The following is a 55,264-nucleotide window of genomic DNA, read 5'->3' as shown; positions in this document are numbered from 1 at the left end:
CTTGGAACCAACGCGGGGACTGAGACATCGCTCGCTGTTTCCCTCTCCCCCGCCGGACCATCCAGTGCCGCCGACCTGTTGAGGGGCGCTGCGATGGTGTTGGCGGCCCGGAGGATGTTCCTGCCGTTCCGCCAGGCGGTGGTCAGATACGAAGTGGGGGCGACGGAATAGGATTCAGGGCCGCCGGAGGGGTCCCCATGCCGGACGGGAAACTCCTGCACAAAGTGGAAGAGCTGGCCGGCGGAAGCGCCTCGGAAGCCGTATATCGATTGGTTGGGGTCGCCCACCGCAGTAACTGCGTGGCCCTGACCGAAAAGACGGGAGAACAGAACAAGCTGGGCGTGGGAGGTGTCCTGGAACTCATCCAGGAGCACTACTTTGTAGCGGGCACGTTCAGTGGAGGCGGCGAGCGGAATATCGCTTGCAATTCGGGCTGCGAGCGCCACGAGGTCGCCGAAATCAAGGACACCGCGATGGCGCTTCGCTTCCTGGTAACGGACCACCATGTCGGCAACGCTGGCGCGTGTCCTGAGCATGGCCGCAAGTTCTCCTGCGGCCTGCGGTGGATTCTTCTTGGCACCGGCCACGTAGGGAAGCTGCTCAAAGGCGTGAGCGCGCTCCAGGACCCATTCCCGCACTTCCCCCGGATTCTGAAGGTGCTCTGCGCACTCCCCGGCCAGCTGGATGACTGCATTGACGAGCGTGGATTTGGCGGCAGTGAAGTGCTCGTAGTCGCCGTCATATGCTTCCACGACTTCGCTGGCCAGCTGCCAGGACTGTGCGCCTCCCAGCAAGACGACGTCCCGCTCGATGCCCAACCGCAGGCCGTAGTCAGACACGATGCCGCTTGCATAGGAGTGGTACGTGGACACTTTGGGTTCGAGGTCGTCTGCCCCGAGAAGTCCCTCCGGGAAGCCTATGCTGCCATCGTCCGCCACCGCTATCCGCTGGAGCGTGGCCAGCTTGGACCGTATCCGGCTCGCCAGCTCTCCGGCAGCCTTGCGGGTAAATGTCACGCCGAGGACTTCTTCAGGGCGCACCCAGCCGTTGGCCACCAGCCACACCACACGGTCCGCCATGGTGGCCGTCTTCCCCGAACCTGCCCCGGCAATCACCAGGCGCGGAGAAAGCGGGGAGGCAATGATGGCCGCCTGCTCAGGCGTAGGGTGGTTCTTTTCGCCAAGGATGTTGGCCAGCTCAGAAGGAGAGAACCTTGGCTCCGGGACTGCCTCGACGCCCGGGTTGCTGGTGGCAAAGCCGTCCAGGAGTTCGGTTGTCATTCGGTGACCTGCTTTCCTCTGGCGCACAACGGGCAAACGTCCGGTAGGCGGCATCCATGGCCGCCATACCCGCCCTTGCCGGGGTCGTGCCGTGCTTCGAACGTTGCACCGGCCATCAGCGCAGCCGCCTCATTCACCAGCCCCTCGGCCCAGTTGTCCGAGGGATCCAACGGATCCTGCTGCTGTACCGCCGGGCTCTTGGTCTTGGTCCCAAGTTGGGCCAACACGGCGCCGCCGGGGACTAAGCCGTCCGCGGACGCCGTAAGAGAGCCGGCGTCGGGTATTTCGTCCCCTTCCCCGGCGTCCCGGAAGGCACCTTTGAGGACGGCGGCCTGGTAGGCACCCAGTTGTGGGTGCCTGGCAACCTCCGCTTTGCCTGGTTGCCGTTTGCCGGTCTTGAGGTCAACGATCACGAGCCTGCCCTCCGGATCGATCTCAAGCCGGTCCACCTGGCCGCGGAGTACTGCGTGGCGAGTGGCCTCCCCTTCAGGAGCAGGGAAACCACTGACAGCGCCGTCGTCCACGGTGACATCAGGTAGCTGAACTTCAAAGTCGTGCTCCACGGCCAGCAAGCTTCTTCCGTCGCCGCGCATGATGAGCACGTACTGTGCCAACTTCCGAACCATCAGTTCCGCCCGCTGGAAATCGAGCTTCCCTTCCCAGTTGTCCTTCATGCCCAAAGCAGGCCACCGGCGTACGAGCTCAGCCACGTACTCGGCTCCTGAAGCATCGGGAAGCTCTTGGGCAATGCTGTGGACCAAAGTGCCCAGGCTGCGTGCGAAGTCGGTGGCAGCTTCCCCTCCGGCGGCTTGGACGAACCAGTCCAGCGGCGACTTATGGACAGCTTCCACTTTGGAAGGCGAGACGGAAACGGTACCGCCGGGTGGCACCACGGGTTCCTGGGAACTCAGCGCCGCCAAACCCCACCACGTGTCCGGATGTGCACCCGGAACGGGTGGTTCCGTGCTGGCGAGCCTGGCCAATATCCGGGCGGCCTCGTGCGAGGTATGGGCTTCGCCGCTACCGGCGTCTTCCAACTGGGCGTGCTGCCGCAGTTCTGCGACCAGGGCCCGCAAGGTCATGGGACGGTCAACGGGGGTGTAATCACGCTTGTACTCACCGGCCTCCAGGGGCGCCACGTAGTCCAGGAAAGCCGAGGGTTGCTCGTCCTCGGAAGACACCGCGGTGCAGATCAATACTTCTCGAGCTCGGGAAACGGCGGTCGAAAAACTCCTGAGTTCGTCGTAACGAATATCCCGGAGCCTGCTCAGGGGCCCGCGCCGAAGGGCGTAGTCCACTCCATGCTCCACTGCGTCGGCGTAGACAGTGCTGCCCAGCAGCTCTCCACGCAAACGGGTGTTGGGCCATACGCCTTCCTGAAGGCCCGCAACGATCACCACCGGCCATTCCCGCCCGGCTGCGCTTGCGGGGGTCATGATCTCCACGCAGGCCTCCAGCTGTGCCCGCGCGGCAAGGGTGTCCATGGGAAGTTCCTGGTTCAGCAAATAGTCCAGGAACTGTTCAGGACCCGAACCGGGCAGTTGGTCCACGAACCGTTCGGCTGTATGGAACAACGCCATCATGGCGTCAAGGTCCCTATCGGCACGTGCACCGGCATTGCCTCCCTCAAGTGCCATTTCTGCCCAGCGGGAAGACAAGCCGGTGGCGTGCCACAACGCCCAAAGCACAGATTCCGCGTTGGCACCGGGTTCCGCGGCGGCGGCGGAACCGGCTGCGATCATGCGGGCGAGCCGACGGGCAGAACTGCCTTCAATACCCAGCGACGCCAGGGCACCGGGCTGAAGCAGTGCCTCAACCAGCAAAGCGTCGCTGGACCGGCCGCCACCGCCCAGAAGCTCCTCGCGGCGCAGGGACTGTCGGAGCCTGCGCAGTTCGATGGCCGTAGCTCCGCCTATGCGGGATGTAAGGAGGGAAACCGCAGTTTCCGGCGTCAGCTTTGCCGGGTCCAGGACAATGGCAAAGGCCTCCAACAACGGACGCACCGCGACTTCGTCACGGACGGCCGAGTCTGCCACTGGAACACGAACCGGGATCCCCTGCCCGCTCAGGTAACGCTGCAACTGGGAAATCTGCCCGCCGTTCCGGACGATCACCGCGATGTCGCTGAACTCCCGCGATTCCCGCAACTGAGCCTCGAGGATGCGCTGTGCAACGTATCTCAACTCGTGGACAGCTGACGGCAGCACATGACCCTCCACGCGACCATTCCGCGCAGATGCAGGATGCATGCCTTCCCAATGCTGCGGTTGTTCCATTTGCCTGGCCAACTGGCCACCCGAGCGCTGCGAGATGTGGCTCGCGACCCGGGTCCACGCCTCAGCTACCTCAGGCGCATGCCTGTGGGTAACCGACAGCGGGCGCTCGAGAACGTTCTGCTGTGTACCGCCCAGCAGTGTTGGCAGCTCTGACACCAGGTCCGGGCGTGCGCCGCGGAATCCTTGCACGACGGTATCCGGTGAGTAGGTCACCACGACGTCTTTGCCTTCGCCGATGTCGGCGAGGAGCTCGAACACGGCAGGATTCGATTCCTGGGCGTCGTCCACGAGGATGAGTTGGAGTCGTTCCCTCTCGGCAGCCAGGAAGGCCGGCGAGTCTTGGAAAATCTGCCGCGCCGTGGTGATGATTCCAGCAGGGTCAAAGGCCTCAGGCATACGGAGGTCCAAGACATCCCGGTACTCGCTGTACAGTTCGGCAGCCGCCATCCAATCAGGCCGTCCGCACTCGTAGGCCAGCCCAACCAGGTCCTCTGCGGTGCGCCCCGATTCAATGATGCGGTCGAACAACTGCCGAATCTCGTGACGGAAGCCGCGGGTGGGAAGTGCCGCTGCGAGATCCTCCGGCCAAGGCAGCTGGAATCCCGGACGGGAGTGGCCTTCCAGCAACTCCTTGATGATGAGGTCCTGTTCGGGGCCCGACAGAAGCTTCGGTGGCCGCGTCAGCGGCAATATGCCTTCCGCCTTGGCCCGCCGGATAACGTCGAAAGCGTAGGACGCCCAGGTGCGTGCCGGCGTCGTACTGAGGCTGCGGTCCAACCGCCCTGTGAAGGTATCGCGCAAAGCCGCTGCGGCGTGGCGCCCGGGAGCAAGAACGAGAATCTGTTCCGGGTCCAGGCCATCCTCGCGGACGCGGCGGACTGCGGCTTCCACCAGCACAGTTGATTTACCCGTTCCCGGGCCCCCGGGCACGAGGACAGGGCCGCTCCCCTGTGGGAGGGCAACTACCGCACTTTGGTCCGGAGACAAAACAGGAGCCGCATAGTGGGTCTCACGCGGCGGGAGCAGCCGGAGGGCTGCCGGTGCTTGGCGGGTTTTGGCAGGAGTTGCGGTCACACAGTCATTTCATCATCGGGCACCGACAATTTATGGAGTTGACGCTCCAACTGGTCCGAGATCACATCCAGTTGGTCGAAATCGGAGTCGGCAGGCGTCCATCGGGCCGCTGTCAGGTCGACGCGCCAACGGCCTTCGCCCGTCCTCAGGAAGGCCTCGTATGCGCCATGCAGCGGGGTGGCTTCCTCCAAGTAATGCTGCAGGGCAGCGACTTCGTGACCTGGTGGCGCTTCCCCGCTGGCCCTAAGGACGCGCCACCAGGCGACCGAGCTGCCATAACGGCTCATCACTGCGCCGACCTGCCGTGGCCCGCCGGCTCCCAAAAGCTCTGCGACGTCACCGTAGGAAACCGCCGAACCCGACGGAACAAGGTCCACAACGGCCAGAACCGCTGTCACATACTCCATCCGCATGTGTTCAGCGTAACGGCAGGAGTGTCGTGCCCGAATAGTGTCGGACCCAGCCGGTAGCTTGAAGACATGAGCTCCTGGAACACCCTCTCCCGCGCCGCATTCGACCTCGAGACCACCGGGAAAAACTCACGGTCAGCGCGGATCGTCACAGCTTCCATCACGGTCGTGGATGCCCACGGGGAGCTCATCGCAGAGCACGAGTGGTTGGCAGATCCCGGTGTCGAAATCCCGCTCGAAGCCAGCGAGGTGCACGGTGTCACTACAGAGAAAGCCCGTGCAGAGGGTCGCCCGGCGGCCGAGGTCACGCGCGAGGTGGCCGGTGTACTCCAAAGGCTGTTCGACGACGGCACTCCCGTCATTGCTTTCAACGCCAGCTACGATTTCACCGTGTTGGCGGCCGAGTCCGCACGCTACGGCGTCCCCCAACTCAGCCGCTTCCCCGTGCTGGATCCCTATGTGATGAACAAGCAGGTGGACCGTTACCGCAAGGGAAAGCGCACGCTTACCGCTCTGTGCGAGGAATACGGTGTGGACCTGACAAACGCGCACACTTCCGCTGCGGACGCTCTCGCTACGCTCCGGGTATTGGATGCCATGGCCGGCAAATTCCCCAAGTTGCAGATGCCGGCGCCGGCTTTGCATCAGCTGCAAGTAGACTGGGCGGCATCCCAGGCCGCTGATTTCCAGCAGTACTTGCGGCGCAGTAAGCCCACTGCAGTCATCGAGGGCGAGTGGCCGGTCCTCCCGCCCGAAGACGCAAGCCGGGGCGGCTTCTAGCCCCGGAGAGCAGGCGACCGCCTCCTTTTGCGACGCAAGTCACAGCAATTTCGGGAACCCGTTTTTCAGGGTTGTCCGCCCGCGGATTCCACGCGAGCCTCCGCCGCCGGAATAGTCCGGAGCCAGAAGGTCTGTTGACGGGAACTTTGTTCGGCCAAATCGACTGTTAGCAATCATTTCTTCGATTCACCGCGCGCCAGCGGGCTGGTGACATAATTAAGTTTGGCGGGTTGAAGTCTGCTAGAGCAGCCAACCTTCGTATTGCTGCCGCATTCCCCGCCCACCGCGAAACGTCCCCGTGACTCGATGAAAGTGATTTCTTCATGAAATTCAAAGCCCCTAAGTGGCTGTCTGTTGCCCCCGTGGCCGCAGCCCTGGTGATTTCCCTGGCAGCATGCGGCGGAGGAACCTCCGAGCCCAGCGGCTCGCCGACCGACGCTTTGGCCGGCAGCGACCAGAAGTCGCTGGACACGTTTACTACCGCTGAAGTGACTCCGCTGGACAAGATCGACAAGTCCAATCTGGGCCTTATCACCGACGGCACCCTGCGCGTGGGCACCCTTTCCGACGCCCCGCCGAACATCTTTATTGATCCTTCCGGCAAGTTCACCGGCTACGACAACGAACTCCTGCGCGCCATTGGTGACAAGCTGGGCCTCAAGGTGGAGTTCGCCTCCACCGACTTCTCGGCGCTCCTGTCCCAGGTGGGCAACAAGCAGTTCGACGTCGGTTCCTCCTCGATCTCCACCACGGACGCCCGCCGCAAGACTGTTGGTTTCACCAATGGCTACGACTTCGGCTACATGGCAATCGTGACCAAGAGCGACTCCAAGGTCACCGGCTTCGCGGACGTCAAGGAAGGCCTGCGCATCGGCGTTGTCCAGGGCACCGTCCAGGATGACTACATGACCAACACGCTGAAGATCGAGCCGGTCCGTTTCCCTGATTACAACACCGTTTACGGCAACGTAAAGAACGGCCAGATCGATGCTTGGGTTGCACCGTCCCAGCAGGCCGAAGGCCAGGTCAAGGAAGGCGACAACACCAAGATCGCAGAGAAGGTTGTCAACACCCAGAACTTCACCGCGTATGCCGTGAACAAGGACAACCAGCCGCTGATTGATGCCCTGAACTCCGGTCTGGACGCTGTCATCGCTGATGGAACCTGGGCCAAGCTCACGGCCGAGTGGTACAAGGACCGTCCGACTGCCGCCGAGCAGACCCCCCAGGGCTGGAAGCCGGGCAGCAAGGCCGTCCAGCTCCCCGCCAAGTAACCAAGGCGTTCCATGGATATCCTCAATCAATTAGCCGACACCTTCTTTGACTGGGAGGCGATGGGCGAAGTCATCCCCAAGATGTTCGCCGTCGGTCTGCCCAACACCATCGTCCTGGCTGTCGTCTCGGGCATCATCGGGACCGCGCTCGGGATGTTGCTCGCCCTGATGGGGATCTCCCGGAATGCAGCAGCACGGTGGGTGGCCCGCATTTACACGGACATTCTCCGCGGGCTCCCTCCGGTGCTGACCATCCTGGTGATCGGATTCGGCTTTGGCCCGATCATTCGTGAACTAACCGGCTCCACCAGCCCTTACCCCATGGCGATCGCTGCCTTGTCTTTGATGTCCGGCGCGTATATCGGCGAGATTTTCCGCTCAGGCATCCAAAGCGTGGATAAAGGACAGCTCGAAGCGACCCGGGCCCTCGGGTTCAGCTACGGCTCGTCCATGCGCCTGGTGGTAGTGCCGCAAGGCATCCGCCGCGTTCTTCCTGCGTTGGTCAACCAGTTCATCGCGTTGATCAAGGAATCGTCACTGGTCTTCATGCTTGGCCTCCTGGCAACAGAGCGTGAAATCTTCCAGATTGGTAAGGATGCAGCTGCCAACAGCGGCAACCTGTCCCCCTACGTGGCAGCAGCCATCTTCTATCTGGCGTTGACCATCCCGCTCACGCACTTCGTGAACTTTATCGACGCCCGGATGCGCGCTGGACGCCCGGAGAAGAAGGAACCGGACGAGGCAGCCGCCGTCGTAGGAAAAGGAGCGCAGGCATGAGTGAATTCGCATCAGGCACGTTGACGGCGAAGAACATCCACCTGTCGTTCGGCAGCAACCATGTGTTGCGGGGCATCGACCTGCACGTCGAGAAGGGCACCACGGCCTCCGTTATCGGCCCGTCCGGCTCAGGCAAGTCAACGCTGCTTCGAGTAATGAACCGGCTTATCGAGCCGGATCAGGGCGACATCCTGCTGGATGGACGTTCGGTCCTTAAGGACAACCCGGACGAACTGCGTCGCCGCATCGGCATGGTCTTCCAGCAGTTCAACCTTTTTCCGCACAAGACGGTGGCGGAGAACATCTCGCTGGCACTGCGCAAACTCCGTGGCATGTCCAAGGAACAGGCGCGCGACGAGGCATTGGCCCAGCTGGACCTGGTGGGTTTGAAGCATAAGGCAGATTCCCGTCCGGCAAACCTCTCGGGCGGACAGCAGCAGCGTGTGGCGATTGCCCGCGCGCTGGCCATGAAACCTGAGGTGATGTTCTTTGACGAAGCTACCTCCGCGCTGGACCCGGAACTCGTCAAGGGTGTCCTTGCGCTCATGACGGACCTGGCCCAGGGAGGCATGACCATGGTGGTGGTAACCCACGAAATGGGCTTCTCACGCAACGTCTCGGACATCGTGACCTTCATGGACGCCGGCGTGGTGGTTGAATCCGGGCCTCCGGAGCAGCTGTTCACGAATCCGCAAACGGAACGCCTCCAAGGTTTCCTTTCGGACGTCCTCTAAGGACCCCCTAGCAGGGTTACACCCGCTACGAAGAACCCCGCCTTCCAAGCGAAGGCGGGGTTCTTTGCCGTTCACACTGCCTTGGGGCCGCTACTGATTGGCCTTGACGCGCAGCACCGTGAGCGCGGCGGCGTCCACCTTGGCTCGGAAGGCAGGATCGGACGTGGCCTTCTGCACCACCGCCTGGTGCATCGCCGGAATGCTCGCGGGATCGGCGCATACCAGCATGGTTCCCCCAGCACCGAAGAAGTTCAGGGCACGCTCGGCATCGGACCATGCTTCCAGCTGGGCCGCACTGCAGAGGTCATCGGAAAGAACTATCCCCTTGAAGCCGGCGTCATTACGCAGCATCGTGTCCATTACGGTCGAGGAGAATGGTGCGATGTTGGCGGCGTCGATCTTGTCGTAGTAGGCATTCGAAACCATGACCCACCGGGCGCCTGATTTGATGGCCGCGTGGAACGGCCCCAGTGCGGGATCGTTCCGGGTGGTGGCCGTGTCACGGACATCGCTGGTGACGTCCGTGTTGGGAACTACCCTGCCAAGCCCTGGGAAGTGCTTCACTACCGGGGCCACGCCGGCATCCTTCATGCCATCGGCAAAGGCATTGCCCAGCAGCGAGACGTTGGCTGGGTCGTAGCCGTACTCCCGCTGGAAATGGCCAATGGGGGCATTGGAGGGTGCAAACTGTGGGCTGGTCACTGTATCCAGGACCGGCGCGAGGTTCACGTTGACGCCTACGCTGCTAAGTTCCTTCCCCCACGTTGCAGCATCCGCGCGAAGTTTTGCCGCCCCGGAGGACGCCTGGACCAGGGCCGTGGGAATGGTGGAGAAACCCGGACCGGAGAGAACCTGGACATATCCACCCTCTTGGTCGGTGGCCACAAAAAGGGGTACCCCGCCGGTTGTGGCGGCAGAGACCGTGCCTGTCAGCGAAGACACAAGGGACGCCGTCGGGGCAGTTCCGGCCTTGCTGCGTCCGCTGAGGTAAACGTTCCCGGCGTGATACTTCGTCAGCGCTTCCATGGTTCCCGGTTCGGGGCCGCTGGCCTTGGCTGCCACCATGAACAGTTGTCCCACCCGCTGCTCAAGGCTTAGAGCGGCGAGCTGCTGCTCCGCAGCTGACGGCGTGCTCGGCGCCGGCACAGGCGCTACGGAGGGAGCCGGGGAAGGAACCGCTGGCTTGGTAACTGACGCCGGCGGGGACGAGGGAGCCTGCGTGCCTGACGGCGAAGAAGGAGCCACCGATGGTGTCCCCTCCGCCGAATTTTGGCCGGAGTTCGTTGGGCCAGTGGAACATCCGGCCGCCGAGACCAGAAGCACTCCGGCGGTGGCGATGCTGACGCTCAGTGATGCAATGGAAGGGGGCTTGCGCATGGTAAACCGTGAATTCGTTGGGGGTGGGTTTCCACCTACGAGCCTACCCCGATCGGACGCAACAATGCCCCGGACAATTGCGTCAAGCAGTCGCCCGGGGCATCACCAAAGATCAGGCCGAGGCGCCCGCTGCGGCCTTCGCTGCTGCCGGAAGGGCATCGATGATCCGGTTCATCGCTGCGTCGTCATGGGCAGCGGAGAGGAACCAGGCTTCGAAGACGGACGGCGGAAGGTAAACGCCGGAGTCCAGCATGGAGTGGAAGAACGGGGCGTATCGGAAGCTATCCTGCCGCTGGGCGTCGTCGTAGTTGTGCACGCCGTGGGCAGAGGTTCCAAACGCAACCGAGAAGAGGTTGCCCGCCCGCTGGATGGAGTGGTCCACGCCGGCGTCATCAAGGGCGGAGGAGAGCGCAGCTGAGAGTTCCAGCGAACGGGCATCAACATAGGCATAGACCTCAGGAGTTGCATTGGTCAACGTCGCCACACCTGCGGCCATGGCCACGGGGTTTCCGGACAGCGTACCGGCCTGGTAAACCGGGCCCACGGGAGCGAGGTAGTCCATGACGTCGGCACGGCCGCCGAGTGCCGCCGTCGGCAGTCCGCCGCCGATGACCTTGCCGAAGGTGAGCAGGTCCGGAGCCCAGCCTTCCTGGCGACCGGTCAATCCCCAGTAGCCGGCGTAGCCGGTACGGAAGCCGGTAAGGACTTCGTCGAGGATGAGGAGTGCACCGTGTTCCTTGGTGATGCGGGACAGGCCCGCGTTGAAGCCTTCGCCCGGAGTGACGACGCCCATGTTCGCCGGAGCCGCTTCCGTGATGACGGCAGCGATGTTTTGGCCGTGGGCAGCGAAGGCAGCCTCAACGGCAGCAAGATCGTTGTAAGGCAGAACCAGAGTCTCAGCTGCGGTGGCCTCTGTGACACCGGCAGAGCCGGGCAGTGCCAACGTGGCCAGGCCGGATCCTGCGGCTGCCAGCAGTCCGTCAAGGTGCCCGTGGTAGCAACCGGCGAACTTGATGATCAGGTTGCGGCCGGTGAAACCGCGGGCCAGGCGAACGGCCGTCATGGTGGCTTCGGTTCCGGTGGATACCATCCTCAAACGTTCCACGGCGGACACCCGGTCCTTGACGATCGCGGCAAGGTTGGCTTCATCCGGCGTGGAGGCTCCGAAGGAAAGGCCGCGGTCCACAGCTGCGTGAACGGCGTCGAGCACGGCGGGGTGGGCGTGGCCCAGCAGCGCCGGCCCCCAGGAGCACACGAGGTCTACGTATTCCTTACCGTCTGCGTCCGTCAGGTAGGCGCCCTTGGCGGACACCATGAACTTCGGAGTGCCGCCCACTGACCCGAAGGCGCGTACCGGCGAGTTCACGCCGCCGGGCATCAGGGACCGGGCACGGTCGAACAGTTGATCGGACACGGGGGTGTTTGACGTCATGGTACCTATTCTTTCAGTGATTCAGGGAGTGGCATGGCTGCCACCTAGGATGCTGCGGCCAGCAACTCAGCAACCCGCGGGGCTACCTCGGTGCCGTAGAGCTCGATGCAGCGCATCATGGATTGATGCGGCAATGTTCCATTGCTGTATTTGAGGTCGAAGCGGTCCACGCCAAGGTTCCGCTTGAGCAGGGCGATTTTCTGCGCCACGGTTTCCGGTGAGCCAACGTAGAGAGCACCTTCGGGGCCGCACATGGCATCAAACTCGCCACGGTTCCCTGGACCCCAGCCGCGTTCGGAACCGATCCTGTTACGTTGCTCCAGCCAATGCGGGAAGAGTTCCTCGCGGGCGGCATCGTCCGTGTCAGCGATGAAACCGGGTGAGTGCGTTGCGATCTGACGCATCGGATGGCCGTACTTGGCCATCGCCTCACGGTACAGGTTGACCAGCGGTGCGAAGCGTCGGGGCTCGCCCCCGATGATGGCGAAAATGATGGGGTACCCATATTCGGCACAGCGCAGCACGGACTCAGGTGTACCTCCGACGCCAATCCAAGCCGGCAGCAAGTGGTGCTGCAATTTGGGGTATACCTGCAGCCCGTTGACGTTGGGCCGCGTGCGGCCCTCCCAATGAACCGGTTTCTGTGCCCGAACCTTGTCGAACAGCTCCAGTTTTTCCTCGAACAGGACTTCGTAGTCCGCCAGGTCCAAGCCAAACAGCGGGAACGACTCCACGAACGAACCCCTGCCGAGCATTACCTCAGCCCTGCCGTTGGACAACGCGTCCACTGTGGCGAAGCGCTGAAAAACCCGGATCGGATCATCTGAGCTGAGCACGGTAACGGCCGACCCCAAGCGAATCCGTGAGGTAACCGCGGCTGCCGCTGCAAGGAAGACCTCGGGCGCGGACACAGCGAAATCGCGGCGGTGGTGTTCGCCCACACCAAAGGCATGGATTCCGACGGCGTCAGCCAGCTTCGCTTCCTGCAGCAACTCACGCAGGACGCGCGCATGCTCCTTCGGGTTCCCATCGGCATCCACACCGGCGTCGCCAAAAGTGTTCAGGCCGAGCAGGATCTCGTTGGCCCCTACCGGAGCGGTGGGGTCGGAGGAAACGGATGTCATCAGGACTCCTTCAGCCAGCCTGCCAGTTCGGAGGCCCAGTAGGTCAGGACGGTGTCTGCTCCGGCACGCTTGATGCCGAGGACGGATTCGGTGATGGCACCGCGCCTGTCGATCCAGCCGTTGGCCGCGGCCGCTTCGATCATGGCGTACTCACCAGAGATTTGGTAGGCCGACACCGGTACAGGGCTCATGGCTGCAACGTCGGCCAGGATGTCCAGGTAACTCATTGCGGGCTTGACCATGACCATGTCTGCGCCCTCTTCGAGGTCCAGCTCAACTTCCAGGATGGCTTCCCGACGGTTGGCAGCGTCCATCTGGTAGGTCCGGCGATCGCCCTTGAGCTGGGAATCCACGGCCTCACGGAAGGGGCCGTAGAACGCTGACGCGTACTTGGCAGCATAGGCAAGTACGGCCGTGTTCTTGTGTCCGGATTCCTCCAGTGCTTGTCGGATCACCGCGATCTGGCCGTCCATCATTCCCGAGGGGCCCAAGACGTGGGCTCCGGCGTCGGCCTGGGCGACTGCCATCCGGCCATAGATCTCCAGCGTGGCGTCGTTGTCCACATAGCCATCGGAGTCAAGGACGCCGCAGTGGCCGTGGTCCGTGAATTCGTCGAGGCAAACGTCGCCCATGATGACCAGGTCATCGCCGACCTCGGCCTTGACGTCACGAATGGCTTTGTTCAGGACGCCGTCCGGGTCCAGCGAGGCGGTGCCTTGCGCGTCACGTACCGCGGGCACGCCGAACAGCATGATGCCGCCGACGCCCAACTCCACGGCTTCCGCGGCCGCCCGCTTCAGGGACTCGGTGGTGTGCTGGACGACCCCCGGCATGGAACTGATGGGGCTCGGCTCGGTAAGTCCCTCCCGGATGAACGCTGGAAGGATCAGGTCCGCGGGCGCCAGACGGGTCTCGGCGGTGAGCCTGCGCATGGCGGGAGTTGTGCGCAAGCGGCGGGGACGATGGTTCGGAAAGCTCATTGCGGGTTCCCTTCGTTGGCGAAAATAGACTCCAGGGCGGCCACAATGCCGTCCGGTGTTGGTTCTTTGGCTGTGACTGCAACGGCGAGGCCGATCCGCGAGGCCTCTGCCGCCGTCGGACGCCCGATCGCGACTAAGCGGCAGGTGCCCAATGCAGGAAATAATTGGGCGATACGACGTGCAGCGCTGGGAGAAGCAGCCACTATTGCGTCCAGAGTTCCGGCATCGAGTGCGGTGCGTGCCTCTTCAGGGCTGAGCGTTGCCGGAACGTCTGGTGCGGAAAGCACGACGCCGGACGGCAGTTCCGCTGTTAGGCGGAGTTCCGCACGGGCAGGGTAATCGACCGTGCGGTAGGCGACAACGGACGTCACGTCCGCGCCGGTGGCAGCCAGGCCGTCCCGCAGGCCGGGCGAAGCGATGTCAGCCTGAGGCAGGAAAACCCTTCCATTGGACGCCTCCCATACAGCAAGCAAACCCTCGGCCGACTGGACTTCCACCGGCGCCAAGGCGACAGCGAGGCCGACGGATTCAAGGACCTGACGGGATGAGGGACCGATGGTGGCCACCTTCGTATCGGCTGGGACAAGGTCCGCGAGGGCGATGCCGCGCTGAGCAGCTTTCTCCAACAGAACCTGCACGGTAGTGATGCTGCTGATCACCATCCAGTCGAAGTCGCCGGCCATCAAACGGTCCACGGCGGCGTCAAGGGGAACCTGGTTCCCCGCCTTCTCAAAATCAATGAGCGGCAGCACCAGTGGCTCCGCTCCCAAACCGGTCAAAAGCGACGCCAGCGGACGCGCCCGGTCGGCGGTCCTGGTAATCAGGACGCGCCGACCGGTCAGCCCGTTCAATTCATGCGTCTCAGGACGCCGCAAGGTCCGCGATCTCCGCGGCGCCGGCAGCGAGCAGGAGCTCCGCCACTTCGATGCCGAGCAACGTGGCTCCGACTTCCGTGAGGCCGTCGGTGGCTTTCTTCTCGCGCACTGTCTTGGTGCCATCCACGGCACAGACCACTGCTTCAAGGTGCAGCATGCTGCCCTTGCGGAAGGCGTAGGCACCCACGGGAGCTGCACAACCGGCTTCAAGCCTGGCCAGGACTGCACGCTCGGCCGTGACGGCGAGGCGGGTGTCGTCGTCGTTCAGCGCCGCAAGGGCCTGTGCGAGCACGCCGTTTGACCCTTCGGTGGAACCCGCTGTACGCGGGGCGTCGTTGGTCCGGCATTCGATGGCCAACGCTCCCTGTCCGGGCGCGGGAAGCATGACGTCGGATTCGAAGAACTCGCTGACAGTGTCCAGGCGGTCCATGCGCTCCAAGCCCGCAGCAGCCAACACCACGGCGTCGAGGTCGCACGACTTGCCCGGCGCAACAACATCGGTGAGGTTTCCGGGCAATCCCGGGACACGACCGAGGCGCGTGTCCACGTTCCCTCGGATATCGAGTACCTCGATATCCGGACGTGCAGCCCGAAGCTGAGCGGCACGCCGTGGCGAGCCTGTGCCTACTTTGGCACCGTCCGGCAGCTCGGCAAGAGTCATACCGTCGCGTGCACAGAGAACGTCACGGACATCCACACGCTTGGGAGTTGCTGCGATGCTCAGGCCAGGTGCGGCTCCCGTGGGCAGGTCCTTCAGGGAGTGCACGGCGACATCACAGGTATCAGCGAGAAGGGCATCACGCAGGGCAGCAACGAATACGCCGGTGCCGCCCATCTGGGAAAGGGAGCCGGTTTTGACGTCGCCCTCGGTCTTGATGTGCACGAGCTCTACGGGGAAGCCGCCGACGGCAGCCAACTGGTCCGCAGTTTGCTGCGTCTGCGTCAGGGCAAGTTTGCTCGCCCTGGTGCCGATGCGAACAGTCACTTGGCAACCTCCGGAGCCGGGTAGGCGTCGTGGCCGATACCGATTCCAGCGCCAACTTCGGAGATGACGGGTTTTGCCCCGCGGAAGTTCTCGCAGCAGTTGGGACGGCAGACGTCGTACCAAGGGCCCAGGTCGGTGACGTGGGGACGTTCGGCGATGTTGTTGTCCACTGTGCGTTCGCAGATCAGGTCCACGAGGCCGGACACGAAAGCCGCGTGCGTACCCGGTGTGGGCACACGGGTGGCCTCGATGTCCAGGTTCTTGCAGGTTTCCAGTGCCTCGGTGTCCAGATCCCAGGCAACTTCCATATGGTCGCTGACAAAGCCAAGGGGAACGATGACCACACCGCGGACGCCCTCGGGGGCGATCTCCTCAAGGTGGTCATTGATGTCCGGTTCCAGCCAGGGAATGTGCGGCGCGCCCGAGCGGGACTGGTACACGAGGTCCCACGCCACGTTCGGCGCCACAGCGTCCATGATGGCTTTGGCATTGGCAAGGTGCTGTGCAGCGTAGGCGGAACCTTCCGCAAATTCGCGTGGCTCGTCTTCGGACCTGCCTGCGGCCTCTGCATCCCGGGTAGGAATGGAGTGGGTGGCGAACAGCACTCGAATTTTCGAATCCGGGTCCGCTTCGCCTGCGGCGGCGAGCTTCCCACGGATCTCCTCCAGGCCGGCAGCAGTTCCCTCAAGGAAGGGCTGGACTACGCCGGGGTGATCGAAGTACTGACGGATCTTGTCCACTTCAAGCTTGCCGTCCAAACCGGTTTCGGTCAGCGCAATACCAATGTCTTCGCGGTACTGGCGGCAGCTGGAGTAACAGGAGTAGATGCTGGTGGTGAGCATCAGGATCCGGCGGTGTCCTGCGTCGTAAGCGTCCTGCAGGACCGGGGCGATGTACGGGTCCCAGTTCCGGTTGCCCCAAAGGACCGGCAATTCGATCCCCCGCTGTGCCAGTTCGGCCTCGATCGCGGCCTTCAGCTCACGGTTCTGCTGGTTGATGGGGCTGATTCCACCAAAAGCCCGGTAGTGGTGCGAGACCTCTTCGAGGCGCTCGTCCGGGATCCCGCGGCCGCGGGTGACGTTGCGCAGGAAGGGAATGACGTCATCCTGGCCTTCAGGACCACCAAAGGATGCGAGCAGCACGGCGTCGTACCGCTTGGGTTCCTGCCGCCCACGCTCAGTGACGGCGTTCGGTGCTGTGGAGATAACGGGCCGGGTCATGCCAGGACCTCGGCAATCTCGGCAGCCGTGACTCGGCGGCCGGTATAGAAGGGGATTTCTTCGCGGACGTGGTGTCGCGCTTCCGTGGACCGCAGGTGGCGCATCAGGTCCACGAGGTCCACCAGTTCAGGTGCTTCAAGGCCGAGGATCCATTCCCAGTCGCCCAGGGCAAACGAGGAGACAGTGTTGGAAATGACCTGCGGGAATTCGCGTCCAAGAAGGCCATGGTCGCGGAGCATCTTGCCGCGCTCGTCCGTGGGCAGCAGGTACCACTCGTAGGAACGCACAAACGGGTAGACGCAGAGCCAGGTGCTGGGCTCGACGCCGCGTGCGTAGGCGGGCACGTGGCTCTTGGAGAACTCAGCTTCGCGGTGCACGCCCATGGCGGACCAGACGATGTCGGTTCCTGCGAAGAGCTTGCTGCGGCGGATGGACCGAACAGCTGCCTGCAGGTCCTCCGGCTTGGGCCCATGGAGCCACACCATGATGTCAGCGTCCGAGCGCATGGCCGAGACGTCGTAGCTGCCCCGGAGGATCACGCCGCCCTCCGCGAGCTTCTCCGCAAGGGCTTCGAATTCCTGAGCAGCATCGCCGCTGCGCAGGACGTCGGCCGAGCGCTTGAAGACCGTCCACAGCGTGTAGAACTGTTCTTCGGTTTCAGCAGTTTTAGTGACAGATTCGGCAGAAGTGTGGCTCATGGTTCAAGTTTGCCCCGTGCCAGCCCCTAAGTCGAAACGGATCAGTTCTACAAGCCGTAGAAGTGATGCAAATCACAAATCTGACCGTCAGCCGGCCCGTACGGCGGCGAGTTGCGCCCGCGCGTCAGCCACAACTGCGGCAAGGCCGTTTCCGGCCAACCAGCCGCCCACCACGCTAAGACCGTCCGCTGCGGCGCACACCTGGCGGACTTGCGCCACGCGCTGTTTATGACCGACGGCGGCGAACGGCAAGGCGCCCGCCCACCGCACCACATCCCAGTCAACGATGTCCGCCTGCGAAATGGGAACGGTCAGCAGTGTGGAAGCATCCTCCAACGCCGCCGCCAGCAGAGATTCGTCATCGAGGACAACATCCCCGCCCCCGCCAGCTTCTTCACGCCGGCCGTAGGAAAGGCGCAAAACGTGCGTGCCGGGACCAGCTTCGTCGGCCAGCCAATCCCACTTGGCCGTTGCATGAGTCAGCGCCTTGGCCCTGATCCCCGGGGTTTCAGGCGCCACCAGGATCCCCGTCCCCCGCGGCCTGCCATCGAGCTGGGGCAAGTCCACCACCATCGTCACAAGACTCACCAGCGGACCGGGAGCCGGGCGGAGGCTGGACAGCTCAGGCAAGGACTTCTCCAGCAACCCGACAGCGGCCGGGCCGTCGAGCGCGACCACCAGGCGGCCGGCGTCGTACGTGGCATTCCCGGCGGTGACCCGCCAGCCCTCCGGTGCCTTCACGACGTCGTCGGCGTGTTGACCCGTGAGCAACTCGACTCCACGTTCCCGGAGGTCCGCCACGAGCGCGTCCACCAGGGTGTTCATTCCACCCCTCAAGCCCGCGACGGCGGAACCCGCCTTGGCCGGACCAGACGCGCCGCCGGAACCCTTGGCGGCTTTGCGTTGAGCCGCCACAGCGGCGGCGAGTGAGCCCTGGGCGCGAATCCCAGCGCGCAGCCCCGGGGCCACCATGTCAACATCCAAGAGGGCAGGGTCGGCCGAGTGAACGCCGCCCACTACGGGTGAAACAAGCCGTTCAAGAACTTTTTTGCCCATGCGGGCGCGGACCAAAGAGGAAACGCTGGTGACGTCCGATGACGTGCCAACAGAGGCCGGGAGCCAGCGGTCCAAGGAGGCCCTGATGGCTCCGGCGAGGCCCAGGGAACGCCGTACCTCCGGGTCCCACGGGTTCGCCGGAATCCCAAGCACTCCCGTTTTTGGGAGCTCCTGCGGGCCGTCCGGCAGCTGCACCCAAGCACCGCCCGGGTGCGGAGCTACGATCCTGTCCGCCAGTCCAAGTTCACGTGCAAGGTCTGCTACAGCTGTGGACCGGGTGGCGAACGATTCCGCCCCGCTGTCCAGGTGCAGCCCCGCAACAACATGGCTACCCACGCAGCCGCCCCAGGCCTGGCTTGCCTCAAGGACAGTAACCGCAGAACCGGCCAGGGCCAATTCCCGTGCGGCGATCAGGCCCGAGACGCCACCGCCCACCACGACGGCGGCTGGTCCTGCGACTGTTGCCTTGGGCGTTGGGCGTCCCCCGCGCATTGTTCCTACTCCGCGGGGATGGAGTGAATGAGCTCCACGACGCGCGTCAGGACTGTGGGGTCCGTTTCGGGAGGAACTCCGTGGCCGAGGTTCAGTACGTGGCCCGGGGCGTGGGAACCGGCGGCGATGACTTCGCGGACGTGGGCTTCAAGGACCTCCCACGGGGCAGACAGAAGCGCGGGGTCGATGTTGCCCTGCAGCGGCACGGTGCCACCGAGACGACGGTTGGCCTCGTCCAGGGGCAGCCGGTAGTCCACGCCCACGACGTCCACTCCGACGTCGCGCATGGCAACCAGCAGTTCGGAGGTACCGGTGCCGAAGTGGATCAGCGGTGCCCCGAGTCCACGGACGTGGTCAAGCGCGCGGGTAGATGCCGGCGCCACGTACTTGGTGTAGTCAGCCAGGCCCAGGGATCCGGCCCACGAGTCAAAGAGCTGCGCTGCCGAAGCGCCTGCCTCAAGTTGGGCCTGGAGGAACATGCCTGAGGTGTCGGCAGCCCAGTTGGCCAGCGCGGCCCAGGTCTCGGGATCCGCGTGCATCATGGTCCGCGGGCCGAGGTGGTCACGCGAGGGCTTCCCCTCAACCATGTAGGCGGCAAGGGTGAACGGTGCACCGGCGAAGCCGATGAGCGGCGTCTTTCCCAGCTCGGCAACCGTCAGGCGGACGGCTTCACGGATGGGCTCCAGCGCTTCCCACGTCAGCGTGGGCAGGGCAGCAACGTCGGCTGCTGTCCGGACCGGCTTATCCAGGACGGGTCCCACGCCGGGGACGATGTCCACACCGACACCGGCGAGCTTCAGCGGAATGACGATGTCCGAGAAGAAGATGGCGGCGTCCACATCGTGGCGGCGAACAGGTTGGAGGGTAATCTCGGCGGCGAGTTCCGGGCGGAGGCAGGAGTCCAGCATGGCCACGCCCTCGCGCACCTTCAGGTACTCCGGAAGGGAACGGCCAGCCTGGCGCATGAACCACACCGGCTTGCGGGAAGGGGTGCCACCGCGGTATGCCGTGATCAGCGGCGAGTCCGAGGTCCGACCGTCCTTCAGCGGGTGGTTGGCGTCGAGGGTTCCCGCCGGGGCGTTGGAGGCCGTACTGTTGGATGCTGCCGCGCTAGAAGTCATGCCTTCGATTGTGCCGAAAATCCGGGGCAAAAGATAACGACAAGCTGTCACGTCGCGCCCCGCCCGGGCCGTTGTGGCCGGGATCACCCGCCTTCGTGTGGATCACCACGGCGCCACATTGTTCTACCGGGCTACGAAAAAGCTATGATTGGGGTGCTGTGGTTCTTTTCTCATTGGTGGCTACACACGCCGACATCGACCTCGAAACCGTCGCTCAGTTGAGCAACGGTTCCTCTGAGCTTGCCTCGGCAGCCCTGACAGATTCCTCTGTGGTCTCCGGAGCCGTGGTTCTGGCCACGTGCAACCGCTACGAGGTTTACGGCGAAACTGCCAACGGCGCTGACCTTGAGGCAGCCCGTTCCGCCCTCGTTTCGCAGATCAGCGAACTCAGCGGCCTCAACGAGCAACTCGTCTCCCGCTCTTTTGCCACACACACCGGCCCGGACGTTACCCGGCACCTCTTCGCTGTGAGCGCCGGACTGGATTCAGCCGTAGTGGGTGAGCGTGAAATCGCCGGCCAGGTCCGCCGTGCATTGATCACCGCCCAGCAGGAAGGCACGGCCAGCTCCGGCCTCGTGCGTCTTTTCCAGGCAGCATCCAAGACCGCCAAGGATGTAGGCGCGCAGACTGCCCTCGGCTCGCGTGGTCTTTCGATCGTGTCTGTCGCGTTGGACCTGGCCACCGACCTCGCCGAGAACGACGATTGGTCCACCAAGAAAGTGGTGGTTTTCGGAACCGGTGCCTACGCCGGCGCTACCATGTCGCTGCTCCGTGAGCGTGGCTGCACGGATGTTTCCGTCTATTCTTCTTCCGGCCGCGCCGAAGGTTTCGTCGCGACACGCGGTGGAACAGCACTCGACGCCGACACCCTTCCCGCTGCTGTTGCCGCAGCTGACGTCATGATCGGCTGCAGCGGTTCCGACAACCGGGTGGAGGCCACGGACCTTGCCCGTGTCCGGGCAAGTTCGGGCAAACCCTTGATCGCAATCGACCTCGCCCTCACCCATGATTTCGACCCCGCAGTAGGCGAACTCGACGGCGTTGAACTCCTGACGCTCGAATCCGTTCGGCTCGCGGCCCCCCAGGAACAGGCAGAGTCACTCTCGCAGGCCAGCGCAATCGTCAACGGTGCCGCTACCTCATTCGAGTCAGAACGCGAAGCCCGCTCCGTGGACACCGCCATCGTGGCGCTCCGCCGCCACACCATGAACGTCCTGGATGCGGAAATGGAAAAAGTCCGCGCTCGTCACGGCTGTACTGCCGCTGCCGAAGAGGTGGAGTTCGCTTTGCGCCGGATGGTCAAGCAGCTCCTGCACATCCCCACCGTCCGGGCGCGTGAACTCGCGGCAAACGGCCAGCAGGACGACTACGTTGCCGCGCTCGAGGCGCTCTACGGCATCCAGGTGGAACAGCCCCGGGCCGTTGCCCCGTCCGCTGAGTGCCCGGTTGACCACGAGCAACTCCGCTCCGAAAGCGCCTAGCCGCCAGATTGCCGCCCGCCGGTTGGCTGTGCCCAGTTAGCTGGGCGCCCAGCTCTGTCCAGTAAGCCCACCTCTCCGTCTAGTAGACGGGCTTCTGCGGCTCCACATCCCGCACCCAGGCGAGAATACCGCCGTCGAGATGGCTAATGCGGGTGTAACCCGCCTTTTGTGCCGCTTCCAGGACTGCAGCCGAGCGCGTCCCCGCCTTGCAGTGGAACACTATGTCTTTGTCCTGCGGCAGCTCTACCCACGCCTCGCCGGAGAGAATGCGGCCCTGCGGAATGAGCCGCGAGCCATCGATGCTGACGATGCTGTGCTCGCCGGACTCACGGACATCCACGAGTTCGAAGTCCCGCTCCCCCAGCTCCCGTTCGGCAAGCATCCCGGCGAGGTCCTTGGCGGTAACAGTGTGAGCCTGGTCTGTGGCGGCCGGTGGCGTCACGCCGCAGAAGGCTTCGTAGTCGGTCAGCTCAGTGATGGGTTCGGCTTCCGGATCCTTGGAGACCTTGATCTCGCGCCAGCTGCCGCCAAGGGCATCGAAGAGCGCCACACGGCCGAGCAAGGAACGTCCGACGCCGGTGATCAGCTTCACGGCCTCAGTCACCATGAGCGATCCAACCGCTGCGCACAGCATGCCGAACACCCCGCCCTCGCCACAGGACGGCACAGACCCGGCGGGAGGCGCTTCAGGGTAGAGATCCCTGTATGTGGGCCCGTGTTCGGCCCAGAAGACGCTCACTTGGCCGTCAAAACGGAAGATGGAGCCCCAGACATAAGGCTTACCGAGGATGGCAGCGGCGTCGTTCACGAGGTACCGCGTGGCGAAGTTATCGGCGCCGTCCAGGATGAGGTCATATTGCGCAAACAGCTCCAGCGCGTTGGAAGAGTCGAGCCGGATGTCATGCAGGACCACGTTGACCAAGGGGTTGAGCTCGGCAATGGCATTGCGCGCGGATTCGATCTTGGGCGTACCCACGTCCTTCACACCATGGATGACCTGTCGCTGCAGGTTGCTGAGGTCCACCACGTCGTCGTCCACAATGCCAAGAGTGCCCACGCCCGCGGCGGCCAGGTAAAGCAGAGCCGGGGACCCGAGGCCTCCGGCGCCGATGACGAGGACTTTGGCATTCTTAAGCCTGCGTTGGCCCAGGGCGCCAATTTCGGGAATGATGAGATGCCGGGAGTACCGCTCCACCTCGGCCGGAGTGAGTTCGGCGGCAGGTTCGACGAGGGGCGGCAGGACAGCGGGCGCAGCGGTGTGGGCAGCAACAATTGAGGCCATACCCCAATGTATGCCTGCAGATGCCGCGCGGTCATATTACCCCCCGGTAGAGTAGTCATAACTGCAAAGGAAAGGCGGCAGACTGTGGCTGACGGCACACGGGCAAACGATGGAGCACCGGCCAAGCTGGAACGGGCAGGTACAACGCGTTCACCAAGGTTGCCGCGGGACGAGCGCCGCGCACAGTTGCTGAACGCGGCATTGGAAGTTTTCGTCTCCAACGGTTTCCACGGCGCGGCCATGGACGAAATCGCGGAAGCCGCACATGTGAGCAAACCAGTGCTTTACCAGCACTTCCCGTCCAAGCGCGAGCTTTATATGGCTCTCTTGGACAGCCATCTGGCAACATTGACGCAGCTGATGCTCGACGCCTTGAACTCCACCACGGACAACAAGGAACGCGTCAAGGCCGTCATGCGCGCCTACTACAGGTTCATCGCCGACGACGACCAAGCCCACCGCCTGGTGTTCGAGTCCGACCTCATCAACGACCCCGACGTCAGTTCGCGTTTGGAGACTTTCAACAAAACGTTCGCCGACGCCGTGGCCCACGTGATTGCGGAGGACACCAAACTGCCCCCGCTTGAAGCGCAGCTGCTTGGGCGTGGTTTGGCCGGAATGGCGCAGGTCAGCGCCCGGTACTGGCTTGAAACGGATGGAAACCTGGACCTCGATGTGGCCAGCGATCTGATCTATCGTTTAGCTTGGCGCGGAATCAGTCGTTTCCCCAAAGAGTCCTAGGCTACAAATAGAGGACTGACTTAACCCTTGATTGGCTTGGAGGCCTTGCTGTGGAAGTAAAGATCGGCATTCAGAATGTTGGCCGTGAGATCGTGCTCGAATCCTCTTTGGATGCCGATGCTGTTGCCAAGATCGTGGCCGAGGCCGTGACCAAGGGCTCCGAACTTCGCCTTACGGACGAGAAGGGCCGCCAGATCATCGTTCCGGGCAACGTCCTGGGCTACGTGGAGATCGGCGCCGAGGAAGTCCGCCGCGTAGGCTTCGGCGCCCTCTAGCCCAATCCCCACGTCTCGTCGTCCGCTAAGGAGTTTTCATGCTTTCTCTCGTCGTGGTGGTTTTGGCCACCATTGCCACCGGATTCATCGTGTGGGCCAACGACAAGCGGCACGGGAAATACGGGATCGCGCTGCCTGCCGGCGTCTCAGCAGCTGTCGGCACCCTGAGCTGGATCGCATTCATCAGCGCCGGATTGGGCTACCAGCCGGGCGCCACATGGATTCCTTGGGTCCTGCCCATTGTGCTCGGGACTGCCGCGGCGGTTGCCGTGGTGCTCTTCCTGGGCCGGACCCGAACGAAACACGACACTGCGGCGCTCACCAAGGCCCTGCGGCTTTAATGCCTTAAGCCCGCGAGATGGCAGTTAACACCAATGGCCAAGCTTGGGATTGGTGTTAACTGCCATCTCGGCTCTTTACGACGCCGGATACCGCTCAGGCTGCGCAGCTGCGCCTACCTTTGCGGCCGCTTCGCTCACAGCGGTGGCAGCGGCAACGTCACGTTTGGTCACTTGGTCGCCCGCATCGTGGGACACGTAGCGGAGAAAAACCCTGTTGTAGCGCCACTCCAGATCCGGATGATGATTTTGGTCCTCGGCGATCTCTCCAACCGCGGCGATGAGCGCTAGCGCGTCCGCCGCCGTCGAGGTTTTATATACACTCACCAGGCCACCCTGGTACTTCCAGTCCGGAAGGTCCCCGAGGGCATCATTGATGGCTGCTTCAGTCAGTTGGTCTTCCGTGCCTGCCATGACTGCTCCTTCATCAGAGGAACTCTGCCCGGCCCTCCATCGCCGAGGATGCGAGCGCGTGCTCCCGCCGCGGGATCCGGCCCGCCTGCTTGGCCAGCCTACCGGCGATCACAGCGTGTTTGAAGGCCTCGCCCATCTGCACCGGGTTTTGCGCCCGCGTTACGGCGGTGGCAAGCAGGACGGCGTCGCAGCCCAGTTCCATGGCAAGGGCGGCATCGGAGGCTGTCCCGATCCCCGCATCGAGGACCACGGGTACGGAGGCCCGGGAAACGATGAGCTCAATGTTGTGCGGATTCAGGATGCCAAGGCCGGTCCCGATGGGCGATCCCAAGGGCATCACGGCTGTTGCACCCAGGTTCTCGAGCCTGAGCGCGAGTACGGGATCGTCATTGGTATAGGCGAATACCTTGAAGCCTCGGTTCACCAGCTGCTCCGTTGCATCCACCAGTTCCACGGCGTCTGGAAGGAGCGTGTGTTCGTCCGCGATGACTTCCAGCTTCACCCAATGGGTCTCAAGTGCTTCCCGGGCCAGTTCAGCAGTCATCACGGCGTCCTTGGCCGTGAAACAACCAGCAGTATTGGGCAGCACGCGGATGTCATGGTCCACCAGCAGCTGGAACAGCGAGCCCGTTTCGGCGGGCGAATAGCGACGCATCGCCACTGTGGTGAGCTCCGTCCCTGAAGAGAGGAGCGCTGCTCCCAAGCCATCGAGGCTCGGCGCGCCTCCGGTACCCATGATGAGGCGGGAACCGAATTCGACGCCGTCGATCACCAGTGCGTCGGTGCGAACGTCAACGTTTGCTGTTGTCATGATTAGCCTCCCTGGACTGCTGTTACGAGTTCAAGTTCGTCTCCGTCGGAGAGCGCTGTCACGGCCCATTGGCTGCGCGGCACCACCTCGGAATTGCGTGCGACAGCGACTCCCAGCTTGCCGCCGTCGGCCGCTTGTCCGCGAGGGTCCAAGGCGCGACCGGTGACGGCCGTGACGAGGGTACTGACGGATGCGTCGTCAGAGACTGCGTGGTCGGTTCCGTTCACTTTGATGTTCATGCTGTTTCCTTGGTGGTGGTTCGTGCTGCTGGTGTGAGTGTTCGGGCAACAGGGGCGTTGCCCACGAAACGATGGGGCAGGAAGGGGGCCCACCGGGAGTCTGTGGAGCCTTTGAGGAGTTCCCCCACGATCTTGGCGGCCACCGGAGTCAGGAGGACTCCGTGGCGGAAGAATCCTGTGGCAACCACCAGGCCGTCGATGTCACCGTTGGAAACACCGACCCGTCCGAGCAGTGGAGCGTTGTCCGGAGTTCCGGGCCGGGCGCGGGCGGTTGCTTCAAGGAGTTCCAGTTCAGCCACTGCGGGGACCAATACTTGGGCGTCCCTCAGCAATTGGTAAACGCCACCCGCCGAGACCGCGTTGGAAGAGGCTGACAACCCGTCTTCGCGTTGCGTGGCTCCAATCACCACAGTTCCGTCGTCCCGGGGCACGATGTAAACCGGCACCCCGCGAACCATCCCGCGAATCGTTGATGTGACCAAGGGCCGCAGGTGATCGGGGACGCGAAGCCGGAGGATGTCCCCGTAGACCGGCCTTACGGGAAGCCTGAGGCCTTCAGGAAGACCGGAGAGTTGGGACGCCCCGAGCCCGTTGGCCACCACCGTTTCTCCGGCGTGAACGGTGACTCCTGAGTCCAGCGCCACGCCTGTGACACGCCCGCCTTCCCACAGCAAACCGCGCGCCCTGTAAGCAATGGCGAATCCGTCATCGGCTCCCGACACCCAGGAACTGTCATTGGGCGAATGGGCTGCCAGTCCTGCCAGGAGGCATGCCGCGAGTTTCCTTGGATCGACTTGGTGGTCGGCAGGTATATCGAAAGCACAGGAGATCTGCGGGCTGAGGAGCGGCTCCCGTTGCCTCGCGTCCCGCAGAGCGATAGGTTCGACTTCCAGGCCAGCCGCAAGCTGGACCGACCTTAAGTCTGCGAGCGCCCGGCGGTCGGCTGCGTCGGCACCCACGGCGAGGGTCGGCGTCGTGCGATATCCGTTGTCCTCTGCGCCTTGATGCAGGCCGTCCACGAAGGAGGGCCAGAGCTGGGAAGACTCAAGCATTAACTCAAGAAGGTCTTCTTCCTGGTAATGGAGTTCGCTGACGGGTGCAAGCATGCCTGCCGCTGCGAAGGACGCGCCGGAAGCGGGAGCGGGGTCGATCAGCGCAACTGAACGGCCCAATCGCCGGGCTTCGTGAGCGATGCCGAGGCCGATGACGCCGCCACCAATGACGGCAACGTCTGTCTGGAGGCGGGTATGGCGGGAATCTGCCATTCGTTTCCTTCCCTACGCCGGTACTAGCCGGATCAGGTCAAGCGGTCGGCGCTGAAGCCCTCTCAGCCGGACAGTCATATGACGAATGTCGCGGCTCCCGCAGTACGAGCCCAGTTTAGAGGAACTACTCTGGTTCCCATGACTCAGCCTGACGCTCTTGCCTCCGCCCGCCTTTACCTGTGCACCGATGCCCGTAAGCAGCAGGGCGATTTTGAGGACTTTGTGGACGCCGCTTTCGAAGGCGGCGTGGACATCATCCAACTCCGCGACAAGACGCTGGAAGCTGCCGAGGAACTGGAGATGTTGACCGTCCTGCGGAGCGTCGCACAACGGCACGGACGGCTTTGGGCTGTCAACGACCGGGCCGATGTTGCCAGCATTTCCGGGGCTCCCGTGTTCCACATCGGGCAAAAGGACCTGCCCCTGACTGCAGCCCGGACCCTCCTGCCGAACGCCACCGGCATAGGCCTCTCCACCCACACAACCGAACAAATCGATGCCGCTGTGGCCACCTCCCAAGGGCCCCTGGGACTGGACTATTTCTGCGTGGGTCCGGTCTGGGCAACACCCACCAAACCCGGTCGCGCTGCTGTCGGTTTGGACCTGGTCACATATGCCGCAGAAGCGGTCAAGCGCTCGGGCGACGGTGTGACCCTCCCTTGGTTCGCCATTGGTGGCATCGATCTCAGCAACGTTGAACAGGTTGTGAAAGCGGGCGCCGGCCGGATCGTGGTGGTCCGCGCCATCACAGCGGCACCGGACCCGACGGCGGCGGCCAAGTCGCTGCTGGAAGCCTTGGATTCCGTCTAGGGAAGCCGGAGGTTCCGCGCGATCCGCGGGCTAGGCGGTCAGGCCGAGGCCAGTCATCCGGCGGGCGTGCTTTTCGGCGAGCTCCGTCGTCAGCCTTTTCGCCGCGGCACGCGCGTCCCCGCCGCTTTTCAGCATCGGCCCCAGCAGGGGGTGTTCCATGCCCACGCGTTGCGCCTGCGTCAGCGCTTCCCCCACCAAGCGGCGGCCCCACAGCGCCAATCGCGAAGCGAGGCGCGGGTCATCTGCCAAGGCCCGCCTGAGCAGGACGCGAAGGACTTCCGTGGCCTGATCGGGTGAAGCAACGCGCTCAACGAAATGCTGCGTTGTCGGGTCGAGGAACATCGAGACAGCCCTATAGAAATCCGATGACACAGTATCGATGACATAGGCCTTCATCACGGATTCGAACCAGTCCCCCGGCTTGGTGCGCTCGTGGAAGTGATCGAAGGAGCGCTGAAACGGCAGCATGGCACGTTCGGGATCCAGACCCATCTCCGACAGGCGGTCGTTGAGGAGGGCGAAGTTTCCGTAGGCCCCCACTGCGATCTTCGCGAGCACGGACCTGTCGTGAAGCGTGGGTGCATAGCGGGAATCCAAGGAGAGCCGCCCGAAGGCGGACAGTTCGCCATACGCCATGGCTCCAAGCAACTCCGCTGAGAGTTGCCCGGCATAGGCTGCGGCGTCCGGGGAAGTGCCCATGATCCAAGACTATCGGCCCATTTCGGGCTAACCTGATTTTCGTGTCACATCATCGGATTGCGCCCAACGTCGACGACTCGTCGGACCAGCTCGCCTCGGCCCTCGCCGCCCTGAGGACGGAGCTGGAACTCCCCGGCGAATACCCGGCAGAAGCTGTGGAGGAGGCACGGGAAGCGGTGGAGGCCCTTGAGCTGCCGGCCCAGGACCTGCGGGATATTCCTTTTGTGACCATCGACCCCGCGACGTCCACCGACCTGGACCAGGCTCTGTTCATTGAACGGGCCGGTGATGGATACAAGGTCCTCTATGCCATCGCCGATGTGCCTTCCTTCGTGGCTCCCGGCGGCGCGCTTGATACCGAAACGCGTCAACGCGGGCAGACGTTCTACGCCCCTGACGGGCGGATCCCGCTGCATCCGGAGGTCATCAGTGAGAACGCGGGAAGCCTGCTGGCCGACCAGGATTGCAGCGCGTTCGTTTGGGATTTCGACCTGGACGGGAAAGCTGAAATTTTGGCCGTCACCGTTGCCCGTGCGACTGTGCGCAGCAGGGCAAAGCTGAGCTACAAGGGCGCACAACAGCAGATCGACGACGGTACTGCCCCGCCGGTTCTCCAGCTACTCAAAGAAGTGGGACTGAAGCGCGTCGACCTGGAACGTCAACGCGGCGGCGCAAGCCTCAACATGCCGGAACAGGAAATAGTCCAGGCGACTGACGGCGGCGGGTACAGAATCGCAGCGGCACCGTCCCTGCCGGTTGAGGATTGGAACGCGCAGATCTCCCTCATGACCGGCATGGCCGCCGCGCAGATGATGCTCGATGGAAAAGTGGGCATCCTGCGCACCATGCCCGCACCTGATGATCGGTCACTGCTCCATTTCAAGCGGCAGACCACTGCCCTCGGCAAACCCTGGGACGGACGGGTCAGCTACGGCGAATACCTGCGGACCCTGGATGCATCCGATCCCAAACAACTTGCCATCCTGCATTCGGCCGGCACGTTGTTCCGCGGTGCAGGCTACACGCCCTTTGACGGTGATGTTCCGGCCAATGTGATCCAGGCAGCTATCGGGGCTCCCTATGCCCACACCACAGCACCCTTGCGGCGCCTCATTGATCGCTTTGTCCTGGTGATTTGCGAAGCCCTCAGCAATAACCAGGACATTCCGGCATGGGCGCGGGAAGCCCTCCCGTCGTTACCCGAGATCATGGCATCCTCGGATCAGTTGGCCGGACGCCTCGAGCGGGCGGCTTTGGACACAGTGGAAGCGGCGCTCGTCGCCAACCACATCGGCCAGGAATTCGAGGCTGTTGTCATTTCCGGGTCCAAACCCTCCAACGGAGCTGCCCGTGGAAACGGAAACGGCAATGGAAACGGCAACGGCCCCTTTGGCGTCGTGCAAATCGCGGACCCCGCTGTCACGGCCCGGTGCGACGGAGAAATGGAGTCCGGAACCAAGGTTCGGGTGCGCCTGCTGAAGGCTGATATCGCCAGCCGGGAGATCCGGTTCCAGTTGCTGCCCTGAAGCCGTTCATCCGGCGATCCGGGCTTTCCGGCCCCCAGAGGATAGACTGGGCTTGTAGTAATGGATGCCCGGTCGTTGATTCAGTTAATTTTTGAACTCAACAAGCCCGCCCCTACGCGATCTTGAGATGTACCAACTGGTCACCAGTGCCAGTACTTAGATAGCCCGCGATCGGCTTCCACTGGACTTGCTTGCGCGCCCGTTCGTGCTCCGGTACGGCTCCGCCGCCGCCGTTGAGCATGCAGCGCCAATGCCCAAATGAATAAGGAAACTCCCTGTGAGTGAATTGCATACCCACGAAGTCCTGACAGACTCCACCGGAACCGAATCAATCGAACCCGAGGAAACGATCATCTCGGATGAGACGCCCCACGAGATCGAAGAGAAGTCGTTCGCTGATTTTAACGTGCGCGCCGACATCGTTGAGTCCTTGGCCGACGCTGGCATCACGCACCCCTTCCCCATCCAGGCCATGACCCTGCCGGTCGCCTTGAGCGGCCACGACATCATCGGCCAGGCCAAGACGGGAACCGGAAAGACGCTTGGGTTCGGCATTCCCGCACTCCAGCGCGTAGCCGGCCGCGACGACGCCGGTTACGAAAAGCTTGCTGTCCCGGGCGCACCCCAGGCCTTGGTGATCGTCCCCACCCGTGAACTCGCGGTGCAGGTTGCCAACGATCTCCAGACCGCGTCGCGCAAGCGCAACGCGCGCATCGCCACCATCTACGGCGGCCGTGCGTACGAGCCGCAGGTTGATGCCCTGCAGAAGGGCGTCGAAATCGTAGTGGGCACGCCCGGCCGGCTGATCGATCTCTACAAGCAGAAGCACCTCAGCCTCAAGAACGTCAAGATGGTCATCCTTGACGAAGCCGATGAAATGCTGGACCTCGGCTTCCTGCCCGACGTCGAAACGCTGATCGCGGGCACCCCCGCCGTTCGGCAGACGCTTCTCTTCTCGGCAACGATGCCCGGCCCCGTCATCGCCATGGCCCGCCGCTACATGACGCAGCCCACCCACATCCGTGCGGCTGACCCGAATGATGAAGGCCTCACCAAGCGCGACATCCGCCAGCTCATCTACCGTGCCCACAGCATGGACAAGACCGAGGTTGTGGCCCGCATCCTGCAGGCCCGCGGACGTGGCCGCACCATCATCTTCACCAAGACCAAGCGCACCGCCGCGAAGGTTGCCGAGGAACTCGTCGACCGCGGCTTCGCAGCTGCAGCCATTCACGGCGACCTTGGCCAGGGCGCCCGCGAGCAGGCGCTTCGCGCTTTCCGCAACAACAAGGTTGACGTCCTGGTGGCCACCGACGTCGCAGCCCGCGGCATCGACGTCGATGACGTCACCCACGTCATCAACTACCAGTGCGTTGAAGACGAAAAGATCTACCTGCACCGCGTTGGCCGTACCGGTCGCGCGGGCAACAAGGGCACGGCCGTCACGTTTGTTGACTGGGACGACATGCCTCGCTGGGGCCTGATCAACAAGGCCCTGGGACTCAGCGTTCCCGAGCCCGTTGAGACGTACTCCTCTTCGCCGCACCTGTTCTCCGATCTCGACATCCCCGAGGGCACCAAGGGCCGCCTCCCGCGCAACAAGCGCGTCCTCGCCGGCGTCGACGCCGAGGTCCTTGAGGACCTGGGCGAGACCGGCAAGAAGAACGCCCGCTCCGGCGGCTCCGGCCGGGATGGCGGACGAGACGGCAAGCGCGACGGTGGTCGCGATGGCGGCCGTGGCCGCTCCGGCAGGTCCGGTGACGCCGGGTCCAACGAATCCAAGGGCGAGGGTGGTCGTAACCGTACGCGCCGCCGTCGTACTTCTGATGGTGAGGCAGCCCCCGCTGCAGGCGCCTCGGAGACCCGCACCGCCACTGCGGACAATGCGGAGAAGCCGTCACGTACGCGTCGGACCCGCACGCGTCGTCGCAACGGCGAAGTGGTTTCCGGAGAGACCGCAGCTGCCCAGTCCGGCAGCACCGAGGCCTAAAAACCTCAATGACTGAATCTGTTTGGGCGCCGGACGGCGGCAACTTGGTGGTGCACGCGGACAACGCGGAATTCCTCCCTACGCTGCCGGACGGCGCCTTCACACTCATTTACGTGGACCCGCCCTTCAACACGGGCAGGGTCCAACGCCGCCAGGAAACCCGTATGGTCCGCAATGCGGACGGCGACGGCGACCGCGTCGGCTTCAAGGGCCGTTCTTACGACACCATCAAGGGCGCCCTCCATAGCTACGACGACGCCTTCAGCGATTACTGGTCTTTCCTGGAACCAAAGCTCGTGGAGGCCTGGCGACTGCTGGCAGACGACGGCACCCTGTACCTGCATTTGGATTACCGGGAAGTCCACTACGCCAAGGTGATGCTGGACTCGATCTTCGGCAGGGAATGCTTCCTGAATGAGATCATCTGGGCCTACGATTACGGCGCCCGCGCCAAGAACCGCTGGCCCACCAAGCACGACAACATCCTGGTGTACGTCAAGAACCCCACCAAATATCACTTCGACAACGCCGAAGTGGACCGGGAACCGTATATGGCGCCTGGCCTGGTCACTCCAGCCAAACGCGAGCTCGGCAAGCTTCCCACGGATGTTTGGTGGCATACCATCGTCTCGCCCACGGGCCGCGAAAAGACCGGCTACCCCACTCAAAAACCTGAAGGCCTGGTTCGCAGGATTGTCTCTGCATCAAGCCGCGAGGGCGATTGGTGCCTTGATTTCTTCGCCGGTTCAGGCACCCTGGGCGCAGTTGCAGCCAAGCTGGGCCGCAACTTCGTGTGCGTAGACCAGAACGAACAGGCCATCGAGGTCATGCGGAAACGGCTGGGCAGCAAGGCAGGATTCCACCGGAGCGGGTCCTTGCCGGTCGCCGGCCTGGATCAGGCAGCACCCTTCACGAAGGCCTGAACGGCGTCCGCGATCATCTGGACGGCAATGGCTGACAGCAGCAAGCCGGCGATCCGGGTCACCAGCTCCACTCCGTTTTCACCGAGCACGCGCTGTACGACGCCCGCGAAGCGCATCGCAAGGTAAAGCGAGGCCAGCACTACGGCAATGCCAAGGCCAACGGCCAGGTACTCCGAGAGCTGGCTGGACTGCTGCACGAACACCATGACGGCGACGATCGCCCCGGGCCCGGCCATCAGCGGTGTTCCCAGCGGCACAAACGCCACGTTTTTGTACTTGGCAGCATTCTCTTCGCCACTGGTGGACCCCGTCAGCAGCTGCAGCGCAATGAGCACCAGAAGCAGACCGCCGGCGCCCTGCAAGGCCGCCAGCGAGATGTGCATGTAGTTCAGGATGGACTGCCCGAAGATCGCGAACACAACGATCACACCGGTGGCCACCAAAAGAGCCTGGAACGCGGACCGGTTCCGGTCCTTGGCCGACATCTGAGCCGTAAGTGACATGAAAATCGGCACGGTACCCGGGGGATCCATGATCACGAACAAGGTGACGATCACGGAGGCAAGCAGTTGAAGATTCATCAGCGAATGACCGTGCTCCCTGTTGCCAACTCCTCAATGCGTGCCAAGACCTCGGGCGAGGTAGTGTTTTCGCCCAACAGGTTGGGCTTGCCCGCTCCGTGGTAGTCAGATGACCCTGTCATGAGCAAACCGTGTTCGGCGGCCAGGCCCCGCAGGAACGTGCGGCCCTCCTCCGGGTTGTCCCGATGTTCAACTTCAAGTCCCAGCAGTCCGGCATCAATCATGTCCCGGTAGGTTCGCTCCCCCACGATGCGTCCCCTCGACGAGGCCACAGGATGCGCGAAAACCGGAACGCCGCCAGCCGCGCGGACAAGCTCGACGGCGACTGCCGGGTTGGGCGCATAGTGCTGCACGAAGTACCGCGAATGTGAGGTGAGGATGGAAGTGAAGGCCTCCGTTCGATCCGCGACAACGCCAGCCGCGACCAAGGCATCGGCGATGTGAGGGCGGCCCACCGTGGCACCGGGAGCCACGTGGTGGATGACGTCATCCCAGGTCAACGGGTAATCCTCGGACAACAAGGTGACCATGTGCTCGGCACGGGTGAGCCGGGCGTCCTTGGACTTGGTGATTTCCTCCAGCAAGCCCGCATGGTTGGGGTCGTGGAGGTAACTCAGCAAGTGAACGCTGATTCCTTGCTCAGTCCGGCAGGAGATCTCCATTCCCGGAACGAACGCGATGCCATGTTCCCGGGCGGCTGCAGCAGCAAGTTCCCAGCCATCGGTGGAATCGTGATCAGTCAGAGCCACGGCGTCCAGGCCAGCCGAGACGGCGGAGATGATCACGCCGGCCGGTGTCTCGGTTCCGTCGGAAACATTTGAGTGCGCATGCAGGTCTATCCTCACTTTCCCAGCCTATGGGATGCGGGCCGGCTTGGAGCGTTGCGCCGTTGGCCTCCTCACGTAACTGGTGGGACGATGTAACGGTGAACGATGCCGAAAACACCCAGAACTCGTCCTCCCAGCCACTGCAAGAGCGTGTCAACAACCGCTCGCAAAGGCCCACATCCGATGCCTTCAAGGCATTCATGGCAAGCAATTGGGCGCCCGCCCCGCAGGTGACCCCTGCGCGTGACGCCGTTGCAGACCACGCCGCGCGCCGCCGTCGTACTATCTCCGAACTGTTCAAGGGCGAACGGCTCGTCGTCCCGGCCGGTCCATTGAAGGTCCGTTCCAACGACTGCGACTACCGCTTCCGCCCGCATTCCGGCTTCGCCCACCTCACGGGTCTGGGCCTCGACCACGAGCCCGACGCCGTGCTGATCCTTGAGCCTGTTGCTGAAGGAAAGGGCGACGACGGCGGTCACCACACTGCCACCCTCTACTTCCGTCCCTTGGCCGGCCGGGATACAGAGCAGTTCTACGCGGACTCGCGCGCCGGCGAGTTCTGGATCGGCGCGCGTCCCACACTGGCCGAATTCGAAGCCCGCCTCGGCCTCCCCGCCGCGCACATCTCCGAGCTCGAGATGGCCATCACCAAGAATGTGGGCGCCCCGGAAATCGGCGGCATCTCCATTCGCCTGGTCCGCAAGGTGGACGAGAACATTGATGCGCTGGTTGACACCGCCCGCTACAACACGGCCAAAGACCCCGAGAACCTGGACCTCGGCGAACTCGACGCCCTGGATGAGAAGCTCAGCGAAGCATTGTCCGAGCTGCGCCTCATCAAGGACGAGTGGGAAATCGAGCAGATGAAGATCGCTGTGGCGGCAACCGTGGAAGGCTTCGCCGACGTGGTCCGGGCCCTCCCGCGCGCGCTGACCCACAAGCGCGGCGAACGTGTAGTTGAGGGCGCTTTCTTTGCCCGGGCCCGCGAGGAAGGCAACGAACTCGGTTACGACACCATTGCCGCGTCCGGCAACAACGCCACCGTGCTGCACTGGAACCGCAACTCCGGGACTGTCAATGCGGGCGAACTCCTTCTCCTCGATGCCGGTGTGGAGGCAGACTCCCTCTACACAGCGGACATCACCCGCACATTGCCGGCTACAGGGACGTTCACCGATGTCCAGCGCAAAGTCTATGAGGCCGTGCTCGACGCCGCCGATGCCGGTTTTGCTGCTGCCCAGCCGGGCGTGAGGTTCCGGGATATCCACACCGCTGCAACCACGGTGCTGGCCGAACGCCTCGCCGAGTGGGGTCTGTTGCCTGTTTCCGTGGAGGAAGCCATCAGCCCCGAGGGCCAGCAGCACCGCCGCTGGATGCCGCACGGCACCAGCCACCACCTTGGCCTGGACGTCCACGACTGCGCGCAGGCAAAGCGCGAGCTCTACCTCGATGGCATCCTCACCGAGGGCATGGTTTTCACCATCGAACCCGGGCTCTACTTCAAGAATGAAGACCTCGCCATTCCCGAGGAGTACCGCGGGATCGGCGTCCGCATCGAAGACGACATCCTCATGACCGCAGACGGCCCCCTGAACCTCAGCGCAGCGTTGCCGCGCAAGGCCGATGACGTCGAGTCCTGGATGGCCGGCATCTACCAGGAAGCCCAAGGCTAAGCGCACGCCGTTGGACAGACACAGGCAGTTGGGCTGACACAGGCAGTTGGGCTGACACAGGCAGTTGAGCCAGCACAAAGGGAAGGCCACCGGCGATCCGGTGGCCTTCCCTTTGTGCATTGCGGAAGCTGGTGCCTGCGGAAGCTGGTGCCTGCGGAGGCGACTACTGCTTGGGCGAACCCTCGGCGCTGGAGTGCTCTCCGTCTTCCTGCGGCGCGTTCCGTGTCCGGTCCTGGCTGTCGGTCACCCGGACACCGTACTGCGGGCGACCGTCCGGGAGGTCCGGGTAACGGACAGCTGCCGGCGCCGGGTTCGGAGCCGGCTGGGTCTCCGGCGCAGCTGCGCCCTGTCCCTCCGGAGCCGTTGAACCATTGGCCTCAGGACCACGCTGGCCGTAGGGGTCGTTCCAGGTGGAAGGCCGCTCAGGAGCCTGGCCCGGCTGCTGGAATGGCGCATTCGGCTGGTTGTAGGTGGCCTGCGGCGCGGCTGCCTGCGCCGGGTTCATCGGCAGCTGGTGAAGCAAACGGCGGGCTTCGTGGGCTGCCTCTACAGCGACGATGACGTCGTAGTTGGTGGCCACCACCTGGCTGGTCGAGGTGAAGTCGCGCTTCCCGCGCTGCATGGCATAGGTGACGATGCCGAACAGCATGAAGAAAGCCGCACCCATGAGCACAGATGTGATGATGGAGAACGGTCCCCCGGCGGGGGTAAAGAAGGACAGCATGACGCCTACGAAGAGGCCGAACCACATGCCGCTCAAGGCACCGGACAATGCCACCCTCGGGTAGCTCAGGCGGCCTGTTACCCGTTCCACCATTTTGAGGTCGTTGCCCACGATCGACACCAGCTGTACTGGGAACTGCTGGTCTGCGAGGTAGTCCACCGCCTTCTGGGCATCCAAATACGAGGTGTACGAGCCTACGGTGTCACCTTGGGGGACACTGCGGGATTCCTCAACGGCTTTGGGAGCACCAAAAATGTTTGACATAGCCCCATTGTGTCTCATGGACATGTGTAGCGGCTGTAATTCAGCTAAAAGAGAGCAGACTCGGTAGCCTGTAAACATGAGCACACATCCCTCACGCGTCTTTGTCGCGCGCTTGCTCGGCTTGGACGTCTTCGACCCCCTGGGCGATCGTCTGGGCCGGTTGCGCGACGTCGTGGTGCTCTCCCGCGGCACCCGTGGTGCGCCCCATGTGGTGGGCATCGTGGTTGAAGTTCCGGGCAAGAAGCGGGTTTTTGTTCCCATGACGCGCATCACGTCCATAGACCAGACGCAAATCATTTGCACCGGCCTGGTCAACCTGCGCCGCTTCGAGCAGCGCGGCGCCGAGACACTGGTGGTCGCTGAGATGTTCGACCGCCGCGTGACGCTGGCCGATGGCAGTGGCGACGCCACGATCGAAGACATCGCCATGGACCAGCACAGGTCCAAAGACTGGTTTGTCAGCAAGCTCTTCGTCCGCCGTGGGCACTCCCTGTCCCCCTTTGGCAGGCTTCGCCGCAACGAGACCCTGATCATCGATTGGGCCGATGCACAGACCGGCGCCCATAACGAGCCCCAGGCTGCCACGCAGTTCGTTGCAACGCACGAAGACCTTAAACCTGCCGACTTCGCTGAGGCCCTCCAGGAAATGAGCGACAAGCGACGTTTCGAGGTGGCCAGTGAGCTTCAGGACGAGCGCCTCGCCGATGTCCTCCAGGAACTCCCGGAAGACGACCAGGTGGAGATCCTCTCAGCGCTGGATGTGGAACGCGCCGCTGACGTCCTCGAAGAAATGGATCCGGACGACGCCGCCGACCTCTTGGCCGAGCTGCCTTCCGCCCAGGCGGAAGAGCTGCTTCAACTCATGGAACCCCAGGAAGCCGAGGACGTCCGCCGTCTCCTGGAATACGACGAAGACACCGCCGGTGGCCTCATGACTCCGGTTCCGGTCATCCTGCCGCCGGAAGCAACCGTGGCCGAGGCCCTGGCACACGTTCGCCGCGAGGAGCTCTCGCCTGCACTGGCCTCATCCATTTTTATCGCCCGCCCTCCCTTGGAGACGCCGACAGGCCGTTTCCTGGGGGTGGTGCACATACAGCAGCTGCTGCGCTTCCCACCGCCGGAACCGCTGGGCAACCTCGTGGACAAGAACCTCGAGCCGCTCTCGGACCAAGCCCACATCAGCGAGGTGGCCCGCACCCTGGCCACGTACAACCTGAACTCGCTTCCAGTCGTTGACGACGACGGCCGCCTTGTGGGGGCGGTGACTGTTGATGACGTGCTGGATCACCTGTTGCCGGATGACTGGCGCGCCCATGAGGACGACGCCCCTATAAGGAAACTTGGAGGCCGCATTGGCTGATAACAACGCCGCCCGATCCCCCAAGTCCGCAGGACGCTCGAGCAGTAGCCTTGACACGCCCCTGAGCGGTCGCCAACGCATCCTGCCCAAGTTCTCCCCGAACCCTGACGCGTTCGGAAACGCAACGGAGGGCTTCGCCCGGTTCATGGGCACGCCGACGTTCCTCGTCTACATGACGGTGTTCTGTGTCTTCTGGCTTGCCTGGAACACCTTCGCGCCCACGGACTGGCAGTTCGACCGCGTGGAGCTGGGCTTCACCCTGCTGACCCTGATGTTGTCCCTTCAGGCTTCTTATGCAGCACCGCTCCTGCTGCTCGCCCAAAACCGGCAGGACGACCGCGACCGTGTCTCGCTCCAGCAGGACCGCCAGCGTGCCGAACGCAATCTCTCCGACACCGAATACCTGACCCGGGAACTGGCGTCACTGCGCATCGCCTTGCGCGAAGTAGCCACCCGTGATTACGTCCGGACCGAGCTCCGAAGCCTTCTGGAAGACATCATCGACGCCCAGGAGGAACTCCGCGAGAGCGAAGGCGCCACTGATGGCACGGAATCGCCGGGTGAAAAGGTCAAGGAGAAGCTGAAGGAGAAGCGCGACAAATCGCGTGGGCCCCGCACACAGCAGATTCCGAAGGTCCGCCCGCCGCGGGCCGCAGGTCCACAACATTCCACCGGCAAGCCGTCGCCTGAAAATCCCGAAAGCCGAGCCTGAACGTATGAGCATCGCATCTGCCGAGGCGCTGCATGCTGCCTTGGCCACCGTCATTGATCCCGAGCTCCGGCGCCCCATCACGGAACTGGGAATGGTGGAATCGGTGTCGGCCGATGATGACGGCGCAGTACACGTCGCAGTTCTGCTGACCATCGCCGGTTGCCCCCTGCGCGAGACCATCACCAAGGACGCCACCGACGCCCTGATCCGGGTGGAAGGCGTCACTGGCGTAGATGTTGAACTGAAGGTCATGACTCAGGCCCAGCGGGAAGCCCTCAAGGAACAACTCCGCGGGCCCGGTGGACAGCGCGGCATACCCTTCACCAAGCCTGGCTCCCTGACCAAGGTGTACGCCGTAGCCAGCGGAAAAGGCGGTGTTGGCAAGTCATCCGTCACCGTCAACCTGGCGTGTGCACTTGCCGCCCAAGGCCTCCGGGTTGGCATCGTGGACGCCGATGTGCACGGCTTCTCCGTGCCCGCCCTGATGGGGATCGACCAGAAACCCACGCAGGTAGACGACATGATCCTGCCGCCTGTGGCCTACGGCGTGAAGGTCATCTCCATCGGCATGTTCGTTGCAGGCAACCAGCCGGTGGCCTGGCGCGGTCCCATGCTGCACCGGGCCCTGGAGCAATTCCTCACCGATGTCTACTTCGGTGACCTCGATGCGCTCTTCCTGGACCTGCCCCCGGGCACGGGCGACATCGCCATTTCCGTGGCGCAGCTCCTGCCCAACGCAGAAATTTTGGTTGTCACCACACCGCAGGCAGCTGCTGCCGATGTCGCAGAACGAGCCGGTACCATCGCCACCCAGACAGGGCAGAAAGTGGCCGGCGTCATCGAGAACATGTCCTACCTCGAAATGCCCGACGGCGGACATATGGAACTGTTCGGAAGTGGCGGAGGTGCCATCCTGGCTGAGCGGTTGAGCGCTGCCGTGGGCAGCGACGTTCCGCTCCTCGGGCAGATTCCCTTGGACATCCGTTTGCGGGAGGGCGGCGACGCCGGAAAACCCGTTGTCCTGGCAGCACCTGAAACGGCTGCCGCAAAAGCGATGGAAGGTATTGCTTCCGCCTTGGCCACTCGACCCCGCGGACTGTCCGGCATGTCCTTGGGAATCCAGCCGCGCTAGGCCGGCGTCCTTCACGCGGAGCCGGCACCCACAACGGGCTTCAGCTGCTTCGAATCAGGTCGCTTCGGTATCGAACGGGGCAGCTTCGCCCTCGGCGAGCCGCTCAATGACCCGCACAGGCGCCTTGGGCTTGGTATCTACTGCAGTGGCAGCAGCTGCGGGAGCTCCAGCGCTGACTGGCTTGGTGTCGTCATCCAGGAGCGCGTCCTTGATGATTCGACGGGGATCGTACTGACGGGGATCATACTTCTTCCAGTCGACCTCATCGATGTCGATGCCGACTTCTTCTTTGATCTGCTCGCGGGCGCCGGAAGCCATCCGACGGACTTCCTTGACCAGGTTGGCGAGCTTTTGAGTGTATTCGGGCAAACGGCTGGGACCGATGACGAGTACGCCGATAATCAGAAGGAGTATGAACTCCGGGCCGTTGATTCCAAGCACGCTACGAAGATTACCTTGTCTGTGGTGCCGCTCATAAACCGGCGGGACGGAGTAGGGTCTGAAGGCCGCGAAGCAGCCTCTGGTACCAGGCTTCCGGATCTTCGTCGGCGGACATTAACGCAATGGACTCCCCGGCCCGGACGATTTCAGGGACGGCGTCGTCCGCGCTGTCCGCCGGGAGGTCGGAGGCATAGCTGATGACTGCGGCGGGCATGGTGTAGACAGCCTTCCACGGGGTTCCCTGTGTGACAGAAAGCTGCGCAGACGTAGACCGTCCAGTGCCGGATCGATCCGCCGGCAAATGCTCCTCCACGATGGTGGCGTAGTGACCGTTGCTTTCGAGCCTGATCTCCACAGCCGGATTCCCGTTATGCATGGTGGCCTGGGCGGACACGACGTGGAAGCCCATTCCGGATAGTTCGGGACACGCCCACCCGTCTCCACGCAGTGACTCCAGCTGGGCAGTGCTCAAGCGGACCTTGCTGCCGGCCTGAAACGCGGGTCCAACCATGGCTTCTGCGGGGTTACCCGTCCAAGCACCGGCAAGGGGGCCAACATCGCTGGTTCCCGCGAGGGCCTGTGGTCTTTCATCGCCGGCGATCACATAGGCGGACAGCGCCAAGGCTCCTGCGCTCACCGCCAAGGTGCCGGCAGCAATGCCCGCAATGCCAAGGCCGCGCAATCGACGGTTCGGATATTGCGGTGTTGAGTACATTGGTGCCGGTTCGTTGGCCAAGCGTTCCGTGTGCTGAATTAATCGCGCCGCAAGATCCTGGCTGGCTTCGGGCACGGCTGCCCCACGGAGGCGTTCAAGGTACTGCCGTTCCCGGCGGAGCGCGCTCCGGCAGTCCGGGCAGTCCTCCAGGTGTTCGGGGCTGCGCGTATGGCGAAGCGCGGCCAATTTGCGCCGGGACAGGGCTCCCGGACGAAGTGAACGTCGAGGCATCGACTACCTAAAGAATGCTGGCGATGCGGGGCATCTTCAGCCGCGGCTTGCGGGCCTCCGCCGGTCGGGGGTCACGGTGGGCAAGCTTCTCGCGCAGCATGGTCCGGCCGCGGTGGATACGGGACCTGACGGTTCCGAGCTTCACACCGAGCGCCTCCGCCACTTCGTCATAGGAAAGGCCCTCAAGGTCGCACAGCACGACGGCGGCGCGGAAGTCCGGCGGGAGTTCTTCCAAGGCCCTTTGGACATCAAGGTCAAGGTTATTGTGCTCGAAGCTCTGCTCCGGGCCTGGCTCGCGGCCGGGCAAGCGGGATTCGGCATCCTCCGCAAGTGCGTCGAAGCGGATCCGGCTCTTGCGCCGGGCCTGGTCCAGGAACAGGTTGGTGGTAATGCGGTGCAACCAGCCGTCCAGGGTTCCCGGCTTGAAGTTTTCCAGGGACCGGAAAACCCTGACGAAGACCTCCTGGGTGAGGTCTTCGGCGTCGAACTTGTTGCCGGTCAGGCGATAGGCGAGGCGATATACCTTGGCGGAGTGGTTCGAAACCACTTCCTCCCAGCTGGGCATGACCCAATCAGTAACGGCCTCAAGGCTTTCCGATGTTTGGACTGGCGCAGCATGCGATGCCGGCATCGTCCACTCCCCTCAAACTGTGGTTCACCGAGTCTTCGGCGCCGCCCACCTCATGGATGACCGGAGCATTATCATCCCAAGTTTGTCTGGGAATTTCCTGACTGGCAGAGGATTTTCCCGCGAGGCTGAAATCGGCCGTGGACACAGGTGCGGGGAGGCTTCCCTGCGACGGGTTTACGGGGGCAGACACAGTAGTCTTGGTACAAACACCCCTACCCGCGGAAAGCGAACCCCTTCATGAGTGCCGACAAGTCAAGCAGCTGGTCCTACGCAGAAGATCTGCCGGCTGAGGATGACGTATTGTTGCGTGCCCGGGAGCGGTCATTCGAACTTGGTGTTACGCCCATCAGTCCCGGCGTGGGCGCCGTGCTGACCGTACTCGCTGCCGCTTCCAAAGCGCAGACAGTGGTGGAAGTCGGCTCAGGTGCCGGGGTATCCGGGGTTTGCCTGCTGCGTGGATTGAGTCCGCACGCGGTGCTGACCACTATCGATGTGGACGTCGAACACCTCAAGGCGGCCAGGGAAGCGTTCTTGGAATCGGGTAGCCCGGCCAACCGCACCCGTACCATCTCGGGCCGCGCAGCCGACGTGTTGCCGCGCCTGACCGACTCTGCCTACGACCTCGTCTTCATCGACGCCGACAAGCCCAACTTCCCCAAGTATGTAGAACAGGCAATCCGCCTCCTCAAATCCGGCGGCACCCTGGTCATCAACGATGCGTTGGACAAAGACCGCGTCTCCAATCCCGCAGCTCGGGATGCCACCACGGTGGTTCTGCGTCAGATCGGCAAGGCCATTCGCGACGACGAGCGCCTGGCTTCGGCGATGCTGCCCACCGGCGATGGACTTCTGGTGGCCGTCAAGAAGTAGGGCGGTTCAACAAACCCGGGACCAGAACCGGTAGCAAGAGCTTAAACAAAAGCAGGGCCCCGGCTCTGAAATGCTCGCCGGGCCCTGCTTTGTAACTCTAGTCAAAAATGCCTATTCAGTGACGCCTACGAGGCATTCCTTGAGGTTGGCCGCTTCCGCGGCATTGAGCTCGACAACGAGTCGTCCTCCGCCTTCGAGCGGCACACGCATGATCAAGCTGCGTCCCTCTTTGGTAACTTCCATAGGGCCGTCGCCGGTACGTGGTTTCATAGCCGCCATTAGGAAAATCCCCTCCATTTGTCCCAAGTCACGCCAACCCGGCCGGGCTGGTTCCGCGTCGCAATTGCAGCCGGCGGCACCGCTTGGGAGGCCGCCTTGGCCGGGCACTTTTCGGTGCTTTGTCCTTGCTCTTAGTCCATTATCCCGTAATTACCCGTCCGTAGCGAATCAAACCCCTATTTGTCCGGGCTTTGTACATACCCGCCTTGCCCGGCAAAGGTCCACGTCAGGGCGGGTAGTCTCCGCCCCCGGGGAGCGGGGCCCACGCCCACAGCCACACCACCCAGACGATCTGGAGGAGGACGAACATCAGCACGACGGTCCCCCGGTACGCCTTGGACTTGGACAGCAACGCCACCCCCAGCGCCAGCGGGAAAAGGGGCAGCAGCATTCTGAATGTACTGGTCTGCGGATGCAGGAAAACCAGCAGGTACCCCATGTAGCAGGCGCACCAGAGCCTTAACTCGGTTCCGAGCGCCCGAACGGGCTTTGACACCATGACCAGCACGAAAAGTGCCGTGAAGACGAAGGGGGCCAGCACACCCAGCACCGGACCGAACAGCATCCTGCCCGTATCGAACCATGGCTTGAAAGGAACAAGATCGTGCCCCCGCCAGGCTGTTTCGGTACGTGTGTAGGCCGTTAGTTCACCAGTAGTGGCCCACGCAATCGCCGGCCACGCCAGAGCCCCGGCTCCCGCTGCCAACACCAATGCCGCCAGCGATAACAGGCTGCGCACCGGCGTCGGCCCGTCGTCGTTGGAAGCTGAAGCCGGAGCTGGAGCCGGCAGTGTCCTGGATGGCCCGAAGTGCTGCCATGCACGCCACAGCAACAGCAACCCCACCATGGCTGCAAAAGGAACCCCCGTGGGCCTGGAAAGGCACATCAGGAGCACTACGGGAATAGCTGCCAGGTACTGGCGCCGAACTACCAGCAGCAAGGAACCCGACAACAACAACAGATTCAGCGACTCGGCATAAGGGACCTGAAGAATAGGTGATACCGGGAAAGCAGAGACGAAGATGACGCCCCACAGGGCGGCCCGCTTGCCTGCGAACTCGCGGAAGAGCTTGTAGATCACCAAAGCAGCGCCCACACCCGCCAGCATCGCGATGATCGTGAGCGAAGGCAGGGTTCCTATCCCGGTGACCGCCGAGAGACCTTTTGCGAGGAAAGGAAAGAGCGCGTAAAATGCCCAGGCGTTTTGCTGCACCACGCCGTTCGCGTCCAGGGGAAGGACCGAGGGGTATCCTTTGTCAGCAGCTTCCTGGTACCAGCGCCCATCCCAGATGGTGATGAAGTTCCAGTAGTCAGGAGCCGGCGGGAACCAGGGATTCGTTCCCTGGTGAATGGCGGCCGCCATGAAGATGCAGGCGCTGACCAGCCTGGCAGCCACAAAGACCAAGGAAACCTGTACCCACCACGGCCATCCGGCCATTCTGGCGCCCGCGGCTGACAGCCCCAGGGAAAGCCGCGCGGTGGGTCCTTGCTGCACCTGTGTCTTCGGGGCAGCAGTGCCCTTCGGCGCGGGGACCTGGGAACTCACTGCCCGGTCCGGCCGGTTTCGTCGTCCTGGAGGCGCGGCTGGACCAAGGCGCCAAGCCGTTCGATCTCGCGATCCTTTGCCTGCAGCTGGTCCCTCAGCTCATCCAAAACCTGGTCAACCTGATCCATGCGATACCCGCGAAGCCCCAAGGCAAAGCGCAAGGAGTCGACGTCGGAGGGCTTGGCATCCTCCGACAGCAGAACAGCGGGCAAGTTGGGGACCGGTTGGTCAAGTCCCGAACCGATCGAGCGCCCCCGTACGATCCCGGCGCCGAGGTACAGCGCCGCGCCGATGAGGACTATCGCGAGAAAAACCAGGAAGAAGCTCACAGGGTCCATCGTGCCAGAAACAGCCGCCTATTCCGGGCGCTGGTTTCCATTGGTGGTAGGGGGTAGCGGTGCACCGTGCAGGACACGGTGCACCGCATCGGCGGGGTCATCCACCAGCTGGATCAAGTCAAGGTCCTTCTCGGAAACCATGCCTTCTGCCACCAGGGTGTCCTTGATCCACTCGATCATGGGTCCCCAGAACCGAATACCGAGCAGCACGATAGGGAACGACGTCACTTTGCGGGTTTGGACAAGCACCATGGCCTCGAACAACTCATCGAGGGTGCCAAGTCCTCCCGGAAGCACCACGAAGCCCTGCGCGTACTTAACGAACATGGTTTTGCGGGCGAAGAAGTACCGGAAGTTGATGCCCAGGTCCACCCACTGGTTGAGTCCCTGCTCGAAAGGCAGTTCGATGCCCAGGCCCACGGAGACTCCGTTGCCTTCCACGGCGCCCTTGTTGGCCGCTTCCATCGATCCGGGTCCGCCACCGGTGATCACGGCAACTCCGGCTTCAGCGAGCTTGCGTCCTACATCGACGGCCATCTCGTAGTACTCGGTTCCCGGTTTGGTTCGTGCCGAGCCGAACACGCTGACGGCAGGCCCCAAGTCAGCCAGGGCTCCGAAGCCCTCCACGAATTCGCTTTGGATCCTCAGGACACGCCAAGGATCGGTGTGGATGAACTGCCCGGCACCGCTGGTATCCAACAAATGCTGGTCCGACATCCCCGTATCCGCTTGTTTGCGACGGAGCTCGAGGGAGCCTTTGTGCTTGGCGGGAGCGATCTCCGAGGGGAGTGGCACATGGGTGCCCGTGACGCGACCGTTGGCATCCGGGTGGGGAACTGGGTGCTGGCTGATGCTCATTGCCCAAGGCTAGCGCGTACGAAGGCCTACTCCGTCGCTGCGACCCGCTTCTTGCATTGCAGTCTGGTATATCGCTGTGGGGCAGGTTTCTGTTCAGTCACGATCTTCAGGAAGTTGCCGTGACCGTGGTCATATTTGCTTCTTTGTTCGCTAGATTCGTCGTATGACTACTCAAGCGTCCGGCGATGCCCTCGTCTCCCTGAACGGCGTCAATAAGCACTACGGTCAATTGCATGTCCTCAAAGACATCAACCTCCAGGTTCAGAAGGGTGAAGTCGTGGTGGTTATCGGGCCTTCCGGTTCCGGTAAATCCACTCTCTGCCGTGCGATCAACCGTTTGGAAACGATCGACGACGGCGACATCGCCATCGACGGGAAGAAGCTTCCCGAAGAAGGCAAGGACCTCGCGCACTTGCGTGCCGACGTCGGCATGGTCTTCCAGTCCTTCAACCTGTTCGCCCACAAGACGATTCTTGAGAACGTCACGCTGGGCCCCATCAAGGTTAAGAAGGTGGCCAAGGGCACGGCTGACAAGGAAGCCATGGCCCTCCTTGAGCGTGTAGGCGTCGGGCACCAGGCCCCGAAGCTTCCCGCCCAGCTCTCCGGCGGCCAGCAGCAGCGTGTGGCCATTGCCCGCGCTCTCGCCATGAAGCCGAAGGTCATGCTGTTCGACGAGCCCACGTCCGCGTTGGACCCCGAGATGATCAACGAAGTACTGGACGTCATGATCCAGCTGGCCAAGGAAGGCATGACCATGATCGTGGTCACCCACGAGATGGGCTTCGCCCGCAAGGCCGCTGACCGAGTGGTGTTCATGGCTGACGGTCAGATCGTGGAAGACGCAACTCCCGAGGAATTCTTCACCAACCCGAAGAGCACCCGCGCCAAGGACTTCTTGTCCAAGCTCTTGACCCACTAGCTCCTTACCGCCAGCACCCCCGGCCGTAAGGCGGCCACCCAATGAAAGGAACATCATGAAGTCTCTTATTACCCGGAGGAAGTCACTCCTGGTGGCCGCATCGGCTGCGCTTGCTCTCTCCCTGAGCGCTTGCGGCGGCGGCAGCAGCACCACTCCCCCCGTTGCCTCGGCGAGCTTCGAAGCCGGCACCACCATGGAGAAGCTGAACAAGGCCGGGACGATCAAGATCGGTACCAAGTTCGACCAGCCGTTGTTCGGCCAGAAGGGCCTGGACGGCAAGCCTGTCGGTTTCGACGTCGAAATGGGCAAGGCAATCGCCGCGAAGCTTGGCATCGCAGCTGACAAGATCGAGTGGGTAGAGACTGTCTCCCAGAACCGTGAGTCGTTCATCGAGCAGGGTCGCGTCGATCTCGTCATCGCCACGTACACCATCAACGATGCCCGCAAGGAAAAGGTCGCCTTCGCCGGACCGTACTACGAAGCAGGCCAGGCGCTGTTGGTGAACAAGGACGACACCTCCATCACCAAGCCCGAAGATGTCTCCGGCAAGAAGGTCTGCTCCGTCACGGGTTCCACCCCGGCCAAGACCATCGCCGAAAAGTACGGCGCTGAGGTAGTCCCTGCGGCCACCTACACCGCTTGCCTGGAGCCGCTCCGCAACAAGCAGGTTGTCGCCGTCACCACTGACAACGTCATCCTCGCCGGCTACGTGGACAAGGAACCGGACGCCTTCAAGCTCGCCTCGGATGAAACCTTCACCAAGGAGCCTTACGGCATCGGCCTGAAGAAGGACGACACCGTTTTCCGCAACTGGATCAACGACCAGCTTGAGGAATTCGCCAAGGACGACACCTACAAGAAGGCTTGGGAAGCCACTGCAGGCAAGGTCATCAAGACCGCTCCTGAACTTCCTACGATCAACCGCTACTAGTCGGGACCCGTCAACTGCCGCCGCCCACCCGGACGGCGGCAGTTGACGAATCCAGGACCCTGTTCCCTGATTAGCTGCAGCCAAAGGAAGCCATGGACGCCGTCATAGCAAGCCTCCCCGAGTATTGGGACGGATTTCTCCGAACCCTTTATCTCTCCATAATTTCAGGAATCATTGCCCTCATTGTCGGCACACTCCTGGCAGCCATGAGGGTTTCCCCCGTGGCAGCACTTCGCGGTTTCAGCATGTTCTATGTTGAAGTGGCGCGTAACACCCCCCTCACCATCATTTTCTTCTTCGCCGCCATTGTTCTGCCGCGGTTGGGCGTTAAGTTTGAACAATTCGAAGTCGCGGCCATCATCGCCTTGAGCAGTTACACGGCGGCCTTCATCGCCGAAGCCGTCCGTTCCGGCGTCAACAGCGTGCCTGTGGGCCAAGCAGAAGCTGCCCGCAGCGTCGGCATGACCTTCACCCAGGTATTGGGCTTCATCGTCCTCCCCCAAGCCGTGCGCACCGTCATACCTCCGTTGATCAACATCCTGATTGCCTTGGTCAAGAACTCCTCGGTGGCCGGCGCGTTCTTCGTCCTGGAGCTTTTCGGCTACGGCCGCCAGCTCTCCAACGACTACGGCAACCAAGTCCTCTGGATCCTCCTCGGGGTGGCTTTCTTCTACCTCCTGATCACAGTTCCGCTGGGACTTCTGGCGCACTTTGTTGAACGAAAGGTGGCGATTGCCCGATGACATCGGTCCTGTACGACGTCCCCGGGCCCAAGGCCCGCCTCTATTCGCTCCTGGGCTCCGCCGCTGGAATCCTGATCATCCTCGGCATCCTCGCCATTGCTGTCGTAACGCTGGCACAGCAGGGCATTTTCGACGCCGATCGTTGGGAGATTTTCTACGGTCCCATGGCTCCGGACGTCTGGAACCTGATCGGCCAAGGCATTCTCTCCACCTTGGCCGCAGCCGCCGTGGCAGCCGTGATCGCCTTCCCCCTGGGCATCGCGCTCTGCCTGCTGCGTATTTCCCTGATTCCTTGGATCCGGATTCCTACGCAGGTAGTGCTTGAGTTCCTCCGCGGCATGCCCGTGGTCCTCATGATGTTGTTTGTCCTGCTGGTTTTCGCCACGGGCCAGTTCCAAGCCGTGGTTGTTGGCCTGGTTCTCTACAACGCCGCCATCTTTGCTGAGATCCTGCGTGCAGGCATCCAGTCCCTCCCCAAGGGACAACGCGAGGCTGGTCTGGCCATCGGCCTCCGAAGCTTCCAATCACGGATGTCCATCGAATTCCCCCAGGCTGTCCGCCGGATGCTTCCGTCTTTGGTGGCCCAGCTGGTAGTTCTGCTCAAGGACACCTCGCTCGGCTACATCGTGGGTTACGAGGAACTCCTGCGGAAGATCCAGATCATGGCCGACTTCCTGGGCCCGGACTTCCTGTTCCCCGCGTTCTTCGTGGGCGCCGCGATCTACATCCTGATTAACCTGACGGTGTCGCGGATTGCCATCATGATTGAGCGCCGCGGTTCCAAGAAGGCCGCCGGCGGCGTGGCCTCGGCCATCAAGACGGTGGATCTCGAAGTCAACGTACCGGGTACCGATAAGAAGTAGCTCTGTAGCGAAGAAGAAGGTCCGCAGCCACGGTGACCAGTTCACCAGGCTGCGGACCTTCTTCATTTGCTGTGCAGAAAGCCCTGGGACTACGGCGCCAGCCACGTCCTCAGTGCACGGAGGCACTCACGGACAGCGTCGGCGTCGACGTGTTCGTTGTCTTTGTGCGCCAGCAGAGGATCGCCGGGGCCGAAGTTCACTGCCGGGATGCCCAGTTCACTGAAGCGCGCGACGTCGGTCCAGCCGTATTTGGGTTTGGGCTCGGCACCCACTGCGGCAACGAAGGACGCGGCGGCGGGATGGTTGAGTCCGGGGCGTGCGCCGGCAGCAGCGTCTGTCCGTAAGACGTCGAATCCTTCCAGCAAGTCCCTGACGACGGCCTCAGCCTGGTCCGGTGTCTTGTCCGGGGCGAAGCGGTAGTTGATCTCCACCACGCAGCGGTCCGGGATGACGTTGCCCGCAGTTCCACCGTTGATCTTTACGGCATTGAGGCTCTCGCGGTAATCGAGGCCGTCCACGTTGATGGTCTGCGGCTCATAGTCGGCGAGCCGCGCCAGGATGGGTGCTGCGGCGTGGATCGCGTTGATGCCCATCCATGCCCGCGCAGAGTGTGCTGTTTCGCCGATGGTGGTTGCTTCGAAACGGCTGGTTCCGTTGCAGCCGCCTTCCACTGTGCCGTGCGTTGGCTCCAACAGAATTGCGAAGTCACCCTTGAGCAGGTCGCCATGGTTGCGGACCAGTCTCCCGAGACCGCTCTTCACTGCTTCCACTTCCTCATGGTCATAAAAGACGAAGGTGACGTCTTTGTCCGGCTGCCTGCCGTCGTCGAACAGTGTTGCCGCGAGGGCCAGCTGCACCGCGACGCCGCCCTTCATGTCCGTGGTTCCGCGGCCATACAACACGCCTTCACCGGGAACGCCGGACTCCCACGTCGCCGGGACGGTGCCCAGCGAGCCCTCCACGGTGGGCAGGGGCACGGTGTCCAGATGTCCGGCCAGGATGACGCGTTCAGCACGGCCAAGTTCGGTGCGCGCGATGATGGCGTCGCCATCCCGGGTCACGGTATAAGCGGGGATGGCGCGCAGGGCGGTCTCGACGGCGTCGGCAAGCTCGGTCTCATTGCCGGAAACGCTGTTGAAGTCGATGATCGCGGCCGTCAGCAGGGCAACGTCCTGGCGCAGGTCAAGGAGGGCGGGAGCAGGGTTCAGGGTCACCCGTCCAGCCTAATGCCCGCAAATGCGACTTCTATGGCATGAGACGGGTTTTAACCGACCTCTGCCTGCTGGATAGACTTGGCCCATGACTGAAACTGCTTCCTCTGCTGCGCCCGCAAACGCGTCCGACAACCACCGATCGGCCTATGGCTTCGGCCTCGCCACCATCGCCACCTCGGCTTCCGGGGAAGCAACCGTGCTGGATGTCTGGTACCCCGCACCCGCGCTGGGCGTTGCCGCCGAGTCCTTGCGCGAGGTCGAGAACGCCGATCCCGCACTCACTGCGCTGGCCGAGGAAGGCAGGGACGCCGACCGCGGCACCGAGCAGAAGGTCGTCTTCGCGCAGATCGACCTCGACGCCGCCCCGGCAGACACCGCCGACGCCTACCTGCGTCTGCACCTCCTCTCGCACCGCCTGGTCAAGCCGAACAGCATCAACCTGGACGGTGTCTTCGGCAAGCTGCCCAACGTTGTGTGGACCAACTTCGGCCCCGCCGCGGTTGACGGCTTCGAACTGACCCGCGCCCGCCTGCGCAAGCGCGGCAACGTTGTGGTCTTCGGCGTGGACAAGTTCCCGCGGATGGTTGACTACGTCGTTCCCACCGGTGTGCGCATTGCCGACGCCGACCGCGTCCGTTTGGGTGCCCACCTCGCCGAAGGCACCACGGTCATGCACGAAGGCTTCGTGAACTTCAACGCAGGAACCCTGGGAACCTCCATGGTGGAAGGCCGGATCTCCGCTGGCGTTGTTGCCGGCGACGGCACGGACGTTGGAGGCGGAGCGTCCATCATGGGCACGCTCTCCGGCGGCGGCAAGGAAAAGATCGCCCTGGGCGAGCGGGTTCTGCTCGGCGCCAACTCCGGCGTGGGCATCAGCATCGGCGACGACTCCGTTGTGGAGGCCGGCCTGTACGTTACCGCCGGAACCCGCGTGCGCGTTCCGGGCCCCAAGGACGAGAACGGCGAGGACACCAGCAAAATCATCAAGGCCGTGGAACTCTCCGGCGTCCCGAACCTCCTCTTCCGTCGCAACTCCACCACCGGCGGCGTTGAAGTCCTGCCGCGCAAGGGCCAGACGGTGGAGCTGAACGAGGCTCTCCACGCCAACTAGCAGGAGACACCCAATGCGCCGGTTCCGCCGCGCCATCGTTGCGGTGCTGGCTTTGGCCCTCGTAGCAGGTGCCATTTACGCGATAGTTGCCGTGCTGCAGCGCTCCGAGACCCTGGTCACGGAGCGCTGCTTTGCCGTGGTCGGCTCTGAAAACCATGAGCTCGCCACGGACCAGACTGCCAACGCGTCGCTCATCTCGGCGATCTCCGTCCGGCGTGGACTGCCGCCCCGGGCGGCGAGTATCGCTCTTGCCACAGCCATGCAGGAATCCAGGCTGCGCAACATCAACTACGGCGACGACGCCGGACCGGACTCCCGCGGTTTGTTCCAGCAACGCCCCTCGCAAGGCTGGGGAACCGAGGAACAGGTGATGGACCCCATCTATGCAAGCAATGCTTTCTTTGACGGACTGGTCAAAGTGCCCGGCTACGAGGCCATGGAGATCACCCAAGCTGCCCAAGCGGTCCAGCGTTCCGCTTTCCCCCGCGCGTACGCCCAGCATGAGGGAATGGCACGGGCTTTTGCTTCCGCCCTCACCGGGCATTCCACCTCGTCATTGAATTGCGAATTGCGTATGCCGGAGGCGGCGGGTGACCCTGCCGTCGTCGTCGATGAACTCACGACGGCGTTCGGCCCCCAGGCGGCCACCGTTCAGGGCCGCTCGGTTCAGCTGGAAATTGGCGGAACGCAGGCGTGGGCTGTGGCTCACTGGGCGGTGGCAAACGCAAAAACTTTGTCCATCACGCAAGTGGACCTTGCAGGCCAGACGTGGAACCGGGAGAAACGCGACGGATGGCAACCCTCCGCCGCTCCCACTGAGGCGGTCATCATCACTGTTTCAGCGCCAGCAACCTGAGTTTTTTGTGCAGCCCATTAGGCCAGCATCTCCACCACGGGCTGGACGTAACTACGGAACACATCGGGCTCGGACATCAGCCGATGGCTCATGATCATGGTGCTCGGTTCCAGGTACCAGGCCCGGGGTTCATTGAGGGGCAGCTCAATAATAGTGAGTTCGAAGTCCCGGGAACTGCGACCGACCTCGAGGAGCCTGTCCTCGACCATTTCGTTCAGTACGTGTGTCACCCCGTTGGCTTCACGCGCGGCCTCAAGATGGGCATACTCGTCAATCCTGTCGGTGGCCCATCCCAGAGCAGAGCCAAAATGTGCCTGCAGGACGCGCTGGAGTGCCGGTGAATTGCCAAAAGCTTTGAAGCTGGGCGGCGATAGCTCGGGAGCCGGATTGGGATAAGACTTCACCAGGCTCTCCCACCAGGCCTCCCACTCGGTCTTTAGCGCCGGGAGACCCCCCACATCAGAGGTGAGGTGTTGGTGGTCTGCATGCCTGACTTTTGGAGCTGCGTGGGAGAGGATGGGTTTTCCAGCACCATCCAATCCGGCTACGTCGCGCAAGTACAGGGCAATGAGCATAGGCCCGGACGTATCCATGGTGATGCGCCATCCCGGGCCGCCTGACTCGTGCATGCGAATTCCTCCCTTTGGCAGGTCCCCGACATGTTCCAGTCTATTCCCGATGACTCCGGACGGTAATGGCGTTGTCCGGCTCTTATAGGCTCGGCAGCCGCAACAACCCTCAGCGGCCGGCTGGCACTGCCCCCAAGGAGCGCAGGTGGGCCGTGAGGACGTCGCTGCACATCTCTGCGGTCATCCACTCGGGCTGCAGCAGCGCATGCATGCACAGCCCGTCCATGGTGGCCAGGAGCCTCTCCGCTTCCGTCACAAGGGTTTGCTGCGCGTCAGCTTCACCCGGATTCAGGAGCATGATGAGGCGACCGACGATTGCGGCCACCGTGCGGTGGCTGCGCTCGGCTTCGTCGGCCAGGACGGGCTTGATCCGGGCAGCGTGCCGGAACGCCATCCACACGCAGGCATCTACTGTGAGTTCCTCGTCCAAGGGCAGGAACTGAACGAGGAGATTCAGCACCGCGTTGTGCTGCTCGGGGCTTTCAGGTGAGGCATCCTCGACGGACACGAGTGCCGCCTCAAGACGCCTTGCAAGGCGATCGATGACGGCCGCGAAGGAGAAGACCAGAAGTTCATCACTGCTGGCGAAGTAGTGCCGCACCGAACCAACAGCCAGGCCTGCTTCGTCAGCTACTTCCCTGAGGGATGCCCGTTCCAAGCCATCGCTGGCAATAATCCGGAAGACGGCTTGGACAACTTCATGGCGCCGGGCTTCGGCATCAACAATTTTGGGCACCAGTATTTTTTAGCACGAACGTGCTTCAACACCGCTCAACACAGAGCGGCGTGGCTCCGATTTCCGATAGCGTAGGAACCATGAAAATTCTTGTCACGGGTGGCACCGGCTACATCGGTTCCCACACCGTTTTGTCCCTTCAGGAAGCCGGCCACGACGTCGTTGTGCTCGACAACCTCGTGAACTCCAGCGAGGAATCCCTCCGCAGGGTTTCGGAGCTCACCGGCAAGACTGCCGCCTTCCACAAGGTGGACCTGGTGGATGAGCCCGCCGTTGAGGCCGTCTTCGACCAGCACCAGATCGACGCAGTCATCCACTTCGCGGGGCTCAAAGCCGTAGGAGAGTCCGTCCAGGAACCCCTCGCCTACTACTACAACAACATCGTGGGCACCCTGAACCTGCTCCGCGCCATGGACAAGCACAACGTGCGCTCCATCGTCTTCAGCTCCTCGGCCACGGTGTACGGCGAGCACAACCCGATTCCTTACATCGAGAAGATGGAAATCGGAGCCAACAACCCTTACGGCCGCACCAAGGAACAAATCGAGGACATCCTCTCAGACCTGGGTAACGCGGATGACCGCTGGCATATCGCACTCCTGCGCTATTTCAACCCGGTTGGAGCGCACCCGTCCGGCCGCATCGGCGAGGACCCCCAGGGCATCCCGAACAACCTCGTCCCCTTCATCGCACAGGTAGCCGTAGGACGCCGCGAGAAGCTCATGGTCTTCGGCGGCGACTACGACACCCCCGATGGCACTGCGCAGCGCGACTACATCCACGTAGTCGATCTGGCCGATGGCCATGTAGCAGCCCTGAACTACATCGCCGAGCGCGCCGGTGTCCGTCGCTGGAACCTGGGCTCCGGCCGCGGTTCGTCCGTTCTGGAGGTCCTGCGTTCCTTCGAGAAGGCCGTGGGCCGGCCGATCCCGTACGAGATCACCGACCGCCGGGCCGGCGATCTCCCCGCCTTCTGGGCCGACGCTTCTTCCGCCCTCGCTGACCTTGGATGGTCCACCACGAAGACCGTGGACCAGATGTGCGAGGACCACTGGCGCTGGCAGAAGAACAACCCCTACGGCTACAACGCAGCTGAGGCTGCCGCGACGAGCAACGCCTAGGCGAGCACTGCTTCGGCAACCAACGACGGCGGGGGGCCCCCCCCCGCGGCGGGGGGGGGGGGGGGGGGGGGGGGGGGGGGTGGGGGGGGGGGGGGGGGGGGGGTGGGGGGTGGATTTGCGTTGGGGGTGTGGGGCGTGTATTGTTTTCTGAGTCGCCGCGTGCGAAACGGAAAGCCGGAAGGTGTGTACGGTTCGGTAGG

Annotated in this window: 56 protein-coding genes and 1 riboswitch (1 of these 57 cut by a window edge); of the genes, 24 read left to right on the top strand and 32 right to left on the bottom strand. The window is 63.2% G+C overall.

Translation table 11 applies throughout. The annotated features are described in order from the left end of the window. The 3 genes in view from ACZ881_RS00280 to ACZ881_RS00270 are tightly spaced (each overlapping or abutting the next) and all read right to left on the bottom strand, a layout consistent with a single transcriptional unit that may run on beyond the window. Positions 1–1,280 carry the 5' portion of an ATP-dependent helicase gene (locus ACZ881_RS00280; protein ID WP_476111862.1) on the bottom strand. The gene continues 2,248 nt to the left of window position 1, outside the view, so 1,280 of the gene's 3,528 nt are visible here — the first part of the coding sequence; it begins with the start codon at positions 1,278–1,280; its stop codon lies off the left edge, out of view. Beyond that, positions 1,277–4,630, bottom strand: coding sequence for an ATP-dependent helicase (locus ACZ881_RS00275; protein ID WP_476111861.1), 3,354 nt, complete (start codon positions 4,628–4,630; stop codon positions 1,277–1,279). The genes ACZ881_RS00280 and ACZ881_RS00275 overlap by 4 nt, the downstream gene beginning before the upstream one ends. Further along, the gene (locus ACZ881_RS00270) at positions 4,627–5,043 is read right to left on the bottom strand and encodes an MGMT family protein (protein WP_476111860.1); all 417 of its coding nucleotides are present in this window, start codon (positions 5,041–5,043) and stop codon (positions 4,627–4,629) included. The genes ACZ881_RS00275 and ACZ881_RS00270 overlap by 4 nt, the downstream gene beginning before the upstream one ends. Before the next feature lie 66 nt (positions 5,044–5,109). On the opposite strand from ACZ881_RS00270, the gene ACZ881_RS00265 reads away from it, so the two are divergent. From ACZ881_RS00265 to ACZ881_RS00250, 4 genes are all read left to right on the top strand, one after another. Then, the gene (locus ACZ881_RS00265; RefSeq protein WP_476111858.1) at positions 5,110–5,820 is read left to right on the top strand and encodes an exonuclease domain-containing protein; all 711 of its coding nucleotides are present in this window, start codon (positions 5,110–5,112) and stop codon (positions 5,818–5,820) included. Between the two features lie 323 nt (positions 5,821–6,143). After that, positions 6,144–7,094, top strand: coding sequence for an ABC transporter substrate-binding protein (locus ACZ881_RS00260; protein WP_476111856.1), 951 nt, complete (start codon positions 6,144–6,146; stop codon positions 7,092–7,094). A gap of 12 nt (positions 7,095–7,106) precedes the next feature. Further along, entirely contained in the window at positions 7,107–7,871 is a 765-nt protein-coding gene (locus ACZ881_RS00255) for an amino acid ABC transporter permease (protein WP_091468678.1), read from the top strand. Continuing rightward, entirely contained in the window at positions 7,868–8,605 is a 738-nt protein-coding gene (locus ACZ881_RS00250) for an amino acid ABC transporter ATP-binding protein (protein WP_017198579.1), read from the top strand. The genes ACZ881_RS00255 and ACZ881_RS00250 overlap by 4 nt, the downstream gene beginning before the upstream one ends. Before the next feature lie 90 nt (positions 8,606–8,695). Here the strand turns inward: ACZ881_RS00250 and ACZ881_RS00245 are convergent, their stop codons facing one another. The 10 genes from ACZ881_RS00245 to hemE form a co-directional block, all read right to left on the bottom strand. Then, positions 8,696–9,982, bottom strand: a complete 1,287-nt coding sequence (locus ACZ881_RS00245; protein WP_476111854.1) for a glycoside hydrolase family 3 N-terminal domain-containing protein — start codon at positions 9,980–9,982, stop codon at positions 8,696–8,698. 112 nt (positions 9,983–10,094) lie between these two features. Beyond that, on the bottom strand, positions 10,095–11,414 hold the full coding sequence (gene hemL / locus ACZ881_RS00240; protein ID WP_091468683.1) for a glutamate-1-semialdehyde 2,1-aminomutase: 1,320 nt from the start codon (positions 11,412–11,414) through the stop codon (positions 10,095–10,097). A gap of 44 nt (positions 11,415–11,458) precedes the next feature. Then, positions 11,459–12,538 (bottom strand): LLM class flavin-dependent oxidoreductase, encoded by a 1,080-nt coding sequence (locus ACZ881_RS00235; protein WP_091468686.1) that lies wholly within the window; start codon positions 12,536–12,538, stop codon positions 11,459–11,461. Continuing rightward, complete coding sequence (hemB, locus tag ACZ881_RS00230) at positions 12,538–13,518, bottom strand: porphobilinogen synthase (RefSeq protein WP_476111852.1); 981 nt, start codon at positions 13,516–13,518, stop codon at positions 12,538–12,540. Before hemB ends, ACZ881_RS00235 begins: the two co-directional genes overlap by 1 nt. Then, the gene (locus ACZ881_RS00225) at positions 13,515–14,369 is read right to left on the bottom strand and encodes a uroporphyrinogen-III synthase (RefSeq protein ID WP_476111851.1); all 855 of its coding nucleotides are present in this window, start codon (positions 14,367–14,369) and stop codon (positions 13,515–13,517) included. Before ACZ881_RS00225 ends, hemB begins: the two co-directional genes overlap by 4 nt. 10 nt (positions 14,370–14,379) lie before the next feature. Then, complete coding sequence (gene hemC / locus ACZ881_RS00220; RefSeq protein ID WP_476111849.1) at positions 14,380–15,378, bottom strand: hydroxymethylbilane synthase; 999 nt, start codon at positions 15,376–15,378, stop codon at positions 14,380–14,382. Continuing rightward, positions 15,375–16,598 carry a ferrochelatase gene (locus tag ACZ881_RS00215; RefSeq protein WP_476111848.1) on the bottom strand — a complete coding sequence of 408 codons (1,224 nt, stop codon included), beginning with the start codon at positions 16,596–16,598 and terminating at the stop codon, positions 15,375–15,377. Before ACZ881_RS00215 ends, hemC begins: the two co-directional genes overlap by 4 nt. Continuing rightward, positions 16,595–17,296 (bottom strand): hydrogen peroxide-dependent heme synthase, encoded by a 702-nt coding sequence (hemQ, locus tag ACZ881_RS00210; RefSeq protein WP_091468698.1) that lies wholly within the window; start codon positions 17,294–17,296, stop codon positions 16,595–16,597. Before hemQ ends, ACZ881_RS00215 begins: the two co-directional genes overlap by 4 nt. A gap of 87 nt (positions 17,297–17,383) precedes the next feature. Continuing rightward, positions 17,384–18,844, bottom strand: a complete 1,461-nt coding sequence (hemG, locus tag ACZ881_RS00205) for a protoporphyrinogen oxidase (RefSeq protein WP_476111846.1) — start codon at positions 18,842–18,844, stop codon at positions 17,384–17,386. A 5-nt stretch (positions 18,845–18,849) separates the two neighbouring features. Beyond that, positions 18,850–19,965 carry a uroporphyrinogen decarboxylase gene (hemE, locus tag ACZ881_RS00200; RefSeq protein WP_476111844.1) on the bottom strand — a complete coding sequence of 372 codons (1,116 nt, stop codon included), beginning with the start codon at positions 19,963–19,965 and terminating at the stop codon, positions 18,850–18,852. A 158-nt stretch (positions 19,966–20,123) separates the two neighbouring features. On the opposite strand from hemE, the gene ACZ881_RS00195 reads away from it, so the two are divergent. Continuing rightward, positions 20,124–21,446: a glutamyl-tRNA reductase gene (locus ACZ881_RS00195; protein ID WP_476111843.1), complete on the top strand. Its 1,323-nt coding sequence runs from the start codon at positions 20,124–20,126 to the stop codon at positions 21,444–21,446. A 79-nt stretch (positions 21,447–21,525) separates the two neighbouring features. Here ACZ881_RS00195 and moeB read toward each other — a convergent pair whose 3' ends face one another. Further along, positions 21,526–22,728 (bottom strand): molybdopterin-synthase adenylyltransferase MoeB, encoded by a 1,203-nt coding sequence (gene moeB, locus ACZ881_RS00190; protein ID WP_091468707.1) that lies wholly within the window; start codon positions 22,726–22,728, stop codon positions 21,526–21,528. Positions 22,729–22,734: 6 nt separating this feature from the next. Here moeB and ACZ881_RS00185 point away from each other — a divergent pair, with 6 nt between their 5' ends. From ACZ881_RS00185 to ACZ881_RS00175, 3 genes are read left to right on the top strand one after another with little or no spacing between them, the layout of a single operon-like run. Then, entirely contained in the window at positions 22,735–23,469 is a 735-nt protein-coding gene (locus ACZ881_RS00185) for a TetR/AcrR family transcriptional regulator (protein WP_091468709.1), read from the top strand. A gap of 50 nt (positions 23,470–23,519) precedes the next feature. Then, positions 23,520–23,744, top strand: a complete 225-nt coding sequence (locus ACZ881_RS00180; RefSeq protein ID WP_091468712.1) for a DUF3107 domain-containing protein — start codon at positions 23,520–23,522, stop codon at positions 23,742–23,744. A gap of 38 nt (positions 23,745–23,782) precedes the next feature. Beyond that, positions 23,783–24,085, top strand: a complete 303-nt coding sequence (locus ACZ881_RS00175) for a hypothetical protein (protein WP_017198593.1) — start codon at positions 23,783–23,785, stop codon at positions 24,083–24,085. A 75-nt stretch (positions 24,086–24,160) separates the two neighbouring features. On the opposite strand, the gene ACZ881_RS00170 is transcribed toward ACZ881_RS00175, so the two are convergent. From ACZ881_RS00170 to thiO, 4 genes are all read right to left on the bottom strand, one after another. Continuing rightward, a complete protein-coding gene (locus tag ACZ881_RS00170; RefSeq protein WP_476111841.1) occupies positions 24,161–24,496 on the bottom strand; it encodes a 4a-hydroxytetrahydrobiopterin dehydratase in 336 nt (111 codons plus the stop codon). Positions 24,497–24,509: 13 nt separating this feature from the next. After that, positions 24,510–25,307: a thiazole synthase gene (locus ACZ881_RS00165; RefSeq protein WP_476111840.1), complete on the bottom strand. Its 798-nt coding sequence runs from the start codon at positions 25,305–25,307 to the stop codon at positions 24,510–24,512. Positions 25,308–25,309: 2 nt separating this feature from the next. After that, on the bottom strand, positions 25,310–25,546 hold the full coding sequence (gene thiS, locus ACZ881_RS00160) for a sulfur carrier protein ThiS (RefSeq protein WP_054809343.1): 237 nt from the start codon (positions 25,544–25,546) through the stop codon (positions 25,310–25,312). Then, the gene (gene thiO, locus ACZ881_RS00155) at positions 25,543–26,811 is read right to left on the bottom strand and encodes a glycine oxidase ThiO (protein WP_476111839.1); all 1,269 of its coding nucleotides are present in this window, start codon (positions 26,809–26,811) and stop codon (positions 25,543–25,545) included. Before thiO ends, thiS begins: the two co-directional genes overlap by 4 nt. Next, positions 26,804–26,922, bottom strand: a riboswitch (TPP riboswitch). Its footprint overlaps the gene before it by 8 nt. Positions 26,923–26,949: 27 nt before the next feature. On the opposite strand from thiO, the gene thiE reads away from it, so the two are divergent. Then, the gene (thiE, locus tag ACZ881_RS00150) at positions 26,950–27,621 is read left to right on the top strand and encodes a thiamine phosphate synthase (protein WP_476111837.1); all 672 of its coding nucleotides are present in this window, start codon (positions 26,950–26,952) and stop codon (positions 27,619–27,621) included. Between the two features lie 30 nt (positions 27,622–27,651). Here thiE and ACZ881_RS00145 read toward each other — a convergent pair whose 3' ends face one another. Next, positions 27,652–28,320 (bottom strand): ferritin-like fold-containing protein, encoded by a 669-nt coding sequence (locus ACZ881_RS00145; protein ID WP_091468723.1) that lies wholly within the window; start codon positions 28,318–28,320, stop codon positions 27,652–27,654. Between the two features lie 41 nt (positions 28,321–28,361). Here ACZ881_RS00145 and ACZ881_RS00140 point away from each other — a divergent pair, with 41 nt between their 5' ends. The 3 genes from ACZ881_RS00140 to ACZ881_RS00130 all read left to right on the top strand — a co-directional run bounded on the left by ACZ881_RS00140 (position 28,362) and on the right by ACZ881_RS00130 (position 32,759). Then, positions 28,362–29,846: an RNB domain-containing ribonuclease gene (locus ACZ881_RS00140; protein ID WP_476111835.1), complete on the top strand. Its 1,485-nt coding sequence runs from the start codon at positions 28,362–28,364 to the stop codon at positions 29,844–29,846. Positions 29,847–30,123: 277 nt separating this feature from the next. Further along, a complete protein-coding gene (locus ACZ881_RS00135) occupies positions 30,124–31,836 on the top strand; it encodes a DEAD/DEAH box helicase (RefSeq protein WP_474659212.1) in 1,713 nt (570 codons plus the stop codon). Between the two features lie 8 nt (positions 31,837–31,844). Continuing rightward, the gene (locus ACZ881_RS00130; RefSeq protein WP_091468729.1) at positions 31,845–32,759 is read left to right on the top strand and encodes a DNA-methyltransferase; all 915 of its coding nucleotides are present in this window, start codon (positions 31,845–31,847) and stop codon (positions 32,757–32,759) included. Here the strand turns inward: ACZ881_RS00130 and ACZ881_RS00125 are convergent. After that, positions 32,732–33,340, bottom strand: a complete 609-nt coding sequence (locus ACZ881_RS00125) for a MarC family protein (RefSeq protein ID WP_476111833.1) — start codon at positions 33,338–33,340, stop codon at positions 32,732–32,734. The genes ACZ881_RS00130 and ACZ881_RS00125 overlap by 28 nt on opposite strands. Beyond that, complete coding sequence (locus tag ACZ881_RS00120; protein WP_476111831.1) at positions 33,340–34,185, bottom strand: PHP domain-containing protein; 846 nt, start codon at positions 34,183–34,185, stop codon at positions 33,340–33,342. Before ACZ881_RS00120 ends, ACZ881_RS00125 begins: the two co-directional genes overlap by 1 nt. Before the next feature lie 80 nt (positions 34,186–34,265). On the opposite strand from ACZ881_RS00120, the gene ACZ881_RS00115 reads away from it, so the two are divergent. Further along, complete coding sequence (locus tag ACZ881_RS00115; RefSeq protein ID WP_179017104.1) at positions 34,266–35,840, top strand: aminopeptidase P family protein; 1,575 nt, start codon at positions 34,266–34,268, stop codon at positions 35,838–35,840. 163 nt (positions 35,841–36,003) lie between these two features. Here the strand turns inward: ACZ881_RS00115 and ACZ881_RS00110 are convergent, their stop codons facing one another. After that, on the bottom strand, positions 36,004–36,828 hold the full coding sequence (locus ACZ881_RS00110; protein WP_476111829.1) for a YflT domain-containing protein: 825 nt from the start codon (positions 36,826–36,828) through the stop codon (positions 36,004–36,006). 76 nt (positions 36,829–36,904) lie between these two features. Between ACZ881_RS00110 and ACZ881_RS00105 the strand changes: the two genes are divergently transcribed. The 3 genes from ACZ881_RS00105 to ACZ881_RS00095 are packed head-to-tail and all read left to right on the top strand — an operon-like array spanning position 36,905 to position 40,032. Then, positions 36,905–38,188, top strand: coding sequence for a magnesium transporter MgtE N-terminal domain-containing protein (locus ACZ881_RS00105; RefSeq protein WP_011775428.1), 1,284 nt, complete (start codon positions 36,905–36,907; stop codon positions 38,186–38,188). Beyond that, entirely contained in the window at positions 38,169–38,900 is a 732-nt protein-coding gene (locus tag ACZ881_RS00100) for a DUF1003 domain-containing protein (RefSeq protein ID WP_420178514.1), read from the top strand. Before ACZ881_RS00105 ends, ACZ881_RS00100 begins: the two co-directional genes overlap by 20 nt. 4 nt (positions 38,901–38,904) lie before the next feature. Continuing rightward, on the top strand, positions 38,905–40,032 hold the full coding sequence (locus ACZ881_RS00095) for an Mrp/NBP35 family ATP-binding protein (protein ID WP_476111827.1): 1,128 nt from the start codon (positions 38,905–38,907) through the stop codon (positions 40,030–40,032). 54 nt (positions 40,033–40,086) lie between these two features. Here ACZ881_RS00095 and ACZ881_RS00090 read toward each other — a convergent pair whose 3' ends face one another. From ACZ881_RS00090 to sigE, 3 genes are read right to left on the bottom strand one after another with little or no spacing between them, the layout of a single operon-like run. Continuing rightward, entirely contained in the window at positions 40,087–40,473 is a 387-nt protein-coding gene (locus ACZ881_RS00090) for a twin-arginine translocase TatA/TatE family subunit (protein ID WP_091468745.1), read from the bottom strand. Between the two features lie 31 nt (positions 40,474–40,504). Beyond that, a complete protein-coding gene (locus tag ACZ881_RS00085) occupies positions 40,505–41,419 on the bottom strand; it encodes a hypothetical protein (RefSeq protein ID WP_476111825.1) in 915 nt (304 codons plus the stop codon). Positions 41,420–41,426: 7 nt separating this feature from the next. Next, positions 41,427–42,050, bottom strand: coding sequence for an RNA polymerase sigma factor SigE (sigE, locus tag ACZ881_RS00080; protein ID WP_017198611.1), 624 nt, complete (start codon positions 42,048–42,050; stop codon positions 41,427–41,429). A gap of 237 nt (positions 42,051–42,287) precedes the next feature. Here sigE and ACZ881_RS00075 point away from each other — a divergent pair, with 237 nt between their 5' ends. Continuing rightward, positions 42,288–42,920, top strand: a complete 633-nt coding sequence (locus tag ACZ881_RS00075) for an O-methyltransferase (RefSeq protein WP_017198612.1) — start codon at positions 42,288–42,290, stop codon at positions 42,918–42,920. 111 nt (positions 42,921–43,031) lie between these two features. Here ACZ881_RS00075 and ACZ881_RS00070 read toward each other — a convergent pair whose 3' ends face one another. From ACZ881_RS00070 to ACZ881_RS00055, 4 genes are all read right to left on the bottom strand, one after another. Then, positions 43,032–43,199: a DUF3117 domain-containing protein gene (locus tag ACZ881_RS00070; protein WP_009357720.1), complete on the bottom strand. Its 168-nt coding sequence runs from the start codon at positions 43,197–43,199 to the stop codon at positions 43,032–43,034. Between the two features lie 226 nt (positions 43,200–43,425). Then, the gene (locus ACZ881_RS00065; RefSeq protein ID WP_476112639.1) at positions 43,426–44,637 is read right to left on the bottom strand and encodes a hypothetical protein; all 1,212 of its coding nucleotides are present in this window, start codon (positions 44,635–44,637) and stop codon (positions 43,426–43,428) included. A gap of 104 nt (positions 44,638–44,741) precedes the next feature. Next, entirely contained in the window at positions 44,742–45,083 is a 342-nt protein-coding gene (locus ACZ881_RS00060; RefSeq protein WP_178997003.1) for a DivIVA domain-containing protein, read from the bottom strand. A gap of 18 nt (positions 45,084–45,101) precedes the next feature. Beyond that, positions 45,102–45,941, bottom strand: a complete 840-nt coding sequence (locus tag ACZ881_RS00055) for an LOG family protein (RefSeq protein WP_178997004.1) — start codon at positions 45,939–45,941, stop codon at positions 45,102–45,104. Positions 45,942–46,104: 163 nt separating this feature from the next. Here ACZ881_RS00055 and ACZ881_RS00050 point away from each other — a divergent pair, with 163 nt between their 5' ends. From ACZ881_RS00050 to ACZ881_RS00035, 4 genes are all read left to right on the top strand, one after another. Next, positions 46,105–46,860 carry an amino acid ABC transporter ATP-binding protein gene (locus tag ACZ881_RS00050; RefSeq protein WP_011775438.1) on the top strand — a complete coding sequence of 252 codons (756 nt, stop codon included), beginning with the start codon at positions 46,105–46,107 and terminating at the stop codon, positions 46,858–46,860. Between the two features lie 55 nt (positions 46,861–46,915). Further along, positions 46,916–47,791, top strand: coding sequence for a glutamate ABC transporter substrate-binding protein (locus tag ACZ881_RS00045; RefSeq protein ID WP_476111822.1), 876 nt, complete (start codon positions 46,916–46,918; stop codon positions 47,789–47,791). 92 nt (positions 47,792–47,883) lie between these two features. Then, complete coding sequence (locus ACZ881_RS00040; protein ID WP_402934019.1) at positions 47,884–48,534, top strand: amino acid ABC transporter permease; 651 nt, start codon at positions 47,884–47,886, stop codon at positions 48,532–48,534. Then, positions 48,531–49,397: an amino acid ABC transporter permease gene (locus ACZ881_RS00035; RefSeq protein ID WP_178997006.1), complete on the top strand. Its 867-nt coding sequence runs from the start codon at positions 48,531–48,533 to the stop codon at positions 49,395–49,397. The genes ACZ881_RS00040 and ACZ881_RS00035 overlap by 4 nt, the downstream gene beginning before the upstream one ends. A gap of 89 nt (positions 49,398–49,486) precedes the next feature. On the opposite strand, the gene dapE is transcribed toward ACZ881_RS00035, so the two are convergent. After that, positions 49,487–50,611 (bottom strand): succinyl-diaminopimelate desuccinylase, encoded by a 1,125-nt coding sequence (gene dapE / locus ACZ881_RS00030; protein WP_476111819.1) that lies wholly within the window; start codon positions 50,609–50,611, stop codon positions 49,487–49,489. An 85-nt stretch (positions 50,612–50,696) separates the two neighbouring features. On the opposite strand from dapE, the gene dapD reads away from it, so the two are divergent. After that, complete coding sequence (gene dapD, locus ACZ881_RS00025) at positions 50,697–51,722, top strand: 2,3,4,5-tetrahydropyridine-2,6-dicarboxylate N-succinyltransferase (RefSeq protein ID WP_476111817.1); 1,026 nt, start codon at positions 50,697–50,699, stop codon at positions 51,720–51,722. Positions 51,723–51,735: 13 nt separating this feature from the next. Then, on the top strand, positions 51,736–52,578 hold the full coding sequence (locus ACZ881_RS00020; protein WP_091468760.1) for a hypothetical protein: 843 nt from the start codon (positions 51,736–51,738) through the stop codon (positions 52,576–52,578). A 17-nt stretch (positions 52,579–52,595) separates the two neighbouring features. Here ACZ881_RS00020 and ACZ881_RS00015 read toward each other — a convergent pair whose 3' ends face one another. Beyond that, positions 52,596–53,207: a hypothetical protein gene (locus tag ACZ881_RS00015; RefSeq protein ID WP_178997010.1), complete on the bottom strand. Its 612-nt coding sequence runs from the start codon at positions 53,205–53,207 to the stop codon at positions 52,596–52,598. A 109-nt stretch (positions 53,208–53,316) separates the two neighbouring features. Next, positions 53,317–53,943, bottom strand: coding sequence for a TetR/AcrR family transcriptional regulator (locus ACZ881_RS00010; RefSeq protein ID WP_476111815.1), 627 nt, complete (start codon positions 53,941–53,943; stop codon positions 53,317–53,319). Positions 53,944–54,023: 80 nt separating this feature from the next. On the opposite strand from ACZ881_RS00010, the gene galE reads away from it, so the two are divergent. Next, a complete protein-coding gene (galE, locus tag ACZ881_RS00005) occupies positions 54,024–55,064 on the top strand; it encodes a UDP-glucose 4-epimerase GalE (RefSeq protein WP_026005471.1) in 1,041 nt (346 codons plus the stop codon). The last annotated feature ends 200 nt before the right edge of the window (positions 55,065–55,264 follow it).

The organism is Paenarthrobacter sp. TE3676, from assembly GCF_056279165.1.
Note: the sequence above shows the minus strand (reverse complement) of the source record. Positions and strands in the feature narration are given on the sequence as shown.

Coding starts and splice junctions, on each gene's coding strand:
- ACZ881_RS00270 (WP_476111860.1), bottom strand. CDS start 5,043: ATGCGGATGGAGTATGTGACAGCGGTTCTGGCCGTTGTGGACCTTGTT.
- ACZ881_RS00265 (WP_476111858.1), top strand. CDS start 5,110: ATGAGCTCCTGGAACACCCTCTCCCGCGCCGCATTCGACCTCGAGACC.
- ACZ881_RS00260 (WP_476111856.1), top strand. CDS start 6,144: ATGAAATTCAAAGCCCCTAAGTGGCTGTCTGTTGCCCCCGTGGCCGCA.
- ACZ881_RS00255 (WP_091468678.1), top strand. CDS start 7,107: ATGGATATCCTCAATCAATTAGCCGACACCTTCTTTGACTGGGAGGCG.
- ACZ881_RS00250 (WP_017198579.1), top strand. CDS start 7,868: ATGAGTGAATTCGCATCAGGCACGTTGACGGCGAAGAACATCCACCTG.
- ACZ881_RS00245 (WP_476111854.1), bottom strand. CDS start 9,982: ATGCGCAAGCCCCCTTCCATTGCATCACTGAGCGTCAGCATCGCCACC.
- hemL (WP_091468683.1), bottom strand. CDS start 11,414: ATGACGTCAAACACCCCCGTGTCCGATCAACTGTTCGACCGTGCCCGG.
- ACZ881_RS00235 (WP_091468686.1), bottom strand. CDS start 12,538: ATGACATCCGTTTCCTCCGACCCCACCGCTCCGGTAGGGGCCAACGAG.
- hemB (WP_476111852.1), bottom strand. CDS start 13,518: ATGAGCTTTCCGAACCATCGTCCCCGCCGCTTGCGCACAACTCCCGCC.
- ACZ881_RS00215 (WP_476111848.1), bottom strand. CDS start 16,598: ATGACCCGGCCCGTTATCTCCACAGCACCGAACGCCGTCACTGAGCGT.
- hemQ (WP_091468698.1), bottom strand. CDS start 17,296: ATGAGCCACACTTCTGCCGAATCTGTCACTAAAACTGCTGAAACCGAA.
- hemG (WP_476111846.1), bottom strand. CDS start 18,844: ATGCGCGGGGGACGCCCAACGCCCAAGGCAACAGTCGCAGGACCAGCC.
- hemE (WP_476111844.1), bottom strand. CDS start 19,965: ATGACTTCTAGCGCGGCAGCATCCAACAGTACGGCCTCCAACGCCCCG.
- moeB (WP_091468707.1), bottom strand. CDS start 22,728: ATGGCCTCAATTGTTGCTGCCCACACCGCTGCGCCCGCTGTCCTGCCG.
- ACZ881_RS00185 (WP_091468709.1), top strand. CDS start 22,735: ATGTATGCCTGCAGATGCCGCGCGGTCATATTACCCCCCGGTAGAGTA.
- ACZ881_RS00175 (WP_017198593.1), top strand. CDS start 23,783: ATGCTTTCTCTCGTCGTGGTGGTTTTGGCCACCATTGCCACCGGATTC.
- ACZ881_RS00170 (WP_476111841.1), bottom strand. CDS start 24,496: ATGGCAGGCACGGAAGACCAACTGACTGAAGCAGCCATCAATGATGCC.
- ACZ881_RS00165 (WP_476111840.1), bottom strand. CDS start 25,307: ATGACAACAGCAAACGTTGACGTTCGCACCGACGCACTGGTGATCGAC.
- thiS (WP_054809343.1), bottom strand. CDS start 25,546: ATGAACATCAAAGTGAACGGAACCGACCACGCAGTCTCTGACGACGCA.
- thiO (WP_476111839.1), bottom strand. CDS start 26,811: ATGGCAGATTCCCGCCATACCCGCCTCCAGACAGACGTTGCCGTCATT.
- thiE (WP_476111837.1), top strand. CDS start 26,950: ATGACTCAGCCTGACGCTCTTGCCTCCGCCCGCCTTTACCTGTGCACC.
- ACZ881_RS00145 (WP_091468723.1), bottom strand. CDS start 28,320: ATGGGCACTTCCCCGGACGCCGCAGCCTATGCCGGGCAACTCTCAGCG.
- ACZ881_RS00130 (WP_091468729.1), top strand. CDS start 31,845: ATGACTGAATCTGTTTGGGCGCCGGACGGCGGCAACTTGGTGGTGCAC.
- ACZ881_RS00125 (WP_476111833.1), bottom strand. CDS start 33,340: ATGAATCTTCAACTGCTTGCCTCCGTGATCGTCACCTTGTTCGTGATC.
- ACZ881_RS00110 (WP_476111829.1), bottom strand. CDS start 36,828: ATGTCAAACATTTTTGGTGCTCCCAAAGCCGTTGAGGAATCCCGCAGT.
- ACZ881_RS00105 (WP_011775428.1), top strand. CDS start 36,905: ATGAGCACACATCCCTCACGCGTCTTTGTCGCGCGCTTGCTCGGCTTG.
- ACZ881_RS00095 (WP_476111827.1), top strand. CDS start 38,905: ATGAGCATCGCATCTGCCGAGGCGCTGCATGCTGCCTTGGCCACCGTC.
- ACZ881_RS00085 (WP_476111825.1), bottom strand. CDS start 41,419: ATGCCTCGACGTTCACTTCGTCCGGGAGCCCTGTCCCGGCGCAAATTG.
- sigE (WP_017198611.1), bottom strand. CDS start 42,050: ATGCCGGCATCGCATGCTGCGCCAGTCCAAACATCGGAAAGCCTTGAG.
- ACZ881_RS00075 (WP_017198612.1), top strand. CDS start 42,288: ATGAGTGCCGACAAGTCAAGCAGCTGGTCCTACGCAGAAGATCTGCCG.
- ACZ881_RS00070 (WP_009357720.1), bottom strand. CDS start 43,199: ATGGCGGCTATGAAACCACGTACCGGCGACGGCCCTATGGAAGTTACC.
- ACZ881_RS00065 (WP_476112639.1), bottom strand. CDS start 44,637: ATGGCCGGATGGCCGTGGTGGGTACAGGTTTCCTTGGTCTTTGTGGCT.
- ACZ881_RS00060 (WP_178997003.1), bottom strand. CDS start 45,083: ATGGACCCTGTGAGCTTCTTCCTGGTTTTTCTCGCGATAGTCCTCATC.
- ACZ881_RS00055 (WP_178997004.1), bottom strand. CDS start 45,941: ATGAGCATCAGCCAGCACCCAGTTCCCCACCCGGATGCCAACGGTCGC.
- ACZ881_RS00050 (WP_011775438.1), top strand. CDS start 46,105: ATGACTACTCAAGCGTCCGGCGATGCCCTCGTCTCCCTGAACGGCGTC.
- ACZ881_RS00045 (WP_476111822.1), top strand. CDS start 46,916: ATGAAGTCTCTTATTACCCGGAGGAAGTCACTCCTGGTGGCCGCATCG.
- ACZ881_RS00040 (WP_402934019.1), top strand. CDS start 47,884: ATGGACGCCGTCATAGCAAGCCTCCCCGAGTATTGGGACGGATTTCTC.
- ACZ881_RS00035 (WP_178997006.1), top strand. CDS start 48,531: ATGACATCGGTCCTGTACGACGTCCCCGGGCCCAAGGCCCGCCTCTAT.
- dapD (WP_476111817.1), top strand. CDS start 50,697: ATGACTGAAACTGCTTCCTCTGCTGCGCCCGCAAACGCGTCCGACAAC.
- ACZ881_RS00020 (WP_091468760.1), top strand. CDS start 51,736: ATGCGCCGGTTCCGCCGCGCCATCGTTGCGGTGCTGGCTTTGGCCCTC.
- ACZ881_RS00015 (WP_178997010.1), bottom strand. CDS start 53,207: ATGCACGAGTCAGGCGGCCCGGGATGGCGCATCACCATGGATACGTCC.
- galE (WP_026005471.1), top strand. CDS start 54,024: ATGAAAATTCTTGTCACGGGTGGCACCGGCTACATCGGTTCCCACACC.